Below are 57164 nucleotides of genomic sequence, written 5' to 3' on the forward strand. Positions count from 1 at the left end.
CGCTGAAGGGCCTGATCTTCCTGGTCGAGGCGCTCGCCAAGGTCCGCACCGAGCGGGACGCCCACCTGGTGGTGGTCGGCAAGCCGCAGAAGGAGGACGGGCCGGTGGCCGAGGCGGTGAGCCGCTTCGGACTGGCAGAGCACATCGAGTTCCGCAGCGGGCTGACCGACCGGGAACTGGTCGACCTCTACCGCTCGGCCGAGGTGGCCTGCGTCCCCTCGCTGTACGAGGGCTTCTCGCTGCCCGCCGCCGAGGCGATGGCCACCGGCACCCCGCTGGTCGCCACCACCGGCGGGGCGATCCCCGAGGTGGCAGGACCGGACGGGGAGACCTGCCTGGCCGTCCCGCCGGGGGAGGCGGACGCGCTGGCCGCGGCGCTCGGCCGGCTGCTGGACGACCCGCGGCTGCGGGCCGCGCTCGGTGCGGCCGGACGGGAGCGGGTGCTCGCCCGGTTCACCTGGGAGCGGGCGGCCGAGCTGACCGCCGAGGCCTACCGCGCGGCGATCGCCACCGGCGTCGGCGCCCGTGCCCGCTCGGGGCCGGGCTGGCGGTACGTGGCCTAGCCACGGCCCCGCCGTTGTCGGGCAGGCGGGGCTTGTCCGACGGAGCGTCAAGAACGCTTGGTAGCAAAAGGAATGGGAGTCCTGAAGTGCTGACCGTCGATTTCTCGCGCTTTCCGCTCGCCCCCGGCGACCGGGTGCTCGACCTGGGCTGCGGCGGGGGCCGGCACGCGTTCGAGTGCTACCGCCGTGGCGCCAACGTGATCGCCCTCGACCAGAACGCCGAGGAGATCGCCGAGGTCAGGAAGTGGTTCGCGGCGATGGAGCAGGCCGGTGAGGCCCCCGAGGGCGCGTCGGCGGTCGCGATGGAGGGCAACGCGCTGGCGCTGCCGTTCGAGGACGAGTACTTCGACAAGATCATCATCTCCGAGGTGATGGAGCACATCCCGGACGACAAGGGCGTGCTCAACGAGATGTTCCGGGTCCTCAAGCCGGGCGGCCTGCTCGCCGTCACCGTGCCGCGCTGGCTGCCGGAGAAGATCTGCTGGGCGCTGTCCGACGAGTACCACGCGAACGAGGGCGGCCACATCCGGATCTACCGGGGCGACGAACTGCTCGGCAAGCTCAAGGACGCCGGCCTGGAGCCGTACGGCACCCACCACGCGCACGCGCTGCACTCGCCGTACTGGTGGATCAAGTGCGCGGTCGGCGTCGACAACGACAAGGCGCTGCCGGTCAAGGCCTACCACCAGCTGCTGGTCTGGGACATCGTCGGCACCCCGGTGATCAGCACCCTCACCAAGGCCGCCGAGCGGGCGCTCAACCCGGTGATCGGCAAGAGCTTCGTCGCGTACGCCTCCAAGCCCAACCGCATCGAGCCCGACCGCATCGAGCCCGACCGCACCGCGGCCGACCACGCGCCGGGCGGGTCGGCATGACCGCCGCCGTTCCCGAGGTGCTGCTGCTCGACGGGGTGCTCGACGCCGAGCAGGCCGCCGACACCGTGCGCAGCATCCTGGCCGAGCAGCGCCCCGACGGCGCCATACCCTGGTTCGCCGGCCACCACCTCGACCCCTGGGACCACACCGAGGCCGCGATGGCCCTCGACACGGCCGGCGAGCACGCCGCCGCCGAGTCCGCCTACCGGTGGCTCGCGGCTGCCCAGAACCCGGACGGCTCCTGGTACGCGGCCTACACCGACGGCGTGGTCACCGACCGGGCCAAGGAGAGCAACTTCTGCGCGTACATCGCGGTCGGGGTCTGGCACCACCACCTCAGCACCGGTGACGACGCCTTCCTGGAGTGGATCTGGCCGGTCGTCCGGCGCGCCCTGGACTTCATCGTCGGAATGCGGCTGCCCGGCGGCCCGATCGCCTGGCGGGTCGACGAGGACGGCGCCGCCACCGACGAGGCACTGCTCACCGGCTCGTCCAGCATCCTGCACGCCCTGCGCTGCGGCCTGGCCATCGCCGAGTACCTGGAGGAGCCGCAGCCCGACTGGGAGCTCGCGGCCGGGCGGCTGGGTCACGCCGTCTCCCACCACCCCGAGCGGTTCCTGGACAAGGACCGCTACTCGATGGACTGGTACTACCCGGTGCTCGGCACCGGCCTGCGCGGCGACGCGGCGCTGGCCAGGATCGAGCGGGACTGGGAGCGCTTCGTCGTCCCCGGCCTCGGCGTGCGCTGCGTCAGCGACCGCCCGTGGGTGACCGGCGGGGAGAGCGCCGAGCTGGCGCTCGCGCTCTGGGCGATCGGCCAGTCCGACCGCGCGGTGGACATCCTGCGCTGGATCCAGAAGCACCTGCGGCACGAGGACGGCTCGTACTGGACCGGGTACGTCTTCGAGGACGACGCCATCTGGCCGGAGGAGCGCACCACCTGGACGGCCGGGGCGCTGCTGCTCGCGGTGGCCGCGCTCGGCGGGGACCCGGCGACGGTCGCGGTCTTCGGCGGGGAGCAGCTGCCCGTCGGGCTGGTGGTCGAGGACTGCTGCTGAGTCGGCGAACGCCGAACGCGCGAACGGCGAAGGGGCGAACGCCGAACGCGCGAACACGCGAAGGGGCGGGACCGGTTCTCCGGTCCCGCCCCTTCGCGTGTGCGTCCGAGCGCGTCGGCCCGCGGTCGGCCGGGCCGTCAGCCGCGCTGGATGCCCGTGGTGTCGGCCAGCACGCCCTGGCTGCCGTCCGGCAGCTGCGCCACCAGCGCGGCGCCGCGCTGCTCGACGGCCAGGTACCAGGTGCCCGGCACGACCTCGCCGACCGGGGCGCCGGCCGGGTTGTCCTTCGGGGCCAGCTGGCGCGGGGCCGGGACGGCGAACCAGAAGGGCTGGAAGTCCGCCGGGGCGGGCGCCTGCTGCGCGGCCGGGGTCGGCTGCGGGGCCTGGGCGGCGGCGTCGTGCGGCTGGGCGGCCTGGACCGGCTGGCCGGGCTGCGGCTGGCCGGCACCCGGGTAGCCGTAGCCGCCCTGGCCGCCGAACGCCGGGTCCTGGCCCTGGGCCGGGTAGCCGTACTGGCCGGCCTGGGCGGCACCCGGGTGGCCGGGCTGGCCGGGGTAGCCGTACTGGCCGGGGACGGCCGCCGGGCGGTCGGCGACCAGCGGGGCCTTCAGCGCGGGCACCAGGGCGCTCGCGGCGGCGGCGCCGGCCAGCACGACCAGGGCGATGACGCCGAGCCAGGCGCCGAAGCCGTGGCTGAAGCTGGGGGCCTTCGGGCCACCGCCCAGCGACCAGAGCGAGGTCCACAGCGCCGCCACGGAGAAGGCGATGCCCCACTGGTCCAGCCGCAGGCCGAGCACCTGGCGGGTGGCCGCGGCCGGGCCCTGGAAGCGCTGCACCAGGATCAGCAGGGCGGCGGCGATGCCCAGCAGGTAGATCGAGGGCAGGACGGGGAACAGTTCGGTGCTCCATGCGTTCTGCGTCGTGTCGCCGCAGTACCGGCCGCTGCAGTCCACGGTCCAGTAGGGCAGGAAGGAGGCGATGAAGAGCAGGACGGCCGCGCCCGCGACGGCGGCGTCTCCCCTCGTGAGAGCGCGCAGATTCACTAACGTTCCCCTCGTTGACGTGTCGTGGACGGTGGTTCGTACGGTCGGGCTGACCGGCCGAAACTCCCGAACGGACCAGAAGCCTAGGCCCAACCGTCCTGCCGGTGCACGGCGGGACCGGGAATGGGGCGAAGTCGTTGCAAACCGTGCGGTCCGGCCGAAGCGTCGTCCTGCGGGGGGCTGCGGCTCAACTCCCGCGTCGCTCTTCGGCCTTCTCCTGGGTCGTCAGGAACGCGGTCAGCGCGTCGGCGATCCCCTGGGCCGCTTGCTGGCGCCACTGAGGGTCCGTCATCCGCTTCGCGTCCGTCGAGTTGCGCATGTTACCGCACTCGATGAACACCTTGGGGACGGTGGAGAGGTTGAGGCCGCCCAGGTCGGAGCGGGTGTCCAGGCCGTCCTTGGCGATGTAGTCCGCGTACGGCTCACCGGTCGCGGCGTGGAACCGGTCGCGCAGCAGCAGCCCGAGCCGGTGCGAGGGATCGACGATCGCCGCGTTGTCCGCCTTCCCGGCCACCACCCTGGCGGGCATGATCACGTGGAACCCGCTGCCGCCCGCCGGGCCGCCGTCCCCGTGCACCGAGAGCGCGACGTCGGCGTGCGCGTCGGCGCCCGCGCGGGCGCGTTCGTCGATGCACGGGCCCCACGGGCGGTCGCCGTCCTGCACCAGCACCACCTTGGCGCCCCGGGTGGCCAGGATGGCGCGGGCCCGGCGGGAGACGTCCAGGGTGTACTCGGCCTCGGTGTAGCCGGCGTTGGTCTCGGTCCCGGTGGTGTCGCACTCCTTGCGGGCGTTGCCGATGTCCACCTGGCGGTCGATCTCGGCGGTGTGGGCGGAGTTGCCGGGGTTGTGGCCGGGGTCGAGCAGAACGGTGCGGCCGGCCAGGGCGGCGCCCTCACCGCCGGCGGCGGGCGGGGGCGGGGTCCCGGCGGGTGCGCTGTCGGTGGGCGCCGGGGCCACGGGTGGGATGAGGGGCGGCGCGGCCGCGCCGTCGGCGGTGCTCGGCTGTTCGGTCGCAGGAGTCGCGGGCGCTGCCGGAGTCGCGGGCGCCGAGGCCTGGGTGGCCGGGGCCGCGGTGACGCCCGCCGGGTCGGAGCGGTCGAGTGCCCGCCAGCCGAACCAGCCCGCCGTGCAGAGCGGAACGGCCACCGCGGCGGCCGTGGTGGCGCGCAGCAGGGCGGAGCGACGGGGCGGTCGGGGGGCGGAGCCGGTCACTGGTCGGTCAGATCCTGTCCTGGGTGCGCGGAGTCAGGCCGTAGCTCTTCGCGATCGCGTTCCACTTGTTCATGAAGTCCGTCTTCGCCTGGGTGGCCTGCGGGTTGAGCTCGTCGGCGTGCTTCTTGTCCTGGGTGGCCGGGGCCCTGCCGGTGCACCCCTGGGCGGCGACGGAGCGCGCCCAGCTCGCGTACGCCTTGTCGATGTCGGCGGACAGCTGCCAGGCGGACTTCAGCGAGTTCACCGCGTCCGCGCCTCCCGGTACGTCCGTGACGCTCAGCTGGGAGAGCTTGGCCAGCAGGGCGGTCCGCTGGGTCGCGCCGTTGTCGAAGGTCTGCGCGGCGCTCTCGATGTCGGCCTTCGGCGGGCAGCTGGTCACCTTGGCGACGGCGCTGCCGATCGGGGCCTTGGCGCTCTCGCCCTCGCTGAGCAGGGCGTCCAGCGCCTGGGCCTGGGCCTGGGCGCCAGGGCCGGGAGCGGTCGAGGTCGGGGACGGCGCGCCGGACGCGCTCGCGGCGGCGCTCGGCGCGCCGTCCGTACCCGTGGGCGCGGGGGCGGGCGGCAGGCTGTCCGCGCCGGTCGCCGGGGCGGAGGTCGGGGCGGGCGCGGCCTGGCCGTCCTTGTCGCCGCCGCCGCGGACGGCGAACAGCAGGCCGCCGCCGACCGCCAGCACCAGGAGCAGCGCGAAGCCGATCAGCAGCGGGGCCCTGCGGTTGGCCGGCCGCTCCTCCTCGCCGACGGGGCCGGTCGGGTAGTCGGGCTGGAAGGCGTACGGGGGCGGCGGGGCGGCGGCGGGCGGGGGCGGCGGCGCAGCGGCGGGCGGCTGCAGGAAGTAGTCGTGGCCGGGGTCCTGCTGCGGCACGTGGGACTGCGGGCCGGAGTGGGAGGGGAACGGCGAGGCCGCGGGCGGGGCGGCCGGGGGCGGCGGGGCGGCGGCGGGGAACAGCCGGGCGGTCGGCGGGTCGTAGCCGGGCGGGGTGGCCGGGTACGGGCGGGCACCCGGCGGCGGGCCCTGGTCGCCGACGGCGCCGGGCGCGGGCGGCAGGGGTGCGGTGGGCGCGGCGGGTGCCGGGGCGGCGGAGGCCTCGGACGCGGACCGGGCGTCGGCCGGGCGCTGCGGGCCGCGCACCCAGCCGCCGGCGCCACCGCGCGCGGTGGGGTCCCAGACCGCCGGAGCGCTGTTCTGCTGGTCCGTCATGTCGCTGCTGGCCCCCAACCGTCCGCCGATGCTCTGCCTGGTGCTGCGCGGCCACCGTACCGGTGGAACCCCCGCCCGACAGCCCTGGCACGACGTTAGAGCATCGGCTCGGGGAGGCGGGAACGAACGGGTGACCGGGCGGCGGGAACGCACGGGCCGCCGCACGGGCCGCCGCACGGGCCGCCGCGCGGCCGGGCTCAGCCGGCTGAACGGGCTCAGCGGGCGGCGCGGCGCAGGACGCGCAGGGAGCCGGTCACCGAGACCTCCTCGAAGCCCTCGGCCAGCGCCCGCAGGTACACCCGGTACGGGGCCTGGCCGCCGTCCGCCGGGTCCGGGAAGACGTCGTGCACCACCAGCAGGCCCTCCGGCGCCAGATGCGGGACCCAGCCCTCGTAGTCGCCGGTCGCGTGCTCGTCGGTGTGCCCGCCGTCGATGAACACCAGGCCCAGCGGGCGCCCCCACAGCGCGGCGATCCGCGGCGAGCGGCCGACCAGGGCCACCACGTGCTCCTCCAGCCCGGCCGCGTGCAGGGTGCGGCGGAACCGCGGCAGGGTGTCCATCAGCCCGACCTCGGGGTCGACCAGCGTCGGGTCGTGGTACTCCCAGCCGGGCTGCTGCTCCTCCGAGCCGCGGTGGTGGTCGACGGTCAGCGCGACCGTCCCGGCCTCCCGGGCCGCCGCCGCGAGCAGGATCGCCGAGCGGCCGCAGTAGGTGCCGATCTCCAGCACCGGCAGCCCGGTGCCGCGCGCCGCCGCCACCGCCGCCGCGTACAGTGCGAGCCCCTCGTCCACCGGCATGAACCCGGTGGCCCCCTCGAACGCCGCCAGCACCTCGGGCGCCGGTTCGGCGCTCAGCAGCAGGTCGGACATGGGTGCTCCTCGGGGTCGGGACGCGGGCGGACGTGCACGGACCCTACTCGACGGTAGCGGGAGCGGTGGCGCCCGGGGCGTCCGGTGTCGGCCGGGGCGTCCGGGCCGGTCGGGGTGTGGAACGCGTTCTAGTCGCGCTGCGCCGACCGTGCCAGAATCGGCGCGACCGTCGATCAGAGGAACACCGGCACCCCGGGAGCAGCACCATGCGCGCAGCCGTCCTGCACGAGACCGGCCAGGAGACCCTCGACGTGCGCGAGGACGTGACGGCCGTGGGCTTCGGGCCGGGCACCGTACGGGTGCGGATGCGCGCCGCCAGCCTCTGCCACTCGGACCTCTCCGCGATGAGCGGTGTGCTGCCGCAGCCCGCGCCGTTCGTCCCCGGGCACGAGGGCGCCGGGGACGTGGTGGAGGTCGGTGAGGGCGTCACCGGTCTCGCCGTCGGCGACCGCGTGGTGCTCTGCTGGATGGCCCCGTGCGGCCACTGCGACCACTGCCGCCAGGACCGCGGCCACCTGTGCGTCGCCAGCCTGCGCGGCCTCGGCGCCCCCGGCTTCCGGATCGCCGAGGGGGAGCTGAGCGCCTCCGGCTTCTACGGCACCGGGGCCTTCGCCGAGGAGGTCGTGGTCGCGGCGAACGCCGTCATCAAGGTGCCCGCCGACCTCCCGTACGAGGCCGCCGCGCTGATCGGCTGCGGCGTGACCACGGGCATCGGCGCCGCGGTGAACACCGCCGGGGTCCAGCCCGGGGCCTCCGTCGCGGTGATCGGGGCGGGCGGCGTCGGCGTGGCCACCGTGCAGGGCGCCCGGGTCTGCGGCGCCGGCCGGATCACCGTCGTCGACCCGGTGACCTCGCGCCGCGAGCGCGCCCTGGCGTTCGGCGCCACCGAGGCGATCGCGCCCGAGGAGCTGAAGGCGGTGGCCAAGAAACTGCCCGGCGGCGGCTTCGACCACGTCTTCGAGGCGGTCGGCCGCGCGGCCACCGTCCGGGCCGGCTACGACGCCGCCCGGCGCGGCGGCGCGGTGGTCGTCATCGGCGCAGGCGCGCAGGACGACCTCGCGCAGTTCACGATGGGCGAGCTGTTCTTCAACGAGAAGCGCCTGCTGCCCTCGCTCTACGGCGGGGCGACGGTGTCGCGCACCATCGGCCTCGTCGTGGACCTCTGGCGCGCCGGGCGGATCGACCTCGACGGCATGGTCACCCACCGGGTCGGGCTCGCGGACGTCAACGAGGCGATCGCGCAGATGCGCAGCGGTGAGGCGCTGCGGACGGTCGTGACGATGGGCTGAGGGCGCCGTTCCCCCGGCGGGCTCCGGAAACGGGTCGGGCCCGCCGGGGGAGTGGGGGCACTCCCGGCGGGCCCGCTGCCGGTTCGGTCAGCCCCGCGCCCCGGCCGCGCGGTGGCGGCCGTGCGGGTCGGTCTCCGGGCTGTCGTCGGCGGCGGAGCCACCGCGGTGGCGGCCGTGCGACGCGGTGTCCTTGGCCGTCTTCTCGTCGGCGTCGGTCCCGGTAACCGCGGGTCCGGTGGTGTCGGTGAGGGTGTCGGACATGAGAATCGTCTTTTCCGTGCGGAGGGTGCAGGTCATCGGCGCCCGGCCGGCGCCGGTGGCGCACGGTCGGGTCCCCGATCGGGCGCTCGGTACGCGCCCGCAGCCAGTGATCGCGGCCCGTGCCCCGGCCACCATAACGGCCGCGGCGGACGAGATCCTATCGAGATCGTGACGCGAGTCCCGGGCTGGTCGGAGGCCCGGAAGCGAGCCGACGGCCGCCCGGTCCGGGGTGGGTCGGGGACGCCGCGGCGGGGGACGGGCCGGGCCGACAACCGGCGCCCACCCGCGGCGGGTTCACTCGGATCGCCCAGCGCGGCGCCTCCGGGCCCGGAGGGCTACCGCCAGGTCAGCCCGGACGGCCGGGTCAGCCCGGTCAGCCCGGACGGCCGGTCCGCAGGAACGTGGCCAGCAGCTCGTGCAGGACGGCGGCGCCCTCGTCGGCGAGCACCTCGTGCCCGGATCCGGCCGCCTCGACGTACCGGAAGTCCTCGCCCTCGACCCGGCCGATCCGCAGCAGTTCGTGCCGCAGCGAGCGGGACTGGCTCACCGGCACGACCTCGTCCCGGTTGCCGTGCACCACCAGCAGTGGCGCGCTCAGCCGGTGCGCCAGCTGCAGCACGTCGCGCGGTCCGCGGGGGTCCGCGATCGGCTCGCCGCCGCCCAGCCGGGTGGTCAACGCCCGTACGGGGGGCGCCGATTCGGCCAGCAGCCGGGCACCGGACAGGAACGGCGCGACCACCGCGCAGCGGGCGACCTGCTCGGCCGGCGCGTGCGCCGCCGCCAGCAGCGCCAGGAAGGCGCCGTAACTGACCCCGAAGAGGGCCGGCGGCTCCAGGCCGAGAGCGGCGCGCTGGCCCGCGATGCCGTCCAGCAGGTGGAGGACGTCGTCCAGGTCCGGGCCGCCCCAGGCACCCCGGATGGCCAGCGCGTGCGCCACGCCGTAACCGGTGGAGCCGCGCTGGTTGGGGGCGACGACCGCCAGGCCCTCGGCGGCCATCCGCTGCAGCGCCGGCTCGAACTCCAGCCGCCAGGCGTCCGCCGGGCCGCCGTGCAGCGCCAGCACCAGGTGTGGGCTGCTCAGCCAGGCGTCCCCGCCGTACACCACGGCCTCCAACGGGCCTGCCGGGCCCGCCAGTTCCAGGCTCTGCGCGGGGTGCCAGCGGCCGCCGTCGCCGGGCGGGGTGCTGCCGTCGAGCCGCCAGCCCGGCGGTTCGGTCCGCACCGGGCGCACCCCGCCGGGCTGCCAGGGCAGGACGGTGTCCCGCCACGGGCCGGGCAGCCCCGAGGCCAGCGGCGCGAGTCGCAGTGGCAGCGGCGTCGGTCCGGAGGCGGCCGGGAGCGGGCCGTGCGCCAGCAGCGCGTCCACGTCGAGGGTGGCCAGCGCGGCCGGGTGGTCGGGCGAGGAGTACGGCAGCCGCAGCCCCGCCGCGTCCCAGTGACCGACCGCGCCGAGCCGCCCGGGCGGCACCGGCAGCGGGTCCAGCCGCCCGGTCGAGGGCCGCCACAGCGCGAGCGCCGATCCCGCGCCGTGGTCGATCTGCACCGCGACCCGCGGGCCGTCCGCCGCCACCCGCAGTGCCACCGGCCGCAACACCATGCCCGCGACGTGCAGGCACTCCGGGAACCGCAGCGGCTGCCCGGCGCCGAGGACGCCCCAGCCGAGCCGGTCGGTGCCGGGCGCGTCGCTGCGCACCATCGCGAACCGGCTGTCCGGGTCGAACAGCACCAGGCGGTCGTTGCTCTGCGGGCCGATCTCCAGCAGCGGGCTGGTGCGGCCGGTGCGCAGGTCGAGCACCACGCTGCGGACCAGGCCGGCGTTCACCCGGTCCAGCGCGAGCAGTGCGCCCGTACGGTCCAGCCAGGTGCCGCCGCCGTGCAACCCGGGGATCTCGGCGACCTGTTCGGGCTCGCTGCCGTCCGTGCGCACCAGCCAGGCGGTGGTCGCCGGGCGGGTGTCGCTGCCGAGCGCGACCGCCACCGGCGTCCGCGGGCCTGCGCCGTCCCGCGCCGGGAGCGGCAGCAGGCGCAGTCCGGCCATCCGCAGTGAGCCCAACTGCTGCTCCAGGGTGCCGGTTTCGCCGGGCGAGAGGCGGACCAGGTCGTGCCGGTCGCCGTCGTGCCGACAGGTCAGCACCGAGCCGTCCGACAGGGCGACCAGCTGCGAGCGCGGGCTCTCCGAGCGGTTGCCGGGCAGCGGCAGCGGGGTCGGCGCGGCCGGCTCGCCGTCCGGCGGCAGTCGCCAACTCTCCACGTACCAGCCGCTGTCGGCGGCGGAGGCGAGGCAGGCGGCGTGGCTGCCGTCGGCGGCGAAGGCGAAGCTCAGCCGGCGCAGGGCCTGGGTCGCGGTCCGGGTGGCCACGTTCATGCTCCGCTCACCCCGGTGGTGCCGGACGGGTCCGTTCGGTCGGACGGCTGCCGGCGTACGGCCGGTGGTGCCGGGGCCGGCCGGAGCCGGGGCCTGCCGTCGTGCCGCAGCCGGGCGGCCACCCAGCTGCCCAGGGGCTGCTCGGTGATTCGTTCCTGCACCAGGAAGACGGAGTCCTCTTCTTCGATCAGTTCGAGGGGGCGCGGCGCCGGCCCCCGCCCCGCCGGCCGGTCGAGCAGCGCGGCCTCGTCCCGCAGCGCCTCGCGGGCGTCGGTGCCGGCCAGTGCCGCCCGCGTCGTCTTCGGCCACGAACCCGCCGCTCCCGGTCCGCGGTCCACCGATCCCCTCGCCCCGGCCGTACGCAGCGATGTGCCCGCCCCCATCCGCCACCACATCCCTTCGTCGCGGCCGCAGTCCCCGGGTGCCCACTGCTCGCTCGGCACCCGGGCGCGCGGCCCGGCCTGATCGGTTCCCTCGGAAGGAGCGGCGGCGCCGCCCCGGTGCGGGAGCGCCCACCCGGATCCCGTCCGGCCCGGCGTGGCATCCGCCCGACTGCTGGCCGTGGCTGCCGCCGGGGCAACTCCCGTTCGCAGGAGTGAAGTTACTTTCGAGCCAACCGAAGCCTCAACGCAGAGCCGGTCACTTCACTCGTAAGGGTGATCAGGGCGCGGTTTCGAATTCGTACGAGAACACTGCTGTGAGTAACGGGCGCCCGGCGCGCGGCCGCGTACGGAGCGCGTGGAGACCGCCGGGCGCCTCCCGGCGCGGATTGACGCGCACCCGTACGCCCACAGCTCCCGCGTCCGAACGGCGGCGACGGTTCCCCCGGCAGCCCGCCGAACGGCCGAGGCCCGACCGCCCCCGCGCGCACGGTAGTCTCGACAGGTGCCGAAACTGTCCGACGTCATCACCGCGCTCGAAGAGGTCTACCCCCCGCAGTGGGCGGAGTCCTGGGACGCCGTCGGCCTGGTCTGCGGAGACCCTCAGGCCGAGGTCAACCGTGTGCTGTTCGCCGTCGACCCCGTCCAGGCGGTCGTCGACGAGGCCGTGGAGTGGGGCGCCGACCTCGTGGTCACCCACCACCCCCTCTACCTGCGCGGCACCACCAGCGTCGCCGCCACCACCTTCAAGGGCCGGGTGGTGCACACGCTGATCACCAACGGCATCGCCCTGCACGTCGCCCACACCAACGCCGACCACGCCGACCCCGGCGTCTCGGACGCCCTCGCCGAGGCGGTGGGCCTGCGGGTGACCGGCCCGCTGGTGCCGGACCCGACCGACCCGCTGGGCCGCCGCGGCACCGGCCGGATCGGCCTGCTGGAGCCCCCGCTGACCCTCGCCGCCTTCGCCGCGCAGGTGGCGAAGGGCCTGCCCGCCACCGCCGCGGGTGTCCGCGTCTCCGGCGACCCCGACCGGCTGATCGGCCGGGTCGCGGTGTGCGGCGGCTCCGGCGACAGCCTCTTCGCCGACGTCCGGTCGGCCGGCGTGGACGCCTACCTGACCGCCGACCTGCGTCACCACCCGGCCTCCGAGGCTGCCGAGGCGGCGCCCGTCGCGCTGCTCGACGCCGCCCACTGGGCCACCGAGTGGCCCTGGCTCACCCTGGCCGAGCGGGCCCTGCTGGCCGCCGCCGACAAGCGCGGCTGGGCCGTGGAGACCAAGGTCTCCCACCGGGTCACCGACCCGTGGACCGCGCACGCCCCCATGTCCTTCACCGCCTGACCCGATTCACAGGAGCACTCCGCTTGAACGCCGCGCCCGCCGACCAGATCCGCCTGCTCGACCTCCAGGCCATCGACTCGAAGCTCGACCAGCTGGCCCACCGGCGCCGGAGCCTGCCCGAGCACGCCGAGATCGAGAAGGCCACCGCCGACCACACCGCCCTGAAGGACCTCGTCGTCGCCGCCGAGGCCCAGAAGGGCGACACCGCCCGCGAGCTGGCCAAGGCCGAGCAGGACGTCGAGCAGGTCCGCTCCCGTGCCGCCCGCAACCAGCAGCGCCTGGACTCCGGCGCGATCACCTCGCCGAAGGACCTGGAGAACCTCCAGCACGAGATCGGCTCGCTCGCCAAGCGCCAGGGCGACCTGGAGGACGTCGTGCTGGGGATCATGGAGCGCCAGGAGAGCGCCACCAGCCGGGTCGAGGAGCTGACCGCCCGCCTGGAGCACTCCACCGTCGTGCTCAAGGAGGCCGAGGGCCGCCGCGACGCCGCCTTCGCCGAGATCGACGCGGAGGCCGACAAGGTCAAGCGCGACCGCGAGACCATCGCCGCCGTCATCCCGGCCGACCTGCTGAAGGTCTACACCAAGCTGCGCGAGACCCAGGGCGGCGTCGGCGCGGCCCGCCTCTACCAGCGCCGCTGCGAGGGCTGCCGCACCGAGTTCTCGATCACCGAGCTGAACGCCATCAAGGCCGAGCCGGCCGACAAGGTCGTCCGTTGCGAGAACTGCTCGCGGATCCTGGTCCGCACCTCCGACTCGGGCGTCTGAGCCGGTGACGGCGCGCTTCATCGTCGAAGCCGACGGCGGGTCCCGGGGCAACCCGGGGCCGGCCGGCTACGGCGCGGTGGTCCGCGACGGGGACACCGGGCAGATCGTCGCCGAGGCCGCCGAGTTCATCGGCCACGCCACCAACAACGTGGCCGAGTACAAGGGCCTGATCGCCGGGCTCAAGGCGGCCCGGGAGCTGGACCCGGACGCCTCGGTGGACGTCCGGATGGACTCCAAGCTGGTCGTCGAGCAGATGTCCGGGCGCTGGAAGATCAAGCACCCCGACATGCAGCCGCTCGCCGCCGAGGCGCGCACCGTCTTCCCGCGCGCCAGGGTCACGTACACCTGGATCCCGCGCGAGCGGAACAAGGACGCCGACCGGCTGGCCAACGAGGCGATGGACGCGGGCAAGGCCGGGCGCCAGTGGGAGCCCCGCAAGCCGGCGGCCGCCGCCGTCGAGGAACCCCTGCCCGAGCCCCCCGCCGCCAAGGCCGGCTGGGCCGCCCCCGCCGACCTCGGCACCCCCACCACCTTCGTCCTGCTGCGCCACGGCGAGACCCCGCTCACCCCGGAGAAGCGCTTCTCCGGCAGCGGCGGCAGCGACCCGGAGCTCTCCGACAAGGGCCGCTGGCAGGCCGAGCGGGCCGCCGAGGCGCTGGCCGCGCGCGGCAGCGTCCAGGCGGTCGTCGCCTCCCCGATGCGCCGCACCCGGCAGACCGCCGAGACCGTCGCCGCCCGGCTCGGCCTGGAGGTCCGGTACGAGGACGGGCTGCGCGAGGTCGACTTCGGCGACTGGGAGGGCCTGACCTTCGCCGAGGTGCGGGAGCGGTACCCGGACGACCTGACCGCCTGGCTCGGCTCCGCCAAGGCCAAGCCGACCGGCAGCGGCGAGAGCTTCACCACGCTCACCCACCGGGCCGGCGTCGCCCGGGACAAGATCCTCGCCCGGTACGCGGGGAAGACCGTGCTGGTGGTCTCGCACGTCAGCCCGATCAAGACCCTGGTCCGGCTGGCGCTCGGCGCCCCGCCGGACTCGATGTACCGGATGGAGCTGTCCGCCGCCTCGATCTGCGCCGTCCAGTACTACGCGGACGGCAACGCCTCGCTGCGGCTGCTCAACGACACCTCGCACCTGCGCTGACCCGCCCCTCGGGGGGAGGGTCAGCGCACCTCGGTGACCACCACGTCCAGCTGCCACGGCTTGCGCGCCGTGCCCTGGGCCGCCAGCTCCACGTGGTGGCCCAGGTCCAGCAGCGCCTCCATCAGCGCGTCGGGGGTCTTCGGCTCGGCGCCGGCGAGCAGCAGGTCCCGGACGATCCGGCCCTTCGTCGCCTTGTTGAAGTGGCTGACCACGGTGCGCTTGCCGTCGCGCTCCTGGAGCACCCGGACGGTCGCCGTGCGGGAGGCCACCTCACCGGCCGGCTTCCAGGCCGCCGCGTACGCGGAACTGCGCAGGTCCAGCACCAGGCCGTCCGCGACGTCCGGAAGCACGGAGGCCGTCGCGCTCCGCCAGTACGCGCCGAGCGCCCCCAGCTCGGGGAGTTTCACGCCCATCGAGCAGCGGTAGGACGGGATCCGGTCGGAGATCCGCACGGCGCCCCAGAGGCCGGAGAAGACCAGCAGCGAACGCTCGGCCCGGTCGTACGCGGCCTCGTCCAGGGTGGCCAGGCCGAGGTTGTCGAACAGCACCCCGGTGTACACCTCGCCCGCCGGGCGGGCGCCGGCCGTCGGCAGCGCGGCGTTCCTGGCGATCTCGCCGCGCAGGCCGGGGGAGAGGCCGAGCACCCCGGCGGCGGTGTCCTCGTCGCCCCGGCACAGGCCCACCAGCGCGTCCAGCACCGCGCCGCGCGCCGCCGTCAGCCCGGGCAGCGACAGCCGCTCCAGCTCCACCGGCGCGCCGTCCCCGGACCCTGACTTGCCCTCCGAGGGCGGCAAAAGCACCAGCACAGCGGACACCTCGACAATCTGTTGCAGACGAACCCCGCAACCCTACTGCGGCCGCCGCCCCGACCCCGCCCCCGCGACCACGGCGGCCCCGGCCCCCAGCGCGGCACAGAGCGGCGAGTAGTACCGCGCGTTCAGCCGGCGGAACCGCTCCGAGCGCTCACCGACCCGCCCGAACACCACCGGACCGGCCAGCCCGCGCGCCAGCAGCACCACCGCCACCGTCCGCACCCCGGCCCGCCGCAGCCGTCGCGGCCCCACCGCCGGCAGCACCCCGGCCTCCGCCCCCACCAGGTACGCCCCGGCCCCGAGCGCCCCCGCCACCACCAGGCACGCGGACACCGGCGGCACCCCGTCGCCCCGGCCCACCACGGCGTCCGCGAACTCCTCCGCGGACCCCAGCGGCCACGGCGTCACCGTCCACACCGCGTGCAGCACCCCGGTCGCCCCCAGGACCGCGGCCACCGCGCCCCCGGCCGCCCGCACCACACCACTCATCGCCCGAACCCCCTTCGTGCACCGTCGGCTGCCCCCACCGTACGAGCGCTTACACCGGTCCGGGCCCCCGCCCGCCGGAGCCGGGGAAGCCCGCGCCCGCCTGCCGCCGCTCCCGCGCCCGCCCGCCGCCGCTCCCGCGCCCGCCCGCGACACGCCCGCCGCCGCCCCGGCGCCGCCACCCGGACGCGCCGCCCACCCGCCCGGGCACGTCCCGCGGTGGGAGGATCGGTCCGTGCCCGCCCCCCAGCCCCGCACCGCCGCGCCCGCGCCCGCCCTCGGGCCCCGCCGCCGTCTGCTCGTCCTGGCGATCTGCTGCCTGAGCCTGTTCATCGTCGGCCTCGACAACACCGTGGTGAACATCGCCCTGCCGGTGATCCAGCGGGACCTGGGCGCCCCGGCGTCCGGGCTGCAGTGGATCATCGACGCCTACACCCTGGTGCTGGCCTCGCTGCTGATGCTGTTCGGCTCGGTGGCCGACCGCTTCGGCCGCCGCCGGGTGTTCCAGACCGGCCTGGTCTGCTTCGCGCTCGGCTCGCTGCTGTGCAGCCTGGCACCGAGCCTGGGCTGGCTGGTGGCGTTCCGCGCGCTGCAGGCGGTGGGCGGCTCGATGCTCAACCCGGTGGCGATGTCGATCATCACCAACACCTTCACCGACCCGAAGGAACGGGCCAGGGCGATCGGCGTCTGGGGCGGCGTGGTCGGCATCTCGATGGCGCTCGGACCGCTGCTCGGTGGCTTCCTGGTGGACGGCGCGGGCTGGCCGTCGATCTTCCTGATCAACGTCCCGGTGGCGCTCGCCGCCATCGCGCTGACCGCCCGCTTCGTCCCCGAGTCCCGCGCGCCCCGGCCGCGCCGACTGGACCCGGTGGGCCAGCTGCTGATGATCGTGCTGCTCGGCTGCGGCACCGCCGCGATCATCGAGGGTCCGGCCAACGGCTGGACCTCCCCGCTGATCCTCGCCCTGGCCGCGACCGCCGGGGCCGCGCTGATCGCCTTCCCGCTCTGGGAACGGAGGGTGGCCCAGCCGCTGGTGGACCCGCGGTTCTTCGCCAGCGCGCCGTTCACCGGCGCCACCGTCACCGCGGTCTGCGCCTTCGCCGCGCTCGGCGGCTTCCTCTTCCTCAACACCCTCTACCTCCAGGACGTCCGCCACTACAGCCCGGTCGAGGCCGGCCTGTGGACCCTGCCGATGGCCGGGATGATGCTGGTCTGCGCGCCGCTCTCCGGACGGATCGTCGCCGCCCGGGGCCCGCGCCTGCCGCTGGTCGCGGCCGGCCTCGGCATCGCCGCGAGCGGGCTGCTGCTCACCCGGCTCGCCGCCGACTCCCCGCCGGCCCTGCTGCTGGTCGCGTACGGGCTGTTCGGCTTCGGCTTCGGCATGGTGAACGCGCCGATCACCAACTCCGCCGTCGCCGGCATGCCGCGCGCCCAGGCGGGGGTGGCGGCCGCGGTCGCCTCGACCAGCCGTCAGGTCGGCCAGTCGCTGGGCGTGGCGGTGATCGGCACGGTCGTCACCTCGGCCGTGGTCGGGCCGGTCGCGACCGGCTTCGCCCCGGCCAGCCACGCCGGCTGGTGGATCCTGGTCGGCCTCGGCGGCGCGGTCCTCGCCCTCGGACTGGCCACCACCACCGCCTGGGCGAGCGCGACGGCCGCCCGGGTGGCGGCCCGCCTCGGCTCCGAGGCACCGCCCGTCCGGTCCGGTGTACAGGAGGCACCGCCCGAGCGGCTACGATGACCACTACGGCGGAAGAGCCGGCCGGGCGGTCGCGACGGGTCCCAGACCCGCCGAGGAACGTCCGGGCTCCACAGAGCAGGGTGGTGGGTAACGCCCACCCGGGGTGACCCGCGGGACAGTGCCACAGAAAACAGACCGCCCACCGCTTTTCGTGGTGGGTAAGGGTGAAACGGTGGTGTAAGAGACCACCAGCGACCGGGGTGACCCGGCCGGCTAGGTAAACCCCACCTGGAGCAAGGTCAAGATCGGTGCCCTCGGGCACCGTGCGCGGACGTTCGAAGGCTGCTCGCCCGAGTCCGCGGGTGGACCGCACGAGGCTGTCGGCAACGGCAGCCCTAGATGGATGGCCGCCTCCCCGGGCCGCGTGAGCAACCCGGGAGACAGAACCCGGCGTACAGGCCGACTCTTCCGTCGCCGACCTGAGGAAGGCCCCTGACCTGCGAAACAGCAGGTCAGGGGGCCTTTTCATGCCTCGAAGGCCTGTAACCACTTGCTGACTCTTCGTTTCTGTTTCTGCCTGTTTCTGGGTGTGCTGTGGCGATCGCGTGGCGGTGAGAACTGTCGAAACAGCCATCCGAGACCCATGCGCTGATCACGACAGCACTCGACGCGCGACTCAGCTGGCCAGCGCCTCCCCGAGCAGCGCGTACGGCCGACCGGTGAGCTGGCGATGCAGCGTCTCGGCGCGGGATCGGATCAGACCCTCACGGTAGGTGGCCGGCAGCCGCTCCCACACCCCGGATGCCATTTCGGCGGCACCGGTCGGGTCGCCGTCGACGTGCAGGCATGCGGCGGTGTCCACTGCCAGCAGGGCGCGCACCATCACCGACGGAGAATCCGTGAGCGCCAGGGCGTCCTCCTGCGCCTGGTAGGCGCTGCCCGTGTCGCCCAGCAGTGTGTACGCCTGCGACAGGTGCACGTGGTGCTTCTGCTCGGGGTAGCCGAACCAGGTGTCGGCCGCCTCGGCGCCGTCCAGGCGCTCCGCGAGATTGCGCGCGTCGTCCAGTGCTCGCCGGGCCCCATCGAGGTCTCCGGAGGCCGCCTGAGCCCGCGCGGTGACGGCCGCAGCGAGTGCTCCGGCCGCCGTTGGGCTGCTCCCCGCCTCCCGCCGGGCCCGCTCGGCGATCCGAGCGGCAGCGCCAGGAGCGCCGTAGTTGAGCGGGACCATGGCATGCCGGGCCAGCACCCACGCGATCATCCGCTGATCACCGGACTCTCGCGCGGCCTGCTCGGCGGTGGCGAACCACCGGTAGGCGTCGCGCTGGTCGCCGCGATCGTGCTGGACGATCGCCACCAAGCCCGCAATGCCTGCCGCCGTCCGGGCGAGGTCTGCACGGGTACGCGCCGGGTGAGGGCGGTTCAGCACCTCGCCCAGCAGATCGAGATCACCCATCATCTCGGCGAGCACCGCCTCCGGTGCCCGGCCACGGTAGCCGCCCCGGTGCCGCTCGAACGCCGATTCCAGGTAGGCGAGATCGCCCTCTCCGGATGGCCTGAGCGCGGCGGCGATCCCCTCGCGGGCCTGCGCGATATCGGGCAGCACGACGATGCCGGCGGCTGCTCCTATCCCTGCTCCGATGAACTTCCGCCTGTCCACGCTGTAGCCCTTCGTGCTGCGCTCACTCCGGTACCGCCGCGAGGCGGCGGCGGCCTCGGCCACCTGGTCCACGGTCAGACCGTAGGCGTCGGCGATCCCCTGGTACGACGGTTTCTGCGGAATTCGTTTCTCCGTTTCCCACCGCTTGATGGTCTCCCAGTCGCACCACTCACCACTTGCTGCGGCGACTAACTCTGCCTGCTCGGCGCGTGTCTTCTTCGGATGCGCCTCGCGGATCTCCCGTAGCAGGCGGCCGATCCCGTCCGGGCTGACACCGCTCACAAGTGGCCCCCTCGATCGAAGCTGACGGTGCATCAATTCCGGCCCCATTGGCGGCCCCCTGCCAGAAAATGCACCCCTTCGTGGCCCCTCTCCTACGGCATGCCCGCGCCGTTCAATGACTAACAGCCGCCCAGCGCGAGGAATCACCGATCCCCCTCGGCTCCATGGAAGAGCGCCGGGCGGCCCCTGACTACCGGAGGCCGCTGTGACGACCAGGACGACGCTGCCGCGCACAAAGCACGGCCCGATCCATGCCGACACTTCGTTCCGGATGCGGCCCGCGGCGGGGCGGCGCCACGATGGAGGCAGCGGGCAACGCCCGAATCCGAGAGGAAGGGGGCGCGACCATGGCCCCTCCGGCACAGGACACGTGCAGTCGCATGCGGGTGTGGATGACCACGGCCGAGCACGCGGTGGACCGCGACCACACGGCGGTGGCGGACGACCAGACCCGGCTCGCGCAGCTGAACGCCCAGAACCCTCCCGATCCGGTGAGGGTCTCCGAGGCCGAGGCGGGACTGGCCGCGGACCGCCGACAGCTGTCGTACGACGAGAAGCGGCTGTCCGACCTCCAGCACAAGTACGACCAGGAGTGCGCGGTCCCCCCGCCCTCGGCGACGCGGTGACGCCCCGGACGGGAGATGCCCGCCCCGGCCGGGGCGGGCACGGCGGTCTCAGGCGGGGTGGGCGCCGACGGCGTCGCGGATCTGGTCGCCGAGGCCGCCACTGACGCGGGCGCAGTTGGCGCAGCAGAAGAACATGCCGGCGACCTCGACGCCGTGGCCGACGATGCGGACGTGGCACTGTTCGCAGCGTGGCGCGAGTTTCTCCATCGCGCACTCGAAGCTGTCGAAGGTGTAGGTGTCGCCGGTGACCGTCTTGATCTCGAAGGCCAGCCAGTAGTCGTTGCCGCAGGTGACGCAGATTGCCATGGCGGCCGTCTCCTTCCGGTGGGGCCGCGGCCCGGGGTGGTCGCGCGGTCACTTCCAGTCTTGGAGGCTCCCGGGGAGACGGCCACTCGGCGTCGCCGTCAGGCGGAACGGGCGGAGAGTTCCTCCAGGGCGCGGACGGCGCGATCGGCGTCGTCGGCGGCGACGAACAGGTGGTCGTGGTGGAAGCCGGCCACCACGTTGCAGCTGATGCCCTCCTCGGCGAGCCGGCCGGACACGGCGGCGGTGAGTCCGACGGCCTCCAGTGCCGAGTGGATCCGCAGGGTGATCCAGGCCGCCACGTACTCGTAGCGCAGCCCGAGCGCGTCCGCCTCCTCCTGGGCGACCACCATCGTCACCCCCTCGGGCTCGGCGACGGTCACCACCGGCCGCATGCCGGCGGGCACCCGCGCGGGGAGCGTGCAGTAGACGTACCGCCCCGGGTTGAGCTGCGGGCTCATCGCGCGCAGCAGTGTCGCGAGGTCTCGTTCTGCGGCCATGCCCGCCACCGTAGCGGCTGGGCGGGGGATGCGCGGTGCTCCGTGGGCGTGTCGGAATCCGTTGACGAGCGATAGTCACCGATATATCGTCGAACTATCGAGACAGTGACTCGACTGCCTCGTTGAACCTCTGGGATTCGAGGAGGTGGGCGCGATGCGCTCAGAACGTCAGGGAAGGCGATTCCGCTGGGAGGACCCGCGCGGCGGCGGTCGGCGCCGCGGCCCGGGCCCGGAGTTCCGGGGGATGCCCGGGCAGGGCGAGGGTCGGGAGGCGTTCGGCGGGTTCGGCCCGCCGTTCGGCGGCGGCCCCGGCCGGCCGATGGGCGGCCCGTACGGGCACGGCTTCGGCGGGCACGGTGGCCGGCGCGGTGGTCCGCACGGGCGGCGCGGCGGGCGGGCCCGGCGCGGTGACGTCCGGGCCTCGCTGCTGGCGCTGCTCAAGGAGCGGCCGATGCACGGCTACGAGATGATCGCCGAGATCACCGAGCGGACCGGCGGGGCCTGGCGGCCCAGTCCCGGGTCGATCTACCCCAACCTCCAGCTGCTGGAGGAGGAGGGTCTGATCACCGCGGAGGAGGTCGGCGGCAAGCGGCTGGTCTCGCTCACCGAGGCGGGCCGGGCCGAGGCCGACGCCGGGCCGGCCGAGCCGTGGGCGGAAGCCGGCCGGGAGGTCGACTGGGAGGCCGTCCAGGAGGTCGGCCAGGCGCTCGCCGCCGTCGACCAGGCGATCCGCCAGGTCATGACCACCGGCACCGAGGCGCAGCGCGCCAAGGGGCTGACGGTGCTGACCGAGGCCCGCAAGAAGCTGTACCTCATCCTCGCCGAGGATGACTGACCGGTCCTGGGGGACGGGGCGGGCGGTGCCGCTGCCCGGGCGGTCGGGCGGTCGGGCGGTCCGGGGACGGCCTCACGGCCGGACCACGAACAGTGCCACGCACACCAGCACCAGCACCGCCCACCCGAACCAGAGCCAGGCGCTCGGCCCGATGACCACGCTGTGGACGCACACCGCCGGCAGCAGCAGCCCGGTGACGCCGGCCACCTGCCGGTTGTGGTGCTCGACCGCCCGGGAGCGGCTCCTCGGGTGCCGTACCGTCCTCGCCATGCCGACCTCCCGGGGGGAGCGTGCGGAGGAAGGGGGCGGCCGTCAGCCGGAGGCCGCCTCGTCGTACTCGTAGCGCCAGAACCAGCTCAGGCCCCGAACCTGCTTGCTCCGGACGTACACCAGTGTGCGTGCGGGGGCCTCGCCGTGCGCGGGGACCGGGACCTTGTACTTCTTCGGCACGCCGAGTATCGGCCCCAGCGGGATCGGCAGGATCGTTCCGTCCAGGGGGCCGCCGACGAATTCGGTGTCCGCGCTCTTCATCCCTCCAGGGTCTCACCTCCGCCGAGGACCCGGGACCGGCCGGGCACCGGCCCGGGAGCGGTCCCGGAGCGACCGGGGCCGCGTCGGGAGTGTGACCGGAGAGGCACCGCCCCCGGTCATCCGGAAGCCCTCCGCACCCTTATCCTTCCTGTTACGCCCTCGGGGTCCACCCCGGGTCAGCGGGCCCCGTACGGGCCGGTCGAGGCGCGAATCCGCGCGCCCTCCGGTCGACTTGGCGCGGACAGCGTGCTGCCGCGACTGCGTACCGTGACCCGGGCGTCGGCCGTCCGGTGACCCCGGGCCGCGGCCGGCAGGGCGCGGACGTCAGGGCCGAGCACCCCGGGAAGCAGCCGGGGGCGCCGTGCGTTGCGTCGAGTGGTACGTCGAACGCTGTGTCGCACCAGGCACGGCAGTTGCGCGGAAGGGGCCCGATGGAAGCCGGCAGCAGGTGGACGACCTGGTGGCAGAAGCGTGATCGTCAGCGGGCGGGGGGCTCGGACGACCCGGCCGCCGGACTCGATCAGCTGCTCGGCGCGGTGCGCGCCGGATTCCCGCTCGCGCCGGCCACCCACCCGGCCGGCTACCGGTGCTCCTGCGACCGGGTGGCCTGCCCGGCCCCCGCCCAGCACCCGGTCTCCTTCGCCTGGCAGACCCAGGCCACCACCGACCCCGAACAGCTCTCCCGCTGGCTCGCCCGCGACCCGCAGGCCAACTTCGTCACCGCCACCGGCCGGGTGCACGACGTGCTGGACGTCCCGGCGGAGGCCGGCCGGCTGGCGCTGGAACGGCTGACGGCGCTGGGCGTCGAGGGCCCGGTCGCCGCCGTCGGCGAGGAACGCTACCTCTTCTTCACCGCCACCCGCGGCACCCCGCAGGACGAGGACGAGTGGTGGCCGAGCGCGCTCGACTCCACCCCGGACACCATGTCCGAGCACCCCGGCCTGCGCTGGCACTGCCGCGGCTCGTACACCCTGCTGCCGCCGGCCGCGTTGCCGGACGGCTCCCACGTGCGGTGGCTGCGCGGGCCCGAGCAGCCGCTGCCGGACCCGCTGCGCGTCCTGGACGTGCTCACCGACGCCTGCACCGAGGTGGGCGCCGTCGCCGAGGAGCAGTGGCTGATCGGCTAGACGCCCACCGGGCGGCGCCGGACACCGCTGCGCGGGTCACGGCGCCGCGGGTCACGGCAGGGTGAGGATCTCCGCGCCGTCCGCCGTGACCACCAGGGTGTGCTCGAACTGGGCGGTGCGCTTGCGGTCCTTGGTGACGACGGTCCAGCCGTCCTCCCAGATCTCGTAGTCGTAGGTGCCCAGGGTCAGCATCGGCTCGATGGTGAAGGTCATGCCCGGCTTGATCACCTCGGTGGCCCGCTCGCTGTCGTAGTGCGGGATGATCAGGCCGGAGTGGAACGACGTGTTGATGCCGTGCCCGGTGAAGTCCCGCACCACGCCGTAGTCGAAGCGCTTGGCGTAGGACTCGATGACCCGCCCGATGACGTTGATCTGACGGCCCGGCTTGACCGCCTTGATCGCCCGGTTGAGGGATTCCCGGGTGCGCTCGACCAGCAGCCGGGACTCCTCGTCCACGTCGCCGACCAGGTAGGTGGCGTTGAGGTCGCCGTGCACCCCGTGGATGTACGCGGTGGCGTCGATGTTGACGATGTCGCCGTCCTGGAGCACGGTCGAGTCCGGGATGCCGTGGCAGATCACCTCGTTGATCGAGGTGCAGACGGACTTGGGGAAGCCCCGGTAGCCGAGGTCGGACGGGTAGGCGCCGTGGTCGCACATGTACGCGTGGGCGACGGCGTCCAGCGCGTCGGTGGTGACACCGGGGGCGATCAGCTTGGCCGCCTCCTCCATCGCCCGGGCGGCGATCCCGCCCGCGATCCGCATCTTCTCGATCGTCTCGGCGGTCTGCACCTCGGGCCCGGTGTACGGCGTCGGCGCGGGCTTGCCGACGTACTCGGGGCGCGCGATGTTCGCCGGGACCTTGCGGATGGGGGACTGGATGCCGGGTACGAGAGCCATGCCGCGAGTCTAGTCGCCGGGCCGATCCGGACCCTGGGCGATCCCCGCCGGTCCCTGGCCGGTCCAGGGCGGTGTGCGTCCCGGCCCGGGGCGGGGAATGATCGGTACCGACCCAGTCCTTCCGGCCTTCTGAACAGGAGAGCGCGATGCCCCTCGGATTCAACCGCAAGCCGACCGGCAAGCCCGGCGAGTGGTTCTACTGCATCAAGCACGACAAGGTCGAAGAGGGCCCGGAGTGCCCGGCGAAGGACCGCCTCGGCCCCTACGCCAGCCCCGAGGAGGCCGCCCAGGCCCTGCGCATCGCCGACGAACGCAACCGCGAGTGGCAGAACGACCCGCGCTGGAGCGACCAGCCGAAGGACGACGCCGAGTAGACCCGGGCCGGCGGTGTCGGCTCGATCGCGCCCATGTGTACTCGTCTCGCAGCCCGACCGGCGGCGACTGCGGGTGGGTGACTACCGCATCGTCTGCACGGTCGACAACGGGCAGTTGGTGGTGTGGGTGGTCCACGTCGGCCACTGCTCCACGATCTACGGCCCCTGGCGGAGCGCCCGGTAACCCGGGGCGGGGTGCCGGTCACGTCGCCGGGGTGGCCTCGGGTTCGGCGTGTTCGTGGGCGGCGCGGACGGCGGCGGCGTGGGGGTCGGTGCGGTCGTCGTAGGCGAGCAGCTTCGGGAGGGCGGCGGCGACCGCGAGCACGGCGACGACGCAGGCCATGCCGCCGGTCCAGACGGCGGCGCGCACGCCGATCAGTCCGGCCATGGTGCCGGCCCTGACCTGGCCGAGCTGCGGGCCGACGGAGTAGCTGAGCAGTTCGACGCCGGCCATCCGGCCGCGCAGCTCGTCCGGGATGGACTGGTTCCACATGGTCGAGCGGGCGAGCCCGCTGATCTCGTCGGCGCCGCCGGCCAGCGCCAGGCCGAGCAGCACCAGCCAGATGTGCTCGGACAGGCCGGCGAGTGCCATCGCCCCGCCCCAGCCGACGGCGGCGGCCACCAGCAGCCGTCCGTGCCGGTGGACGCGGGAGGTCCAGCCGCTGGTCGCGCCGACCAGCAGGGCGCCGAGGGCGGAGGCCGCGTACATCGGCCCGAGCGCCCAGTCCGCCCCCAACTCCGAGGCCAGGAACGGGAAGACGGCCACCGGGTAGGCGAACAGCATGGCGCAGGTGTCGATCGCGTAGGTGCCGAGCAGGTCCTTGCGGCTCCAGGCGTACCGGACGCCGTTCAACACCGCCTGGACGGAAGGCCGTTCGGCACCTGTGGGCGGCGGCACCGCCTTGATCCGGACGAGCAGCAGCAGCGAGGCGGCGAAGGTGAGGATGTCCAGCGCGTACGCGGTCTGCACCCCGGCGAAGGCCACCACCACACCGGCCAGCGCCGGCCCGGCGATCGAGGCGACGTTGTGGTAGAGCGACTTGAGGGCGAACGCGGCCGCCAGGTGCTGGTGCGGGACGACCCGCGGGGTGAGCGAGTCCAGCGCCGGGCGCTGGAGGCCGTCGGCGGCCGCGGCCAGTGCGGCGACCACATAGACCGGCCAGAGCAGCGGATGCGGCAGCAGGGCGTTGAGCAGCAGCAGCCCGGCCAGCAGGCCGAGCGCGGCCTCGGCGCGCAGCACCAGCTTCCGGCGGTCCAGGGCGTCGGCGAGGGCGCCGCCCCACAGGCCGAAGACGATCAGCGGGACGAGTTCGACGGCGCCGATCAGACCGACCGCGAAGGAGGAGCCGGTGAGCTCCTTGATCTGCATCGGCACGGCGATGAACGTCAGGAAGCTGCCGAAGCTGGTGACGCAGCCGGACGTCCACAGGTAGCGGAAGTCACGGGAGGCGCGCCAGGGGGACAGGTCGGGCGTCAGCGAGCGCACCAGCTTCCGGGCGCGTCCGGACACGGGGGGATGCGGGGGTTCGTCGACGTTCACGAACCATCATCCTCGGGTGGTGGTCACGCCTTCCGCAAAGGGTTTTCCACGTGGTGACGGACCGGCACGTGCCGACGGACCGAAGGCCACCACCGGCTACCAGCGGCTGATCGCGGGCGTCGACGTCAGCCGCCCGGCGAGGTCGGCGAGCCGGGCCCGGACGGAGCGGAGGCCGGGCCGCTGCCCGGCGGCGGCGCTGACCAGGTGCTGGGCGAGGTCGAAGGGCTCCTCGGCGGCGGTGCCGACGACCAGCCGCTCGTGCGCGAGCTCGCGGAGCTCATCGAGACCGCCGAGACCGTCGTGACCGCCGTGACCGCCAGGACGGGTGAGGCCGCCGAGGCCGCCGGGTTCACCGGGCCCGCCCGGCCCGCCCCCGTCCAGCGACAGCACCGTCGCGCCGTGCCGCCGGGCGTCGTGCACCCGCTCCAGCAGCGGGGCGCCGGCCGTCCGCGGGACCACCAGCAGCACGGTGGCGCCTCGCCCGGCCTCGGCGAGTCTGCGCAGATCGTGCGTCAGATGGGCGGGGGCGTCGGCCGGCGGGCTGTGCCGCAGCAGGGTGGGTGCCAGCCCGGGGACGTCCGACCAGGCGGCCTGGTCGTCCAGGTGGGCGGCCAGGTGCCAGGGCTCGTACGTCTCGGTTCCGACCAGCAGCAGCCCGCTCGCCCCGCGCCGGTCCACCGATCGGCGCAGCGCCCCGGCGAAGCCGCCGACCGCCTCCAGCCAGCCCGTTCCCGTCAGCCGTTCCCGGAGTGCCGAAACTCTCACCGCGTCCATGCGGCCCAGGATGTCCCGCGAGGCCCGGGATTTGGCAGGATCGGCCCATGACTTCCCTCGATTCAGCGACAAACCCGGCCCACGAGGTACCCGACGTCTCGCAGTTGGTGGTCGGTGTCCTCGGCGGCACCGGCGACCAGGGGCGGGGCCTGGCCCTGCGGCTGGCCAAGGCCGGCCAGCAGGTGATCATCGGCTCCCGCGACGCCGCCCGGGCCGAGGCCTCGGCGGCCGAGCTGGGCCTCGGCGTGCGCGGCGCCGACAACGCCACCGTCGCCCGGGAGAGCGACGTGGTGATCATCGCGGTCCCGTGGGACGGCCACGCCGCCACCCTGACGGCGCTGCGCGAGGAGCTCGCGGGCAAGATCGTCGTCGACTGCGTCAACCCGCTGGGCTTCGACAAGCAGGGCGCGTACGCGCTGAAGCCGGAGGAGGGCAGCGCCGCCGAGCAGGCCGCCGCGCTGCTGCCGGACTCCCGGGTCACCGCCGCGTTCCACCACCTGTCGGCCGTGCTGCTCCAGGACGAGTCGGTGGAGTCCGTCGACACCGACGTCATGGTGCTCGGCGACGACCGGGAGGCCACGGACATCGTCCGGGGCCTGGCCGGCCGCATCCCCGGGATGCGCGGCGTCTTCGCGGGCCGGCTGCGCAACGCCCACCAGGTGGAGGCGCTGGTGGCCAACCTGATCTCGGTCAACCGCCGCTACAAGGCCCACGCGGGTCTGCGGATCACCGACGTCTGAGCGACGGCCCGTCCTACCGGTCGTCCCCGGGGCCGCCCTGACCGACAGGACGGGCCCGACGGCCGTGTCGACCTCACCCCTGGCCCGGCGCCGGAGGTGAGGTCGGCGACAATGGGTGGCGGCCGTGACCCGGCCGCCCACACCCGTTCTAGGAGCCTTCCGCCATGCCTCGCACGTCCGTCTTCGCCCTGGCCGCCGTCGTCCTCGCGCTCGTGGCCCTCGTGGTCTCGCTGGTCCAGGGCTTCTGGCTGGGCCTGATCTGGCTGCCGCTGGCCGGGGTGGCCAGCAACGTGCTGTGGATGAACCGCCGCCGGGCCAAGATCGCCGCCGCGGTCGCCGAGCAGGGCTGAGCCGGCCCGGCAACCAGCCGGGGCTAGTTCTTCCAGAAGCTGAACAGGTACCGGCCGAGCGTCGCGTAGTCCTGGTCCACGCCGAACAGGGTCATCAGGCCGTGGACGATCCCGAAGAAGAACTGGTTCACCTGGGGCTGCCACAGCAGCGCGAACACCGCGAGCATCCCGTACGGCGCGAACGGCTCGACCGCGCGCCGGGTCTTGTACGACAGCCAGGGCTCGACGATGCCGTAGCCGTCCAGCCCGGGCACCGGCAGCAGGTTCAGCACCGCGGCGCTCAGCTGCAGGAAGCCGAGGAAGCCCAGCGCGCCGGAGAACGGCGAGATGATCAGCTCGTAGCCGTTCCAGTACGCGTGCACGGTGGGATCGTCCAGCCAGCCCGCGCCGATCGGGATCAGCAGCGCCGCCGCGATGAGCAGGTTGACCAGCGGGCCGGCCGCCGAGACCAGGCTGTGCTTGAGCCGGCCCTGGATGCGGTGGCGCTCGATCCAGACCGAGCCGCCGGGCAGGCCGATGCCGCCGAGGATCACGAAGACGATCGGCAGCACGAAGCTGAGCAGTACGTTGGCGTACTTCAGCGGGTTGAGCGTGAGGTAGCCCTTGGCGCCGACGGTGATGTCGCCGCCGTGCAGCGCGGTGCGCGCGTGGGCGTACTCGTGCAGGCAGAGGGAGACCATCCAGCCCGCGACCACGAACAGGAACACCCCGAACGAGGCGTTGCCGTAACCCTGGTACACCGCCCAGCCGGAGGTGCCGAGGACGGCGAGGAGCACCCAGAACACCGGGCTGATCCGGCGGTCCTCGCTGCGGGAGCGCGGCGTGGCGGCGAAGGTCATGGTGTGGGTGCTCCGTGGGCAGGGGAAGAGGATCGGGTTCGGACCGTGGTCGATCATGCCGGGCGGTCCGGTGGCCGGACAAGCGGCTCCCGGTGAACGTCCGGGAGCGCGGTGGCGTTCCACCCTACGCGCCCGCCGGGGGAGGGGCCCAGGACAAATGTGCGGCCCTTCCCCCGGCGATCGACCAGAATGGTCCGGTGTACTACGGCATCCTCGGGACGACGACGGCCCACCACGACGACGGCACCCCGGTGCCGATCGGCGGCGCCCGGCTGAGGGCCCTGCTCAGCGCCCTCGTCCTGCGGCAGGGCCGTCCGGTCCCGGCCGACCTCCTGGTGGACGAGGTGTGGGACGCCGATCCGCCGCAGGACTCCTCCGCCGCGCTCCAGACCCTGGTCGGCCGGCTGCGCCGCACCATCGGCCGGGACGAGGTCGGCTCCGGCCCGGCCGGGTACTGGCTGACCGGCCCGGCCTCCGACCTCGCCGACTTCCAGCGGCTGACCGGCGAGGGCCGCCGCGCCCTGGACGCCGGGGACGACGCGCTCGCTGCCGAGAGGTTGCGCGCGGCGCTGGCACTGTGGCGCGGCCCCGCGCTGGCCGACCTGCCGGACCGCGGCGGCCCGGCCGTCCGGTTGGAGGCCCAGCGCGAGGAGGCCCGCCGCCACCGGATCACCGCCGAACTCGGCCTCGGCCGGGCCGCGGAGCTGGTCGCCGAACTGGCCGAGCTGTGCGAACGGCAGCCGCTGGACGAGTCGTTGCAGCTGCTGATGATCCGGGCGCTGCACGGGAGCGGGCGGACGGCCGAGGCGCTGCGCCACTACGAGCGGACCAGGCGCGCGCTGGCTGAGGAGCTCGGCGTCGACCCGGGCCGCGGACTCCGCGCCCTGCACGCCGAGTTGCTCGCCCCGATGCCCGCGACGCCCGCAGCCCTCACAACCCCCGCAACCCCCGCAACCCCCGCGGCCCCCGCGGAGCAGCGGGCGTCGAAGCCGGAGCCCGCCGGCACCCCGCCCCCCGGGCCCGACGCCGCACCCGCGTCCCAACTCCCACGCCCCGGCGGCAACCTGCGCGGCCGGCTGACCAGCTTCGTCGGCCGTGAGGACGATCTCGCCACGCTGCGCGGGATGTTGACGGACCGTCGGTTGGTGACCCTGACCGGCCCCGGCGGCTCCGGCAAGACCAGCCTCTCGACCGAGGCCGGCCGCGCCGAACAGTCCGCCGGGGGCTGGCCGGACGGCGTCTGGGTGGTCGAACTCGCCCCGCTGGAGAGCCCGGGCGCGGTGCCCGCCGCCGTGGTCTCGGCGCTCGGCCTGCGCGAGATCGTGCTGCACAGCACCAGCATGGTCGCCGAGGTGATCGAGAAGCGGGCCGAGGACCCGGTGCGTCGGCTGGTCGAGCACTGCCGCCACCGCCGGATGCTGCTCGTCCTGGACAACTGCGAGCACCTGATCCAGGCCGCCGCCGACCTCGCCGACGCCCTGCTCGCCGAGTGCCCCGGGCTGACGGTGCTCGCCACCAGCCGTGAGCCGCTGGGCGTGCCCGGCGAGACGGTGCTGCCGGTCGAGCCGCTGCCCGACCCGGTCGCGCTGCGGCTGTTCGCCGAGCGCGCGGCCACCGCCCGTCCGGGATTCGACCCGCAGGGCGACCCGGAGGCCTGCGCGGAGATCTGCCGCCGGCTGGACGGGCTGCCGCTGGCCATCGAACTGGCCGCCGCCCGGCTGCGGGTGATGACGGCGCGCCAGATAGCCGACCGGTTGGACGGCCGGTTCGCGCTGCTCACCGCGGGCAGCCGCACCCTGCTGCCGCGCCAGCAGACGCTGCGCGCGGTGGTCGACTGGAGCTGGGACCTGCTGGGCAAGCGGGAGCGGGCGGTGCTGCGCCGGCTCTCGGTGTTCGCGGGCGGCTGGCAGCTGGAGGACGCCGAGACGGTCTGCGCCGACGGCGTCGAGGTGGCCTCCGGCGAGGTCGCCGACCTGCTGCTGTCACTCGTCGACAAGTCCCTGCTGGTGGCCGACCTGGACGGGGCCAGCCTGCCGCGCTACCGGATGCTGGAGACCATCCACGAGTACGCGACCGAGCGCCTCGCCGAGTCCGCCGCAGAGCGCACCGCCACCGAGGCCCGCCACCTGGCGTACTTCCGCACCCTGGTCGCCGTCTCCGACGGGCAGATCCACGGCCCCCGGCAGCTGCACTGGCTGGCCGTGCTGGAGCGCGAGCAGGACAACATCCGGACGGCGCTGCGCCGGGCGATCGACCTGCGGGACGAGGAGCAGGCGCTGCTCATCGCGGTGGGCATGAGCTGGTACTGGTCGCTGCGCGGCTACAGCCTGGAGGCGCGCACCTGGTACAACGCGGTCGCCGCGCTCGGCCCGGACCCGTTCGGCCCGGACGCCCCGCGGCCGGTGCCGCTGGAGCGCAGCGTCTTCGCGTACGAGCTGCCGCTGTCCGCCGGGGTGGTCGAGGAGGCCCGCCGGCTGCTCGCGATGTTCCGGCTGATCGGGCTGTTCGAGGGCAACCTGGACGTCCTGGGCGACCCGGAGGCGATCCGGGTCGCCCAGCGGCTGATGGACGCCTACACGCCGGACCTGCCGCAGGCCTACCGCTTCCCCGGGCTGATGCGGGTGTTCGGCGCCTTCCTGGCCGGCCGCACGGACGTGATGAAGGAGCTGATCGACGACGCCGTCCGCGGCTGCGAGCAGCACGGCGAGGTGAGCGACCTGGCCTTCATCCTCCAGGTGCGGGCCAGGATGATGAACGACTGGCCGAGCGGTGCGGAGCAGAGCATCGTGGACGGCGAGCGCTCGCTGGAGCTGTACGAGCGGTCGGGTGACCTCTGGGGGACCTCCCAGGCGCTGTCCGCGCACGGCGAGTCGCTGGCCAACCGGGGCGAGTCCGCGGCCGCCGCCGAGGCGTACGCGCGGGCGATCGAGCTGGTCGAGGAGCTGGGCGCGTCGCAGGAGGTGCCGATCCTGCGGGTGAACCTGGGCAGCGCCCTCCTGGAGCACGACATGGACCGCGGCGAGCGGGTCATCCGCGAGGCGCTGGCCTCGATCGACACCCCGGGCCTCAACCAGTCCACCACCGGGGCACTGATGTTCGGTCACCTGGCGCTCTGCGGCATCCACGCCCAACGGGGCGAGTTCGCGCAGGCGCTGGCCGAGCTGGACAGGCTGGACACGGTCCGGGTCGGCGGTTTCGCGCCGAGCCTGGTGAGCGGGATGCTGCGGAGCTCCCGCGGCTGGATCATCGCCCGGGCCGGGGATCCGGAGGCGGGGTTCGAGCTGCTGCGCGACGGCTGGCGGCAGCTGCGGGCGGTGACGGCGGCGAGCGGCTTCGCCGAACACATGACGGTCCTGGTGGTGCCCGCGGTGACGGCGGTGCTGTGCGCCTTCGCCCAGCGCGACGGGGACCTGGAGCGGGCCCGGGTGGCGGCCGTGCTGACCGCCGCGCACGGTGGCCTGAACGGCCCCAAGGGCGGCTACCTGGACCGGGCCGAGCGGGTGCGCACCGAGGCGGTCCTGCGGGAGCTGCTGGGCGGGGCCGGGTACGAGGAGGCCCGGGCCGGCGGGGTCGGGATGACCCAGGAGCAGGTCTTCGAGGTGCTGGAGGGGCTGATCGGCTAGCCCGTGCGGTCGAGCCGGTGCGGCGGCGCGCGGTCGAGCCCGTACGGCCGGCGCCCGTCCCCTGGTCACCGGCCGCACGGGCCCGTACGTCGGCCGGCGCCCCGTCCCGGGCGGCCGGCCGTCCTGCCCGTCGGCCTTTCCCCCGCGGGGCCGACGGTGGTCGGGTGGGTCAGGTCCGCTTGCGGAAGCGGGCGACCGCCAGCGGGGCGAAGACCGCGGTGACGGCGGCCGACCAGATCAGCACGATCATCACCGGATGGGCCACCGGGCCCTCGCCGTTGAGCAGCGAGCGGGAGGCGTCGGCCAGCGCCGACAGCGGATTGATCTTGGTGAAGGCCTGCAGCCAGCCCGGCATGGTGTCGGTCCGGGCGAAGATCGAGCTGCCGAACTGCATCGGCATCAGGACCAGCATGGCCACGCCCTGGACGGCCTGGGCGCTGCGCAGGGCCATGCCCAGCAGCATCGAGATCCAGACGATCGACATGCCGAACACCAGGCCCAGGCCGATCGTGGCCAGCACCTCCAGCAGACCGGTCTTCACCTCGAAGCCGATGCACATCGCGAAGCCGATCAGGATCGCGAAGGAGAGCAGCCCGCGGAGGGTCTCGGCGGCGATCTTGGACAGCAGCACCGAGGACCGGCCGATCGGCAGGGTGCGGAAACGGTCCATCACGCCGGTCTGGAAGTCGCTGTTGAGGCCGGTGCCGACGGCCATCGCGAGGGTGAGGCCGGTCTGCCCGAGGAGCCCGGGGATCAGGTACTGCTTGTAGGTGTCCTGGTCGCCGGCCATCGCGCCGCCGAAGACGTAGACGAACAGCACGGTGAAGATGATCGGCATCAGCACGGCGTCGAACATCGACTCCGGGTCGGCCTTGATCCGCATCAGGTTGCGCCGGGTCAGCGCGCCGACGTGGCGCAGGGTGCCGACCAGGCCGATCCGGCTGTCCTCCGCCGACGGCCGGGTGGTGCGGCCCGGTGCGGGGGTGAGCGTGGCGGTGGTCATGCGACGGGCTCCTTGGCGAGGCTGGGGGCGGTGTCCGCGGCGGACGCGGGCTTGCCGGTGATGGCGAGGAAGACCTCGTCCAGGCTGGGCACCTTGGTGTCGATGCCGGCGACGGCGAAGCCGCGGGTGCCGAGCACCCCGATCACCGCGGTCAGCTGCGCGTCGTCGGTGATCGGCACCGCGAGCAGCCCGGTGTCGGTGGACACGGTGGCGTTGGTGATGCCGATGTCCCGCAGGCAGTGGGCCATGTCCGGCAGCTCGGCCGGGTGGGCCGGGCGCACCTGGAGGGTCTGGCCGCCGACCTTGGCCTTGAGCTCGGAGACGGCGCCGTTGGCGATCACCCGGCCGCGGTCGATGACGGTCAGCTCGTTCGCGAGCTGCTCCGCCTCCTCCATGTACTGGGTGGTCAGCAGCACGGTGGTGCCCTCGGAGACCATCCGCTGCACCTCGTCCCAGACCTCGTTGCGGGTGCGCGGGTCCAGGCCGGTGGTGGGCTCGTCCAGGTAGAGCACCCGGGGGCGGCCGATCATGCTGGCGGCCAGGTCGAGCCGGCGGCGCATGCCGCCGGAGTAGGTCTTGGCGGTCCGCTTGGCGGCCTCGGTGAGCGAGAAGCGCTCCAGCAGCTCGGTGGCCCTGGCCTTGGCGTCGCGGCGGGAGAGGTCGAGCAGCCGGCCGATCAGGTAGAGGTTCTCGTACCCGGAGAGCAGCTCGTCCACGGAGGCGTACTGGCCGGTGAGGCCGATCGTGCGGCGCAGCTGCTTGGGTTGGCGCAGCACGTCGTAGCCGCCGACGTACGCGGTGCCGGCGTCCGGCTTGATCAGGGTGGAGAGGATGCGCACCAGGGTCGTCTTGCCGGCGCCGTTGGGGCCGAGCACGCCGAGGACGGTGCCCTCCCTGACGGTGAGGTCGACCCCGTCGAGGGCCTTGGTCCCACCGAAGTGTTTGACGATGCCGTGCACCTCCACGGCGTGTGCGGAGGTGGTTCCCCGGTCGTTCGGGGCCGTCGCGATTCGTGTCATGCCCCCAGGCTGTCCGCCGCCGCTGTCAGCTCCCTGTCGGGCCCGCCCCGTCCGCTGTCAGGCCGCTGTCACCGGTTCTCGGCCGCGCCCGTGGACACGACAGCGGCCCCGCTCCGGGCTGTGGAGCGGGGCCGTGGGGCCGTGTGCGTCGGCGGAAGGCGCCGTCGCGTCAGTGGAAGCTGTGCTCCGCCGCCGGGAAGGCGCCGGTGCGCACGTCCTCGGCGTACGCCCGGGCGGCGTCGCCGAGGACGGTCCGCAGGTCGGCGTACTGCTTGACGAACTTGGGCACCCGGCCGGCCGTCATGCCGGCCATGTCGGTCCAGACCAGCACCTGCGCGTCGGTGTCCGGCCCGCCGCCGATGCCGACGGTCGGAATCGCCAGCTGCTCGGTGACCTGGGCGGCCAGCTCGGCCGGGACGGCCTCCAGGACCACCGCGAAGGCGCCCGCCTGCTGGACGGCCTTGGCGTCGCGCAGCAGCCGGTGCGCCGCCTCGTCGCCGCGCCCCTGGACCGGGTAGCCGCCGAGGGCGTGCACGGACTGCGGGGTGAGGCCGATGTGGGCCATCACCGGGACGCCGGCCTCGACCAGCAGCTCGATCGAGCGGGCGCTGCGCTCCCCGCCCTCCAGCTTGACCGCGCCGACCCCGGCCTCCTTCATCAGCCGGGCCGCGTTGTGCATGGCCTGCGCGGGGGACTCCTGGTACGAGCCGAACGGCAGGTCGGCGACGATCATGGACCGCTTGGTGCCGCGGACGACGGCGGCGGAGAGCATCACCATCTGATCCATGGTCACCGGGACGGTGGTCTCGTAGCCGAGGTGGCAGTTGCCCGCCGAGTCGCCGACCAGCAGCACCGGGATGCCGGCCTCGTCGAACACGCCCGCGGTGAGGGCGTCGTAGGCGGTGAGCATCGACCACTTCTCGCCGCGCTGCTTGGCGGCGGCGAGGTCGCGGACGGTGACCCGGCGGTTGGTGACCCCGCCGTAGAGGGAGGTGGTCGACGCCTGGTTCTGGGCAGGCGAAGGCGTAGAAGCGTTCATCGAACGGACTCCTGAAGGGTTGTCGTCTCGTGGCGCCGTACGGCGTCCCCGGATCACCTCCATGCTTGCACGCCCCGGCTCCGGCGCAAAGAGGGGTGCGGTCGTCCCGGTGCGATCCGGGACACACGGGGCGTGCGGGCCGCCCCGGGCCGGGGCGCGCGGGAGCCTCCCGAATTTGCCCGCCCTTTACGAAACGGATTCGGCTCGTATCGTATCGGCCGCTACTCTGGTGCGGGGGGTTGCGAGACGTGCTCGGCTCGTAAATGCCCGCCAGTGCCACGCCAACACGGACGGGAAGAACCATGACCACCGCAGCCGCGCCACCTCGTGTGCCGGAAGCCATCCACCGTCGGCGCTGGGTGATCCTCGCCACCCTGCTGCTCGCCCTGCTCGTCGTCGTCCTCGACAACTCGATCCTCAACGTCGCGATGAAGACCATCGCGACCCCCGCGCCGGTCGGACTCGGAGCCACCCAGAGCGACCTGGAATGGTCGATCAACTCCTACACCCTGGTCTTCGCGGGACTGCTGTTCACCTCAGGCCTGCTCGGCGACCGGTTCGGCCGCAAGCGCGCTCTGCTGGCCGGCATGCTGGTCTTCGGAGTCGCCTCGCTGCTGTCCGCGCTGGCCGCCTCGCCCGGTGAACTCATCGGATACCGCGCCCTGATGGGCGTCGGCGGCGCGCTCGCGATGCCCGCCACGCTGGCGATCATCATGAACGTCTTCGAGCGCTCCGAGCAGCCCAAGGCGATCGGGATCTGGGCCGGCGCGGTCGGTCTGGCCATCGCCATCGGCCCGATCACCGGCGGCCTGCTGATCGAGCACTTCTGGTGGGGCTCGGTCTTCCTGGTCAACGTCCCGATCGTGGTCGTCGCGCTGGTCGCGATGGTGATCCTCGTCCCCGAGTCCAAGGACCCCAACCCGGGCCGGATGGACCCCGTCGGCGTGCTGCTGTCGATCGTCGGCCTGGTCGCGCTGATCTACGGCATCATCAAGGGCGGCGAGCTGGCCGACTTCACCGCGGTCGAGGCCTGGGTGCCGACCCTGGTCGGCGTGCTCGCCCTGGCCGCCTTCGTCTGGTTCGAGCGCCGCACCCCGTTCCCCGCGCTGGACGTCACCTGGTTCCGCAACCGGGTGTTCAGCGCCTCCGTGGTGGTCGTCGGCGTGATCTTCTTCGCGCTGATGGGCGTCTCCTTCTTCGGCGTCTTCTACATCCAGAGCGTGCGCGGCTACAGCGCCCTCCAGGCCGGCGTGCTGATGCTGCCGCTGGCCGCCGCCCAGCTGGTGTTCGCCCCGCGGGCCCGGCTGGTGGTCGACCGGCTCGGCGTCGCCGCCACCGCCACCGGCGGCATGCTGCTGGTCGCGCTCGGCTTCCTCGGCTACGTCGTGCTGACCGCCACCAGCCCGATCTGGGTGCTGGTCCTGCTCGGCCTGGTGATGGGCGCCGGCATGGCGCACGTCATGCCGCCGGTCACCGTCGCGATCATGGCCTCGCTGCCCCGGGAGAAGGCCGGCGCCGGCTCGGCCGTCAACAACACCTTCCGCCAGGTCGGCGGCTCGCTCGGGGTCGCCGTGCTCGGCGCCGTGCTCTCCACCGCCTACCGCGACGGGATGGCCGACACCCTCACCCGGCTGCCCGAGGACCTGCGCGACAAGGCCGGCGAGTCGCTGGAGGCCACCCTGGCCATCGCCGACCGCATCCCCGGCGGCCAGGCGCTGATCGCCCCGGCGAACGACTCCTTCATCCACGCCATGCACGTGGTCGCCTCGCTCTCGGTGGGCGTCTCGCTGGTCGGCGCCGTGGTCGCCTGGTTCCTGCTGCCGCGCCGCCCGGCCACCCCCGCGGGCCCGGCCGGTCCGGCCCCCGAACAGCGCGGCCAGGCACGGGAGGCCGCGGCCGCGGACGCCCGACCTGCGGCCGGCGCGCGCCGTGACTGAGTGACAATGGCCCTGTCATCCGGGTACGCCACCGGGCGGCGGGGCCGACCACGAGGGAGAGACAGCGGGGATGAAGACGGACACGCCGACCGCCGGCACCGGGCAGCACTGCGCCGAGGTACGCCGTGGCCGGCCCCGCAGCGAGGCCGCCGAGCAGGCCATCCTCACGGCCGTCGAGGACCTGATGGCCGGCGGCACCGCGCTGTCGGAGCTCACCATCGAGGGCATCGCCGCCGCGGGCGGCGTCGGCAAGGCCACCATCTACCGGCGCTGGCCCAACAAGGAAGCCCTGCTGGTCGACGTGGTCAGCCGGCTGGAGGAGCCGCTGCCCGAGTCCGCCGGCGCCGGCGCCCGGGCCGACCTGATCGCCCTGGTGGACCACATCCGCCGGCGCGGCCTGGCCAAGCGCACCCGCTGGGTGCTCAAGGCCGCCCTCGGCCAGATGCAGACCCTGCCCGAGCTGTACTCCGCCTACCGCGAGCGGGTGATCAAACCGCGCCGGGAGGTCGGGCTCCGCCTGATCCGCCAGGCCGTCGCCGAGGGCGTGATCCGCGACGACCTCGACGTGGACCTGCTCAACGACCTGCTGCTCGGGCCGATCCTCTACCGCAGCATCCTGTGGGACGACTCCGACCTGGAGGACCCGGACCTGGCCCGCAAGCTGGTCGACTCCGTGCTCGAGGGCCTCGCACCCCGCTGACCGGGCCGCCCCCGCGCGGCCTCGCCCGCCCCCCGCGCGGCCTCGCCCCGGACGTGGCCTCCCTCACCAAACCGGGCCACGCCGGAACCCGCTCAGCAGGCCCGACGTCTGTCCCGGCATAGGCTGAGCCGGGTCCGACCACACCGGCACCGACCCGGTAGACGCCCGCACTCACGACGGGCCGGGCACCGGAACGGCGACGGCACGAGCGACGGGAGCCACTTCATGGCGCAGGCGGACAGGACCGAGCGGATCGCGGCCCCCGGGGGCGGCGCCGACGGCCCGGCCCCCACGGCGCGCCGCGGCGGCTTCCTCGGCCTGCGCCACTGGGGCCGGGACGCCCGCGGCAGCGGCACCTGGCGGCGCGGCCTGGTGATCGCCGCGCTGGCCGCGCTCACCGCCGCGCTGCTCGCCTTCCATGCCGAGGTGCCCAACAGCGTCGGCAACCTCGGCAGCCTGCTGGAGACCTTCCTGCCCTGGCTGGGCCTGGCCGTCCCGGTGCTGCTGGTGCCCGCGCTGCTGCGCCGCTCCGCCACCGCGCTGGTCGCCCTGCTGCTGCCCCTGGTGCTCTGGGTCAACCTGTTCGGCGGCCTGCTGTCGGACAAGAGCGGCGGCAAGGGCGACTGGACGGTGGTCAGCCACAACGTCGCCGCCGCCAACACCGACGTGCCGGGCACCATCCGCACCCTGGTGGACTCCGGCGCCCAGATCGTCGCCCTGCAGGAGCTGGCCGGCCGGCAGCTGCGCTCGTACGAGACCGGGCTCGCCGCCGCCTACCCGCACCACACCGTGGAGGGCACGGTCGGGCTCTGGTCGAAGTACCCGATCGGGGACGTCTCCCCGGTGGACCTGAAGATGGGCTGGACCAGGGCCTTCCGCGCCGAGGTCACCACCCCGCAGGGCCCGCTCGCGGTGTACGTGGCGCACCTGCCCTCGGTGCGGCTGAAGGCCGAGGGCGGCTTCACCGTCAACCAGCGGGACCTCAGCGCGCAGGCGCTCGGCGACGCGATCGAGGCCGAGCCGCTGAAGAAGGTCCTGCTGCTCGGCGACCTCAACGGCACCATGAACGACCGCAGCCTGGCGCCGGTCACCTCGCAGATGCGCTCGGCCCAGGGCGCCGCCGGAGACGGCTTCGGCTTCAGCTGGCCGGCCGCCTTCCCGACGGCCCGGATCGACCAGATCATGAGCAAGGGCGGGCTGGACCCGGTGGACTCCCGCACCCTGCCCCGGGACGGCAGCGACCACCTCGGGGTGGCCGCCAGCTACCGCTACCAGCCCGTCCGCTAGCCGCGCCGCCAGCGGTTGGTGATCGGCAGGCGGCGGTCCCGGCCGAAGTTCTTGGCCGAGATCTTCGGGCCCGGCGGGTACTGGCGCCGCTTGTACTCGGCGGTGTCGACGAGCCGGACCACCCGGTCCACCAGGGCCGGGTCGAAGCCGGCCGCGACGATCGCGTCCCGGCCCTCGTCGCCCTCGATGTAGCGGGTCAGCACGCTGTCCAGCACGTCGTAGTCGGGCAGCGAGTCGGTGTCCACCTGGTCCGGCCGCAGCTCGGCGGACGGCGGCTTGGTGATGGTGTGCTCCGGGATCGGGGGCACCTCGCCGCGCCGCTCGGCCTCCTCGTTGCGCCAGCGTGCCAGCCGGAAGACCAGTGACTTGTAGACGTCCTTGATGGGCCCGTAGGCGCCCACCGAGTCTCCGTACAGGGTCGAGTAGCCGACCGCCAGCTCGCTCTTGTTGCCGGGCGCGAGCACGAGGTGCCCCTCCTGGTTGGAGATCGCCATCAGCAGGGTGCCGCGCAGCCGGGACTGGAGGTTCTCCTCGGCCAGGCCGGTCAGTTCGGTCGCCCCCAGGTAGGCGTCGAACATCGGGGCGATGGAGACGGTCCGCAGCGACAGCCCGGTGCGGCGGGCCAGTTCGGCCGCGTCGTCCCGGGAGTGCAGGGAGGAGTAGCGGCTGGGCATGGAGACGCAGTGCACGTTCCGCGCGCCCACCGCGTCCACCGCGATCGCGGCCACCAGCGCCGAGTCGATGCCGCCGGAGAGGCCGAGCAGCACCGACCGGAAGCCGTTCTTGGTCACGTACGCCCGGGTGCCGGAGACCAGCGCGGCCCAGATCTCGGCCTCGTCCGAGATCCGCGGCGCCACCCCGGCGGTGAGCCGCACCGCGGGCGCGGCCTGCGGCTCGCCGCCCAGCTCGGTGAGGACCAGGTGCAGGCCGTCGCTCAGCAGCAGCCCGTCGGTGTCGTCGCTCGCGGCGGCCGGCAGATCGAGGTCCAGCACCACCAGGTGCTCCTCGAACTGCGGTGCGCGGGCCAGGACTTCGCCGTCCGCGCCGACCACGATCGAGTCGCCGTCGAAGACCAGCTCGTCCTGGCCGCCGACCATGTTGACGTACGCCAGGGTGCAGCCGGCCTCGGCCGCCCGGCGCCGCACCAGCTCCAGCCGCTGGTCGTCCTTGTTCCGCTCGTACGGGGAACCGTTGACCACCAGTAGCAGCCCGGCGCCGGCCTCGCGGGCGGCGGTGACCCGCCCGCCGTCCTGCCAGATGTCCTCGCAGATGGCCAGGGCGACGTCCACCCCGCGCACCCGCAGCACCGGCAGCTGGTCGCCCGGGACGAACCAGCGGAACTCGTCGAACACGCCGTAGTTGGGCAGGTGGTGCTTGGCGAAGCGGGTCACCACCTCGCCCCGGTGCAGCACCGCGGCGCAGTTCTGCGGGGAGCCGGCCGGGCGGTTGAAACGCGGCGAGGCGTGCTCCGAACGCCCGAGGTAGCCGACCACCACCGGGACCTCGCCCAGTCCGTCCGCCGCCAGCCGGTCGGCCAGCCCGACCAGCGCGGCGCGGGAGGCCTCGACGAAGGATCCGCGCAGGGCGAGGTCCTCCACCGGGTACCCGGTGAGGGCCATCTCGGGGAAGGCGACCAGCTGCGCGCCGGCCTCCACGGCCAGCCTGGTCCAGCGCACCACCTCGTCGCCGTTGCGGTCGAGGTCACCGACCCAGGGGTCGATCTGGCTCAGGGCGAGACGGAGATTGGGCATGCCCCGAGTGTAATCGTCTAACTGACGCTATGTCCTGGGTGGGGAGTGACGGCGGGGGTCGGCGCTGCCGGGTCGGGCGGAGATCGGCCATGATGGGGGCAGCCGCTTTACGAGGTCTTTGCGGGGGCCTCCGAGGCGTAACACGAGCGTAAAGAGCAGAGGTGAGACTGTCCCCATGGGCAAGCAGCAACAGTTCGTGCTTCGGACGCTCGAAGAGCGTGACATCCGGTTCGTCCGGCTGTGGTTCACCGACGTGCTCGGGTTCCTGAAGTCGGTCGCGGTGGCCCCGGCCGAGCTGGAACAGGCCTTCGAGGAGGGCATCGGCTTCGACGGCTCGGCGATCGAGGGATTCGCCCGGGTGTACGAGTCCGACATGATCGCCAAGCCCGACCCGACCACCTTCCAGATCCTGCCGTGGCGCTCCGAGACCCCGGGCACCGCCCGGATGTTCTGCGACATCCTGATGCCCGACGGCTCGCCGTCCTTCGCCGACCCCCGGTTCGTGCTCAAGCGCACCCTGGAGAAGGCCTCCGAGCAGGGCTTCACCTTCTACACCCACCCGGAGATCGAGTTCTTCCTGCTGAAGAACCTGCCCGGCGACGGCACCCCGCCGATCCCCGCCGACCAGTCCGGCTACTTCGACCACACCCCGCGCGGGGTGGGCCACGACTTCCGCCGCCAGGCGATCACCATGCTGGAGTCGATGGGCATCTCGGTCGAGTTCTCGCACCACGAGGGCGCCCCCGGCCAGCAGGAGATCGACCTGCGCTACGCCGACGCGCTGTCCACCGCCGACAACATCATGACCTTCCGACTGGTCATGAAGGAGGTCGCGCTGGAGCAGGGCGTACACGCGAGCTTCATGCCCAAGCCGTTCTCCGAGCACCCCGGCAGCGGCATGCACACCCACGTCTCGCTGTTCGAGGGCGACCGCAACGCCTTCCACGAGTCCGGCGCCGAGTACCAGCTGTCCAAGGTCGGCCGCTCCTTCATCGCCGGCCTGCTGAAGCACGCCGCCGAGACCGCCGCCGTCACCAACCAGTGGGTGAACTCGTACAAGCGGATCTGGGGCGGCTCCCAGCGCACCGCCGGAGCCGGCGGCGAGGCGCCGTCCTACATCTGCTGGGGCCACAACAACCGCTCGGCGCTGATCCGGGTCCCGATGTACAAGCCGGGCAAGCAGGGCTCCACCCGGATCGAGGTCCGCTCGCTGGACACCGGCTGCAACCCCTACCTCGCCTACGCCGTCACCCTCGCGGCCGGCCTGAAGGGCATCGAGGAGGGCTACGAACTCCCGCCCGGCGCCGACGACGACGTGTGGGCGCTCACCGACTCCGAGCGGCGCGCCCTCGGCATCCAACCGATGCCGCAGAACCTCGGCGAGGCCATCGACCTGATGCAGCGCAGCGAGCTCGTCGCCGAGACCCTCGGCGAGCACGTCTTCGACTTCTTCCTGCGCAACAAGAAGCACGAGTGGGAGGAGTACCGCTCCGAGGTCACCCCCTTCGAGCTGCGGAAGAACCTCCAGGTGCTCTGACGGTTCGTCGGCCGGTCCGGGCCGCTCGGGCGGTGTACCCCACGCACGCTAATCCGCTGGGCCAATGAGGTTACTCTGCAGCGGTGCGCGCCATGGCGGGGTGACGCGGAGGCGTAAGCAGAAGATCCGTTCTGCGGATCATCCTGGAGTGTCATGCGTACTCGAATCACCGCCCTGGCCCTGTCCGGACTGACCTCGGCCGCCCTCGTGTTGGGTGCCGGCTCCGCGGCCTACGCCTCGCCCGTCGCCGACCACCACACAGCCGCCGTACCGGCGGAGGCCCAGGGTGAATGGGTCGACGGGCTCCTCCGTGCGGCGGCGGAGGGCAGCGGTAGAGCCACCCATACCTGGAACTTCGACAGCCGTGGTGCCGTCCCGTCCGAACTGGTGGCCCGTCAGTCCTCGCGGACGGAGGGCACCAAGACAGTGACGGCGACGGCCGAAGCGCCCGCGGCCAAGGCCCCGGCCCAGGCCCCGGCGGCGGCCCCGGCGGCGGCCCCGGCGGCGGCTCCGGCCGCGGCTCCGGCCCAGGCCCAGGCCCAGGCCCAGGCCCCGGCCGTCGCCCCGGCCGCGGCTCCGGCGGCGGCTCCGGCCGCGGCGGCGGCTCCGGCCCAGGCCCAGGCCCAGGCCCCGGCCGTCACCGCCGCCGAGCCGGGCGGGGAGGAGCCGCCGGCCGCGGAAGGAACCGAGCCGGGCGAGGAGGACGGCGAGCGCGGTCGGAACACGGCCCTGCCGTCGACGTTCGGGTACCTCGACCGACTGGGCGAGCTGGACCGACTGTCGGGCCTCACCGGCAAGCACTGCCACCACCACCACCACCACCACCACGCCTGCCACTGCAACCCCTGTGACCACGGTGGGGGCGAGGGCCCCGGCGACCACGGTGGGGGCCACGGTGGTGGCGGCAACCAGTCCCAGAGCCAGAGCCAGAGCCAGAACCAGAACCAGAACCAGTCACAGTCCCAGAACGGCCAACAGAGCCAGGACCAGAACGTCAACGTGACGGTCGTCGTCCAGAACACCGTCGTCAACACCGTTGACAACAACGCGAACAACAGCGCCACCGCCAGCGCGAACAACTCCTCGCAGAACACGGCGAGCAACAGTCAGTCGGCCTCGCAGACCAACAACATCTCCAATGTGAACAAGGCCAAGTACAGCGAGGGGCCGGGGCACGGGCCGAGCCACCCGAGCCACCCGAGCCACCCGGGCCACGAAGGCCATGAGGGGCACGAGGGCCACGGAGGTCACGAGGGCCACCACGGCGGCCACGAGGAGGAGCACGGCTGGCACCACTGGGAGCTGGCGGAGACGGGGAGCGACACCTCGCCAGCCCTGTTCGGCCTCTCGGCGGCGCTCATCGCGGCGGGTGCGGTGGCCATGCGCGCCGGCCGGCGCTCCGACCGGAGTGCCCGGTGACCGACCGACGGATCTGACCGGCTGGCGGACGGGCGGTGCGCGTGGCGCACCGCCCGTCCGTCGCATGTCCACCGGACCGGCTCAGCGCAGCTCGGCGGGCGGCGTGCGGTCCGGGTCCATCGGCTCCTCCCGGACGAGGCTGCCCCAGACGGCCATCCGGTACAGCGAGGTGTAGACCGGCGTGCAGGTCGTCAGGGTGATGTAGCGGCCCGGCCCGCCGTACGGCGAGCCGACGGGGACCGGGGCGATGACACCGGTGTCGTCCTTGGCGGTCTCGGGCAGCGTGGCGTCGACGCGGTAGACGTACCAGCGGTCCCTGGTCTCCACGACCAGCGGGTCGCCCGGCCGCAGCCGGTCCAGGTCGTGGAACCTGGCGCCGTGGCCGTCGCGGTGGGCGGCCAGGGCGAAGTTGCCCGAAGCCTCCCACGGCATGGCCGAGCGGTACGGCGCCGTGTAGGCTCCGGCGACCCCGTCCGCGAGGGTCTCCCCGTCGGTACCGACCTTGATCAGCACCTGGTAGCCGGCGCCCAGGGCCGGGACGTGGAGGAAGCCGACGGCGTCGCCCTGGCCGAGCGGCGGTGCGGCGTCGGTCGGCGGGGCGGCCGGGGCAGGGGCCGACCAGGACTGGCGCAGCCGGGCGGCGGAGAGGTCCGCGTGACGGTCGGCCGTGAGGTTCGTCCACCACAGCGAGTGGACGACCAGCAGGGCGAGCAGCACGCCGAGGGTGAACAGCAGGTCGCCGAGCGCGCCGATCGCGAGCCGCAGGGGGTGTCGGCGCGGGGCTCTCCGCTCGGCCGGGTGCTCGGTCGCCATGGGGTCGTCCCTTCGGGCGGGAGTGCGGGGGGAGGGGGCGGGCGGGGCCGCGCCGGGCACCGCCCCGGCGGGCGTCCCGGCCGGCCATGCGTACTCCACCGCGCCGTCGAGCCGGCGGGCAAGCCGACACGCCACGCCGCGCCCCGGGGGCGCGCCGCCCGGCCCGCCGGCGCTCGGGCGGACCGGGCCCGTGGCATGCCCGGCGGGGCGGCCCACAGGCGCGTAACCTGCTTGGGCGGACGGATGGAGGGGTCGATGGCGGTGGAGGAACAACGGGCCGGGAGCCGGGTCAGCCGGCCGGAGAACCGGCTGGTCCGGCGCGGGTTCACCGACCCGGCGCGGGCGGTGCGGCTGCTGGAGGGCCCCGGGCTGGAGGGCCTGGCCGACGACCCCGTGCTGCTGGACGCGCTCGGCGCCACCGCCGACCCCGACCTCGCGCTGCTCGGCCTGGCCCGGCTGCTGGAGGCCGCCGACGAGGCCGACCGGCACACCCTGCGCGACACCCTCACCACCTCCAAGCCGCTGCGCGACCGGCTGCTCGGCGTGCTCGGCGTCTCCACCGCGCTCGGCGACCACCTGGCCCGGCACCCGCACGACTGGCACGTGCTGGTCACCTTCGAGCTGCGCGACATGCACCCCGGCCCGGAGGACTTCCGCCGCGCCCTCGCCGAAGGCGTCCGCGCCGACCTGTCCCTCGGCCCCGCGAACGCGCTGCGCGTCGCCTACCGCCGCTGCCTGCTCGCCATCGCCGCCCGCGACCTCACCGGCACCACCGACCTCGCGCAGGCCGCCGCCGAACTCGCCGACCTGGCCGGCGCCACCCTCCAGACGGCCCTGGACCTCGCCGCCGAGCAGGACCCGGAGGCCGCCGCGGCCTGCCGGCTCGCGGTCATCGGCATGGGCAAGTGCGGCGGCCGCGAACTCAACTACGTCTCCGACGTGGACGTCATCTTCGTCGCCGAACCGCGCGAGGGCGTCGAGGAGCACGACGCGGTCAAGGCCGCCACCCGGCTGGCCGCCGCCCTCACCCGGCTCTGCTCGGACACCACCGGGGAGGGCACCATCTGGCCGGTGGACGCCAATCTGCGCCCCGAGGGCCGTAACGGCCCGCTGGTGCGCACCCTGGCCAGCCACCTCGCCTACTACCAGCGCTGGGCCAAGACCTGGGAGTTCCAGGCGCTGCTCAAGGCCCGCCCGGTCGCCGGGGACGCCGAGCTCGGCGCCGCGTACGTCGAGGCGCTCGCCCCGATGGTCTGGCAGGCCGCCGCCCGGGAGAACTTCGTCGCCGACGTCCAGCAGATGCGCCGCCGGGTCGTCGACTCCATCCCGGCCACCGAACTGGACCGCCAGCTCAAGCTCGGCCCGGGCGGGCTGCGCGACGTCGAGTTCTCCGTACAGCTGCTCCAGCTCGTGCACGGCCGCACCGACCCGGCGCTGCGCAGCGGCAACACCCTGGAGGCGCTGGCCGCGCTCTCCCGCGGCGGGTACGTGGGCCGGGCGGACGCCGCCTCGCTGGACACCGCGTACCGCTTCCTGCGCTCGCTGGAGCACCGCATCCAGCTGTACCGGCTGCGCCGCACCCATCTGATGCCCACCGCCGAGGAGGACCTGCGCCGCCTCGCCCGCTCGCTCGCCGCGCTGATCAACGACGACACCCGCGCCGACCCGGTGGCCGCCCTGCAACGCGAGTGGAAGCGGCACGCGGTGGAGGTCCGGCGGCTGCACGAGAAGCTGTTCTACCGGCCGCTGCTCGACGCCGTCGCCGAACTGCCGCCGGGAGCCACCGGGTTGACCCCGGAAGCGGCCCGGGCCCGGCTGGAGGCGCTGGGCTACGCGGACCCGGCGGCCGCGCTGCGCCACCTCAGCGCGCTCGCCTCTGGGGTGAGCCGCAAGGCCGCGATCCAGCGCACCCTGCTGCCGGTGCTGCTCGGCTGGTTCGCCGAGTCCGCCGACCCGGACGCCGGGCTGCTCAACTTCCGGCAGGTCTCCGACGCGCTCGGCCGCACCCCCTGGTACCTGCGGCTGCTGCGCGACGAGAGCGCCGCCGCCGAACAGCTGGCCCGGGTGCTGTCGGCCGGCCGGCTCGCGCCCGACCTGCTGCTGCGCGCCCCCGAGGCGGTGGCCATGCTGGGTGACCCGCAGGGCCTGGAACCGCGCGGCCGGGCGGCGCTGCAGTCGGAGGTGCTGGCCGCCGTCGGCCGGGCCGGCTCCACCCGGGCCGCGGTGGCCGCCGCCCGTTCGGTGCGCCGCCGGGAGCTGTTCCGTACCGCCGCCGCGGACGTGCTCGGCCGGCTCGGGGACGACCCCGCCGAGGCGCTGGACACCGCGGGGGAGGCGCTCACCGCGCTCAACGCCGCCACCCTGGGCGGCGCGCTGCGCGCCTGCGTCGCCGGATGGGAGGCCGAGCACGGGGACCTGCCGACCCGGATCTCGGTGATCGCCATGGGCCGCTTCGGCGGCCACGAGCTGGGCTACGGCTCGGACGCGGACGTGCTCTTCGTCCACGAGCCGCTGCTCGGCTCGCTGGAGGAGGAGGCCGCCCGGGCCGCCCAGGCGGTCTGCCACGAGCTGCGTTCCCAGCTGGGCGCGCCCTCCACCGAGCCGCCGCTGCTGGTCGACGCCGACCTGCGGCCGGAGGGCCGCAGCGGACCGCTGGTGCGCACCCTCGCCTCGTACGCGGCGTACTACCGGCGCTGGTCGCACGCCTGGGAGAGCCAGGCGCTGTTGCGGGCCGAGCCGGTGGCCGGGGACGAGGAGCTGGGCACGCGGTTCCGGCAGCTGATCGACCCGCTGCGCTACCCGGGCGGCGGGGTGCCGGAGCGCGACGTGATGGAGATCCGCCGGATCAAGGCGCGGATCGAGGCCGAGCGGCTGCCGCGCGGGGCCGACCCGACCACCCACACCAAGATCGGCCGGGGTGGGCTGGCGGACGTCGAGTGGACGGTGCAGCTGCTGCAGCTCCGGCACGGGCACGAGCTGCCGGGCCTGCGCACCACCCGGACCAGGGCGGCCCTGGCGGCCGCCGTGGCGGGCGGGCTGGTCGAGCCGGAGGACGCCGAGGTGCTGGACGCGGCCTGGGTGCTGGCCTCCCGGGTGCGGGCGGCGGTGATGCTGGTGCGCGGGCGGCCGGGGGACAGCTTCCCGGGGGAGGCCAGGGAGCTGGCCGGGGTGGCCCGCTACCTCGGGTACGGCTCCGGGCACAGCGGCGAACTGCTGGACGACTACCGGCGGACCACCCGTCGGGCCCGGGCGGTGGTGGACCGGCTGTTCTACGGCGTCGGCTGACGGGTCGAGCGGCGGGCGCGACCGAGGGACGAGCGCCGGCGGGTACGCGGAAGGGGCCCCTGTTCAGGGGCCCCTTCCGGGAGGTCCTGGGGACGGGCCTAGCGGCGGGCGCTGCTGACCGCGGGCTCGCTCCACTGCTCGGGGACGGTGATCGGCTGCTCGGCCACCGCCTCCCGGGCGGGCACCTTGGGCAGTCGGTACACCCACTCGTGGTACATCCAGCGGGCGGCGAGGAAGCCCACCGCCAGGCAGAGTACGCCGCCGACGGCGTCCATCCAGAAGTGGTTGGCGGTGGAGACGATGACCACCAGGGTGGCGGCCGGGTAGAGCAGGCCGAGCACCCTGACCCACGTCCGGCGGGCCAGGAAGAAGATCGCCAGACCGCACCACATCGACCAGCCGATGTGCATGGAGGGCATCGCCGCGTACTGGTTGGAGACGTGTGCGGCGGGCCCGGAGGCCATCGAGCCCCAGGTGCCGTGGACCTTCACGGTGTCGATGAAGCCGCCGTCGGTCATCAGCCGGGGCGGGGCCAGCGGGAAGAAGTAGAAGCCGACCAGGGCGATGCCGGTGGTGACGAACAGCACCGAGCGGGCCGCGACGTAGCGCCCGGGGTGGCTGCGGTAGAGCCAGACCAGCACGCCGATCGTGATCACGAAGTGCAGCGTCGCGTAGTAGTAGTTCATCCCGGTGATGAGCCACCCGACGCTGTCCACGGCGTGGTTGATCGAGTGCTCGACGGCGATGCCCAGGTGGTGCTCCAGGTCCCAGATCCAGCTGGCGTGCTTCTGGGCTATCGCTTCCTGTTCGGGAACCGCGTTGCGCACGATCGAGTAGATCCAGTAGCTGATCCCGATCAGCGCCAGCTCGAACCAGATCCGCGGCCTGGCCGGTGAGCGGCGCTGGGCGCTGATGTGCGCGCGCAGGGCTGCGGGACGGGACTGGGCGGCACGGGTGGCTCCGTCGGGCAGGCGGCCGGGGACGGCCTTCGCTGCTTCGGAACCGCCACCGCTCGCCGCGTCGGCGCGCCCGGCGCCGCCTCGCTGGATCTCGGTCGGTTCCCCCATGGACGGCAAGTCTGCCAGACCGCTCGTAGCCGTCTGCTCATCCTCTGGAAGTGGATTCTTCACCGGCTGTCCCCCTTGAGGGCTACGGGCCGGCTCCCACCGGGGTAGGGGGTGTTCGGGGGTTGGGTGCATACCGGTGGGACGGACATACGTCCCATTGTCACGCTCGTCGCTCCAGGGGAGTAACCGGGGTGGTCGGAGACGGTCACCCACCTGGAACTTCCCGCTACGAAACGGTTTCTGCATCTTGCTGAAACATATTGCAGGCCGCTAGCTTCCTGGGAAATCGATCGACCCTTCCCCTAAGGGAGCCCTCAGTGGCCGATGCCCCGCTCCGCCCCCGACGGAGCACTGCCCGACGAACCACCGGCCGTCGCAGACCGCCCGGCCGCACGGCCGTCCTGCTGGCCGCCGCACTGACCGCCGCCACCCTCGGCAGTGCCCCCGCGGCCCTCGCCGCCGCCCCGCCGGCCCCGCCCTCGGACGCCGCGCTGGCGGCCACCGCCGGGCGGCACGACCTCAGCCGCGAGCAGTTCTACTTCGTCCTGCCCGACCGCTTCGCCAACGGCGACGCCGCCAACGACACCGGCGGCATCACCGGAGGGCGACTGGAGAACGGCTTCGACCCCGCCGACAAGGGCTTCTACCACGGCGGCGACCTGGCCGGGCTGATCCAGCGGCTCGACTACATCCAGAACCTCGGCACCACCGCGATCTGGATGGCCCCGATCTTCAAGAACAAGCCGGTGCAGGGCAGCGGGGCCGACGCCTCGGCCGGGTACCACGGCTACTGGATCACCGACTTCACCCAGGTCGACCCGCACTTCGGCACCAACGAGCAGCTCAAGGAGCTGATCGCCAAGGCGCACGCCCGCGGCATCAAGGTCTTCTTCGACGTCATCACCAACCACACCGCCGACGTCATCGACTACGCCGAGAAGCAGTACGGCTACCGTTCCGCCGGCGCCTACCCGACGCTCGACGCGGACGGGAACCCGGTGGACGAGACCGCCGTCGCCGATGCCGGCTCGCCCTGGCCGAAGACCACCGGGGACTCCTTCCCCTACACCCCGGTCTTCCGCACCCCGGCCGACGCCACGGCCAAGACCCCGTCCTGGCTCAACGACCCGGCGCTCTACCACAACCGGGGCGACTCCACCTTCGTCGGCGAGTCCGCCACCGAGGGCGACTTCAGCGGCCTGGACGACCTCGACACCCAGAACCCCAAGGTGGTGAAGGGCTTCGAGAAGGTCTACCAGCAGTGGGTCAAGGACGCCGGCGTGGACGGCTTCCGGATCGACACCGTCAAGCACGTCAACATGGCGTTCTGGCAGCAGTGGGCCCCCGCGCTCAAGGACTTCGCCGCCAAGCAGGGCAACAAGAAGTTCTTCATGTTCGGCGAGGTCTACTCCGGGGACCCGGCGGTCACCTCGCCGTACGTCACCAAGGGCAGGCTCCAGGCCACCCTGGACTTCCCGTTCCAGGGCGCGGCCCGCTCCTACGTCTCGCAGGGCGGCTCGGCGCGCAACCTCGCCGACGTCTACGCCCAGGACTACCGCTACACCAGCGCCGACACCGACGCGTACGAGCTGCCGACCTTCCTCGGCAACCACGACATGGGCCGCTTCGGCTCCTTCCTGCTCGCCGACAACCCGGGTGCCGACGAGGCGACCCTGCTGAAGAAGGACCGGCTCGCCAACGAGCTGCAGTTCCTCACCCGCGGCCAGCCCGTCGTCTACTACGGCGACGAGCAGGGCTTCACCGGCGCGGGCGGCGACAAGGACGCCCGGCAGGACATGTTCGCCTCGCGCACCGACTCCTACAACGCCGACCGGGTGCTCGGCGGCCCCGCCGGCCCGGCCGACCGGTACGGGCAGGGCGGCGAGCTCTACCAGGGCGTCGCCGGGCTGGCCAAGCTGCGCCGGGACAACCCGGCGCTGGCCGACGGCGCCCAGATCGAGCGGTACGCCGCCGACGGCGCGGGCGTGTACGCCTTCTCCCGGATCGACGCCGGGCAGCAGGTCGAGTACCTGGTGGCGGTCAACAACGCCACCGAGGCGAAGACCGTCACCCTGGACATCTTCTCCGCGGGGATGGGCTTCGACCGGATCCACCCGTCCGCGGGGGAACGGATCACCAGCGGCGCCGACCGCAAGGTGACGGTCACCGTGCCGGCGCTCTCCTCCGTGGTGTTCAAGGCGGGCGGGAAGCTCGCGGCCGTCGGTTCGGCGCCGCAGCTCTCGGTGCAGCCGCCGGCCGACGGCTCGACCGGGCTGGTCACCGTCGGCGCCACGACGGACAAGGGCTTCAACCGGGTCAGCTTCGCCGCGCAGATCGGCAACGGGCCCTGGCAGACCCTGGGCACCGCCGACACCGGAAAGTACGCGGTGACCCAGGACCTCGGCGCCGTCGCCCCCGGCACGGTGGTGCGCTACAAGGCCGTCGTGCAGGACTCCAGCGGCCACCTGCGCTCCGCCACCGCGAGCTTCACCACCGGCGCCCCCGCGCCCAAGCCGGTGCCCACCGCCGGCTCCCGCCCGTACGCCGTCGTCCACTACAACCGGCCGGACGGCGACTACGACGGCTGGAACCTCTACGCCTGGGGCGACCTCGCCGACGGCGAGTCCACCCAGTGGCCGGCCGGGCACGCCTTCACCGGGCGGGACGCGTACGGCGCCTTCGCGTACGTGCGGCTGAAGCCCGGCGCCTCGGACGTCGGGTTCATCGTGGAGAAGGACGGCGTCAAGGACGTCGACGCCGACCGGCACCTCGACGTCGGCAGCACCGGCGAGGTGTGGCTCCGGCAGGGCGACCCGGCCGTGCGCACCGCCGACCCCGGGCCGCCGAACAGCCAGCCCGCGAACACCGCCGTCATCCACTACAACCGGGCCGACGGCGACTACGACGGCTGGGGCCTGCACGACTGGACCGGCGCCGCCGCCCCCACCGACTGGGGCAAGCCGCTGGCGCCGGCGCGCCGCGACGCCTTCGGCGCCGTCTTCGAGGTGCCGCTGGCCCCCGGGGCGACCAGCCTCAGCTACATCCTGCACAAGGGCAACGACAAGGACCTGCCCGCCGACCAGTCGCTGGACTTCGCCGTCAACGGCAAGGAGGTCTGGATCCTGGGCGGCCGCGAGGGCTACCTGCTGCCGCAGAACCCGGCCGCCTCCTCGCAGGTCGACCTCGCCGCCGCCAAGGCCCAGTGGATCGACGCGCGGACCGTCGTCGTCCCGGCGAACTACGGCTCGGGCGACGACGCCCTGGCCGGCGGCACCAGCGCCCAGCTGGTGTACGACCCCGAGGGCGGCATCCGGGCCGACCGGGGCGCGCTGACCAAGCCCGGCAAGTGGCTGCGGCTCACCCCGGTCAAGGGCGGGCTGACCGACGCGCAGAAGGCGAAGTACCCGCACCTGGCGGGCTACCGGGCCTTCACCGTGGACCCGAGGGACACCGCCCGCGTCCCGGCCGCGCTGCGCGCCCAGCTGCTGTTCACCGAACACCTGCCCAGCGGCGCGGTGTCGGCCGCCACCGGCGTGCAGATCCCGGGCGTGCTGGACGACCTGTACGCCGGGAAGACCGGCAAGGTCGACTTCGGGCCGGCCCACTACAACGGCAAGGTGGCGCTGTCGCTGTGGGCGCCGACCGCGCAGGAGGTCTCCGTCCAGGTCTACGACAGCGCCACCGGGGGCACCCCGAAGACGCTGCCGCTGAAGCTGGACGACGAGACCGGGGTGTGGGAAGTCGTCCGTGACAAGCGCGAGTTGGACGGCAAGTACTACCTGTACCAGGTGAAGGTCTGGGCGCCCTCGGTGCAGCAGGTCGTCGTCAACACCGTCACCGACCCGTACTCGGTGGCGCTGTCCACCGACTCGAAGCGCAGCCTGGTCGCTGACCTCGACGCCAGGGAGCTCAAGCCGAAGGGCTGGGACGACCACGCCCGCCCGCAGGCCGTCCCGCCCGCGCAGCAGCAGATCCAGGAACTGCACGTCCGGGACTTCTCGGTCGAGGACTCCACCGTCCCGGCCGCCGAGCGCGGCACCTACCTGGCGTTCACCGAGTCGGACTCGGCCGGGATGCGGCACCTCCGGGAGCTCGCCAAGGCCGGGGTGACCACGGTGCACCTGCTGCCGACCTTCGACATCGCCACCGTCCGGGAGAACCGGGCGGACCAGAAGCTGCCCGCCTGCGACCTCAAGTCCCTTGCGGCGGACGGCCCGAAGCAGCAGGAGTGCGTGGCGGCCGTGGCCGCCGACGACGCGTACAACTGGGGCTACGACCCGCTGCACTACAACGTGCCCGAGGGCTCCTACGCCACTGACCCCAACGGGGTGGCCCGGACGGTGCAGTTCCGGCAGATGGTGCAGGCGATGCACGCGGCCGGGCTGCGGGTGGTGCTCGACGTGGTCTACAACCACACCGCCGCCAGCGGCCAGGCCGAGCACTCGGTGCTGGACCGGGTGGTGCCCGGCTACTACCAGCGGCTGGACGCCAACGGCAAGGTGACGACGGACAGCTGCTGCTCCGACACCGCGCCCGAGCACGCCATGATGAACCGGCTGGTGGTCGACTCGGTGACGCTGTGGGCCCGCGAGTACAAGGTGGACGGCTTCCGCTTCGACCTGATGGGCCTGGACCCGAAGTCCACCATGCTGGACGTGCAGGCCGCGCTGCGGAAGATGACGCCGGACTCGGACGGCGTGGACGGCCGGAACGTCCTGCTATACGGCGAGGGCTGGAACTTCGGCGTGGTCGCCAACGACGCCCGGTTCGTGCAGGCCACCCAGGTCAACATGGCCGGCACCGGCATCGCCACCTTCGACGACCGGATCCGGGACGCCGCCCGCGGCGGCAACTTCATGCTGAACTCCGCCCCGCAGCAGGGCTTCGCCTCGGGCCTGTACACCGACCCGAACGGCTCGGCCGCGAACGGCACCCCGGAGGAGCAGAAGGCCCGGCTGCTGCACCAGATGGACCAGCTGAAGGTCGGGCTGACCGGCAACCTGGCCGGCTACTCCTTCACCGACAGCTCGGGCAAGCCCGTCACCGGTGCCCAGGTCGACTACAACGGTGCCCCGACCGGGTACGCGGCCAAGCCCGGCGAGGCGGTGGAGTACGTGGACGCCCACGACAACACCGATCTCTTCGACGCGCTCGCGTACAAGCTGCCGACCGGCACCGCGCCCGCCGACCGGGCCCGGATGCAGGCGCTCGGGCTCTCGCTGACCGCGCTCACCCAGGGCGCGGGCTTCGCCCAGGCCGGCAGCGACCTGCTGCGCTCCAAGTCGCTCGACTCCAACTCCTACGACTCGGGGGACTGGTTCAACGCGATCCACTGGGACCCCGCCGACGGCAACGGCTGGGGCCGCGGCCTGCCGATGGCGAAGGACAACCAGGAGCAGTGGGCGGCGGCCCGATCCCTGCTGGCCGACCCGGAGCTGACCGTCGGCGCGGCCGACATCCGGGCGACCTCCGCGCAGTACCAGGAGTTCCTGCGGATCAAGCAGTCCTCGCCGCTGTTCTCGCTGCCGACCCTGGCCGCCGTCCAGCAGCGGCTCTCCTACCCGCTCTCCGGCACCGCGGGTGAGACGCCCGGGGTGATCACCCTGCACCTGGACGGCACCGGGCTGCCGGGGGCGGAGAAGGGCATCACGGTGGTCTTCAACGCCACGCCCGCGGCGCAGGCGCAGACCGTGCCGGCGCTGCGGGGCACCGGTCAGGCGCTGCACCCCGTCCAGGCGGGCGGGGCGGACCGGGTGGTGCAGCGGTCCGGCTTCGACGCCGCGACCGGGACCTTCACCGTGCCGGGCCGCACCGTGGCGGTGTTCGTCCAGCGCTGACGGTCCGACACCGGTCGGTCCGACACCGGTCCGTCCGGTGAGGGTGCGCCCGGTGCGGGTTCGTCCGACACCGGTTCGTATACCTCTGCAACTCCCGGGCCCCGTACCACCGTTCTGGTGGTGCGGGGCCCGGCTGCGTGTGGGGGAGGGCCGGTTCCGTTCCGGGCGCACTCTGGCCGGAAACCGTCGATGGCACGGCCGGAACTGTGACGTGCCGGGTCTGCCGGGCGCTGTCGGCCACCCGCCGCCGGGGGAAGCGGACCTGAGTGCTGGTCACCGACATCCGGCAGTGATCGAACTTTGTTCGGGGCATGAAAACCGTGTTCACGAGTTCGTCGCGGGGTAACACAACTGACGAACCGGCCTGCATACGGTTTCGGTAATGAATCGGCCAATCCGTGGCATGCATCTGTCATTAACGGCTCGTTTGCTGCCACGATTCCCCCGGCTGTAGACGAGGGGGCCCCACCCCCCGGTGCAGCCGTTCCAGTTCAGGTGCAGCGCGTCCCGACCCTGCAACGAGTTGTGAGCACCGCATCCCGCACTCCCGTCGCACCCGGCGGGGGCCCCCACTGCGCCGCAACCGCGGCCCAGGTTTTCTCTCCACCGTGCGCGACCCAGCGCCGGTCGGAAAAGGAGTCCGCATGTCCCGTTACGCTCACGCCCGGAAGGCGGCGGTTGTCATGGCCGCCTCCACCGCGCTGCTGGTCACCGGGTTCCCGGTGATCGCTCAGGCGGCCACCCCGGACGCGCCGGCCGCCGTCGCGGCCCAGCAGGCCGGCCGCGCCCAGCTGATCTCCGTCGCGAACCAGCAGACCGCCACCCTCGCCCAGAGCCTGGGCCTGAGCGGCGAGGAGAAGCTGGTCACCAAGGACGTCATCCAGGACGCGGACGGCACTCGCCACCTGCGGTACGAGCGCACCCTCAACGGACTGCCCGTCCTGGGTGGGGACCTGGTGGTGCACCAGGCGCCCACCGGTGCGACCAAGAGCGTGGACCGGGCCAGCACCGCCTCGCTGAGCGGTGTCAGCACCACGCCGAAGCTGGCCGCGCCGGCCGCGCAGAGCGCCGCGCTCGCCGCCGAGTCGGGCACCGCGGTCGACACCGCGCCGCGCCTGGTGGTCTGGGCCGCCGACAACAGCCCCCGGCTGGCCTGGGAGACCGTCGTCTCCTCCACCAAGTCCGACGGCACCCCGAGCAAGATGCACGTCGTCACCGACGCCACCAGCGGCCAGGTCATCCAGCAGTGGGACGGCATCGAGACCGGCTCCGGCAAGGGCGTCTTCGTCGGCAACGTCACCATCGGTACCACCCAGTCGGGTTCGACGTACCAGATGAAGGACGCCGCCCGCGGCGGGATGTACACCACCAACCTGAACCACGGGACCTCTGGCACCGGCACGCTGTACAGCAAGTCCACCGACACCTGGGGCGACGGCACCGTCAACAACGGCGAGTCCGCCGCGGTCGACGCCCACTTCGGCGTCGCGGCCACCTGGGACTACTACAAGAACACCTTCGGCCGCAACGGCATCCGCAACGACGGTGTCGGCGCCTACAGCCGCGTCCACTACGGCAACAACTACGTGAACGCGTTCTGGGACGACTCCTGCTTCTGCATGACGTACGGCGACGGCAGCAACAACACCGCTCCGCTCACCGAACTGGACGTCGCGGGCCACGAGATGAGCCACGGCGTCACCGCGGCCACCGCCAACCTGACCTACTCCGGTGAGTCCGGCGGCCTCAACGAGGCCACCTCGGACATCTTCGGCACCATGGTCGAGTTCTCCGCCAACATCCCGACCGACAACCCCGACTACCTGATCGGTGAGTTGATCAACATCAACGGGAACGGCACCCCGCTGCGCTACATGGACAAGCCGTCCAAGGACGGCGCCTCGGCCGACTACTGGTCCTCCACCGTCGGCAACAAGGACGTCCACTACTCGTCCGGCGTCGCCAACCACTTCTTCTACCTGCTGTCCGAGGGCAGCGGCGCGAAGGTCATCAACGGCGTCAGCTACGACTCGCCGACCCAGGGCAACATCACGGTCACCGGCATCGGCCGGGACAAGGCGGCGGCCGTCTGGTACCGCGCCCTGACCACCTACATGACCTCCAGCACCAAC

At 73.7% G+C, this 57164-nt stretch carries 47 protein-coding genes, 1 other RNA gene and 1 pseudogene (2 of these 49 cut by a window edge); 25 read left to right on the forward strand and 24 right to left on the reverse strand.

What is annotated here, in order from left to right; all coding sequences use genetic code 11:
- The 3 genes from ACWDBB_RS10655 to ACWDBB_RS10665 form a co-directional block, all read left to right on the forward strand.
- Nucleotides 1-563 carry the 3' portion of a glycosyltransferase family 4 protein gene (locus tag ACWDBB_RS10655; RefSeq protein WP_449789219.1) on the forward strand. The gene continues 748 nt to the left of window position 1, outside the view, so only the last 563 of its 1311 coding nucleotides appear in the window; its start codon lies beyond the left edge, outside the window; the stop codon is at nt 561-563.
- An 86-nt stretch (nt 564-649) separates the two neighbouring features.
- Nucleotides 650-1438, forward strand: coding sequence for a class I SAM-dependent methyltransferase (locus ACWDBB_RS10660; protein ID WP_449789220.1), 789 nt, complete (start codon nt 650-652; stop codon nt 1436-1438).
- On the forward strand, nt 1435-2496 hold the full coding sequence (locus ACWDBB_RS10665) for a prenyltransferase (protein WP_449789221.1): 1062 nt from the start codon (nt 1435-1437) through the stop codon (nt 2494-2496). Before ACWDBB_RS10660 ends, ACWDBB_RS10665 begins: the two co-directional genes overlap by 4 nt.
- A 137-nt stretch (nt 2497-2633) precedes the next feature.
- Here the strand turns inward: ACWDBB_RS10665 and ACWDBB_RS10670 are convergent, their stop codons facing one another.
- The 4 genes from ACWDBB_RS10670 to ACWDBB_RS10685 form a co-directional block, all read right to left on the reverse strand.
- Complete coding sequence (locus tag ACWDBB_RS10670; RefSeq protein WP_449789222.1) at nt 2634-3539, reverse strand: hypothetical protein; 906 nt, start codon at nt 3537-3539, stop codon at nt 2634-2636.
- 187 nt (nt 3540-3726) lie between these two features.
- The gene (locus ACWDBB_RS10675) at nt 3727-4752 is read right to left on the reverse strand and encodes an N-acetylmuramoyl-L-alanine amidase (RefSeq protein ID WP_449789223.1); all 1026 of its coding nucleotides are present in this window, start codon (nt 4750-4752) and stop codon (nt 3727-3729) included.
- Nucleotides 4753-4759: 7 nt separating this feature from the next.
- Nucleotides 4760-5950 carry a hypothetical protein gene (locus ACWDBB_RS10680; protein ID WP_449789224.1) on the reverse strand — a complete coding sequence of 397 codons (1191 nt, stop codon included), beginning with the start codon at nt 5948-5950 and terminating at the stop codon, nt 4760-4762.
- A gap of 215 nt (nt 5951-6165) precedes the next feature.
- Nucleotides 6166-6819 carry a class I SAM-dependent methyltransferase gene (locus ACWDBB_RS10685; protein ID WP_449789225.1) on the reverse strand — a complete coding sequence of 218 codons (654 nt, stop codon included), beginning with the start codon at nt 6817-6819 and terminating at the stop codon, nt 6166-6168.
- Between the two features lie 206 nt (nt 6820-7025).
- Here ACWDBB_RS10685 and ACWDBB_RS10690 point away from each other — a divergent pair, with 206 nt between their 5' ends.
- A complete protein-coding gene (locus ACWDBB_RS10690; protein WP_449789226.1) occupies nt 7026-8108 on the forward strand; it encodes an alcohol dehydrogenase catalytic domain-containing protein in 1083 nt (360 codons plus the stop codon).
- A gap of 87 nt (nt 8109-8195) precedes the next feature.
- Here ACWDBB_RS10690 and ACWDBB_RS10695 read toward each other — a convergent pair whose 3' ends face one another.
- The 3 genes from ACWDBB_RS10695 to ACWDBB_RS10705 all read right to left on the reverse strand — a co-directional run bounded on the left by ACWDBB_RS10695 (nt 8196) and on the right by ACWDBB_RS10705 (nt 11072).
- The gene (locus ACWDBB_RS10695) at nt 8196-8369 is read right to left on the reverse strand and encodes a hypothetical protein (RefSeq protein ID WP_392869578.1); all 174 of its coding nucleotides are present in this window, start codon (nt 8367-8369) and stop codon (nt 8196-8198) included.
- Nucleotides 8370-8742: 373 nt separating this feature from the next.
- Nucleotides 8743-10734 (reverse strand): alpha/beta hydrolase family protein, encoded by a 1992-nt coding sequence (locus tag ACWDBB_RS10700; RefSeq protein ID WP_449789227.1) that lies wholly within the window; start codon nt 10732-10734, stop codon nt 8743-8745.
- Entirely contained in the window at nt 10731-11072 is a 342-nt protein-coding gene (locus tag ACWDBB_RS10705; RefSeq protein WP_449789228.1) for a hypothetical protein, read from the reverse strand. The genes ACWDBB_RS10700 and ACWDBB_RS10705 overlap by 4 nt, the downstream gene beginning before the upstream one ends.
- Before the next feature lie 547 nt (nt 11073-11619).
- Here ACWDBB_RS10705 and ACWDBB_RS10710 point away from each other — a divergent pair.
- Genes ACWDBB_RS10710 through ACWDBB_RS10720 form a run of 3 tightly spaced genes read left to right on the forward strand, consistent with a single transcriptional unit; the run spans nt 11620 to nt 14364 of the window.
- Nucleotides 11620-12456: a Nif3-like dinuclear metal center hexameric protein gene (locus tag ACWDBB_RS10710; RefSeq protein ID WP_449789229.1), complete on the forward strand. Its 837-nt coding sequence runs from the start codon at nt 11620-11622 to the stop codon at nt 12454-12456.
- Between the two features lie 23 nt (nt 12457-12479).
- A complete protein-coding gene (locus ACWDBB_RS10715) occupies nt 12480-13223 on the forward strand; it encodes a zinc ribbon domain-containing protein (protein WP_449789230.1) in 744 nt (247 codons plus the stop codon).
- A gap of 4 nt (nt 13224-13227) precedes the next feature.
- Complete coding sequence (locus tag ACWDBB_RS10720) at nt 13228-14364, forward strand: bifunctional RNase H/acid phosphatase (RefSeq protein WP_449789231.1); 1137 nt, start codon at nt 13228-13230, stop codon at nt 14362-14364.
- A 20-nt stretch (nt 14365-14384) separates the two neighbouring features.
- Here ACWDBB_RS10720 and yaaA read toward each other — a convergent pair whose 3' ends face one another.
- Both yaaA and ACWDBB_RS10730 read right to left on the reverse strand, forming a co-directional pair.
- Entirely contained in the window at nt 14385-15170 is a 786-nt protein-coding gene (gene yaaA / locus ACWDBB_RS10725; protein WP_449789232.1) for a peroxide stress protein YaaA, read from the reverse strand.
- A gap of 42 nt (nt 15171-15212) precedes the next feature.
- Nucleotides 15213-15665 carry a DUF3995 domain-containing protein gene (locus ACWDBB_RS10730; RefSeq protein ID WP_449789233.1) on the reverse strand — a complete coding sequence of 151 codons (453 nt, stop codon included), beginning with the start codon at nt 15663-15665 and terminating at the stop codon, nt 15213-15215.
- 232 nt (nt 15666-15897) lie between these two features.
- Between ACWDBB_RS10730 and ACWDBB_RS10735 the strand changes: the two genes are divergently transcribed.
- Nucleotides 15898-17400, forward strand: a complete 1503-nt coding sequence (locus tag ACWDBB_RS10735) for an MFS transporter (protein ID WP_449789234.1) — start codon at nt 15898-15900, stop codon at nt 17398-17400.
- Between the two features lie 13 nt (nt 17401-17413).
- Nucleotides 17414-17811, forward strand: an RNA gene (gene rnpB / locus ACWDBB_RS10740) — RNase P RNA component class A.
- 205 nt (nt 17812-18016) lie between these two features.
- Here the strand turns inward: rnpB and ACWDBB_RS10745 are convergent.
- Nucleotides 18017-19279, reverse strand: coding sequence for a transcriptional regulator (locus tag ACWDBB_RS10745; RefSeq protein WP_449789235.1), 1263 nt, complete (start codon nt 19277-19279; stop codon nt 18017-18019).
- Nucleotides 19280-19671: 392 nt separating this feature from the next.
- On the opposite strand from ACWDBB_RS10745, the gene ACWDBB_RS10750 reads away from it, so the two are divergent.
- Complete coding sequence (locus ACWDBB_RS10750; RefSeq protein ID WP_449789236.1) at nt 19672-19905, forward strand: hypothetical protein; 234 nt, start codon at nt 19672-19674, stop codon at nt 19903-19905.
- A 48-nt stretch (nt 19906-19953) separates the two neighbouring features.
- Here ACWDBB_RS10750 and ACWDBB_RS10755 read toward each other — a convergent pair whose 3' ends face one another.
- Both ACWDBB_RS10755 and ACWDBB_RS10760 read right to left on the reverse strand, forming a co-directional pair.
- The gene (locus tag ACWDBB_RS10755) at nt 19954-20211 is read right to left on the reverse strand and encodes a Prokaryotic metallothionein (protein ID WP_449789237.1); all 258 of its coding nucleotides are present in this window, start codon (nt 20209-20211) and stop codon (nt 19954-19956) included.
- 98 nt (nt 20212-20309) lie between these two features.
- Nucleotides 20310-20708 carry an ACT domain-containing protein gene (locus ACWDBB_RS10760; RefSeq protein WP_392869558.1) on the reverse strand — a complete coding sequence of 133 codons (399 nt, stop codon included), beginning with the start codon at nt 20706-20708 and terminating at the stop codon, nt 20310-20312.
- 154 nt (nt 20709-20862) lie between these two features.
- Between ACWDBB_RS10760 and ACWDBB_RS10765 the strand changes: the two genes are divergently transcribed.
- On the forward strand, nt 20863-21543 hold the full coding sequence (locus tag ACWDBB_RS10765; RefSeq protein WP_449789238.1) for a PadR family transcriptional regulator: 681 nt from the start codon (nt 20863-20865) through the stop codon (nt 21541-21543).
- Nucleotides 21544-21615: 72 nt separating this feature from the next.
- Here the strand turns inward: ACWDBB_RS10765 and ACWDBB_RS10770 are convergent, their stop codons facing one another.
- Both ACWDBB_RS10770 and ACWDBB_RS10775 read right to left on the reverse strand, forming a co-directional pair.
- Entirely contained in the window at nt 21616-21813 is a 198-nt protein-coding gene (locus ACWDBB_RS10770; RefSeq protein ID WP_449789239.1) for a hypothetical protein, read from the reverse strand.
- A 42-nt stretch (nt 21814-21855) separates the two neighbouring features.
- Entirely contained in the window at nt 21856-22074 is a 219-nt protein-coding gene (locus tag ACWDBB_RS10775; RefSeq protein ID WP_392869552.1) for a hypothetical protein, read from the reverse strand.
- A 431-nt stretch (nt 22075-22505) separates the two neighbouring features.
- Here ACWDBB_RS10775 and ACWDBB_RS10780 point away from each other — a divergent pair, with 431 nt between their 5' ends.
- Nucleotides 22506-23201 (forward strand): bifunctional DNA primase/polymerase, encoded by a 696-nt coding sequence (locus ACWDBB_RS10780; protein ID WP_449789240.1) that lies wholly within the window; start codon nt 22506-22508, stop codon nt 23199-23201.
- A gap of 51 nt (nt 23202-23252) precedes the next feature.
- On the opposite strand, the gene map is transcribed toward ACWDBB_RS10780, so the two are convergent.
- Complete coding sequence (gene map / locus ACWDBB_RS10785; RefSeq protein WP_449789241.1) at nt 23253-24098, reverse strand: type I methionyl aminopeptidase; 846 nt, start codon at nt 24096-24098, stop codon at nt 23253-23255.
- 146 nt (nt 24099-24244) lie between these two features.
- Between map and ACWDBB_RS10790 the strand changes: the two genes are divergently transcribed.
- Nucleotides 24245-24472 carry a hypothetical protein gene (locus tag ACWDBB_RS10790; protein WP_392869546.1) on the forward strand — a complete coding sequence of 76 codons (228 nt, stop codon included), beginning with the start codon at nt 24245-24247 and terminating at the stop codon, nt 24470-24472.
- 40 nt (nt 24473-24512) lie between these two features.
- Nucleotides 24513-24656, forward strand: a pseudogene (locus ACWDBB_RS10795) (type II toxin-antitoxin system RelE family toxin); the annotation flags it as partial.
- An 18-nt stretch (nt 24657-24674) separates the two neighbouring features.
- Here ACWDBB_RS10795 and ACWDBB_RS10800 read toward each other — a convergent pair.
- The gene (locus tag ACWDBB_RS10800; protein ID WP_449789242.1) at nt 24675-25982 is read right to left on the reverse strand and encodes an MFS transporter; all 1308 of its coding nucleotides are present in this window, start codon (nt 25980-25982) and stop codon (nt 24675-24677) included.
- A gap of 126 nt (nt 25983-26108) precedes the next feature.
- A complete protein-coding gene (locus ACWDBB_RS10805) occupies nt 26109-26786 on the reverse strand; it encodes a hypothetical protein (RefSeq protein ID WP_449789243.1) in 678 nt (225 codons plus the stop codon).
- Nucleotides 26787-26833: 47 nt separating this feature from the next.
- Here ACWDBB_RS10805 and npdG point away from each other — a divergent pair, with 47 nt between their 5' ends.
- Both npdG and ACWDBB_RS10815 read left to right on the forward strand, forming a co-directional pair.
- Nucleotides 26834-27526: an NADPH-dependent F420 reductase gene (gene npdG, locus ACWDBB_RS10810; RefSeq protein ID WP_449789244.1), complete on the forward strand. Its 693-nt coding sequence runs from the start codon at nt 26834-26836 to the stop codon at nt 27524-27526.
- Between the two features lie 164 nt (nt 27527-27690).
- A complete protein-coding gene (locus ACWDBB_RS10815) occupies nt 27691-27876 on the forward strand; it encodes a hypothetical protein (protein WP_392869538.1) in 186 nt (61 codons plus the stop codon).
- A 23-nt stretch (nt 27877-27899) separates the two neighbouring features.
- Here ACWDBB_RS10815 and ACWDBB_RS10820 read toward each other — a convergent pair whose 3' ends face one another.
- The gene (locus ACWDBB_RS10820; RefSeq protein WP_449789245.1) at nt 27900-28715 is read right to left on the reverse strand and encodes a site-2 protease family protein; all 816 of its coding nucleotides are present in this window, start codon (nt 28713-28715) and stop codon (nt 27900-27902) included.
- 197 nt (nt 28716-28912) lie between these two features.
- Between ACWDBB_RS10820 and ACWDBB_RS10825 the strand changes: the two genes are divergently transcribed.
- Entirely contained in the window at nt 28913-32338 is a 3426-nt protein-coding gene (locus ACWDBB_RS10825) for an AfsR/SARP family transcriptional regulator (RefSeq protein WP_449789246.1), read from the forward strand.
- Between the two features lie 169 nt (nt 32339-32507).
- Here ACWDBB_RS10825 and ACWDBB_RS10830 read toward each other — a convergent pair whose 3' ends face one another.
- The 3 genes from ACWDBB_RS10830 to panB form a co-directional block, all read right to left on the reverse strand.
- The gene (locus tag ACWDBB_RS10830; RefSeq protein WP_449789247.1) at nt 32508-33341 is read right to left on the reverse strand and encodes an ABC transporter permease; all 834 of its coding nucleotides are present in this window, start codon (nt 33339-33341) and stop codon (nt 32508-32510) included.
- On the reverse strand, nt 33338-34360 hold the full coding sequence (locus ACWDBB_RS10835) for an ATP-binding cassette domain-containing protein (protein ID WP_449789248.1): 1023 nt from the start codon (nt 34358-34360) through the stop codon (nt 33338-33340). The genes ACWDBB_RS10830 and ACWDBB_RS10835 overlap by 4 nt, the downstream gene beginning before the upstream one ends.
- 169 nt (nt 34361-34529) lie before the next feature.
- The gene (panB, locus tag ACWDBB_RS10840; protein WP_449789249.1) at nt 34530-35399 is read right to left on the reverse strand and encodes a 3-methyl-2-oxobutanoate hydroxymethyltransferase; all 870 of its coding nucleotides are present in this window, start codon (nt 35397-35399) and stop codon (nt 34530-34532) included.
- Between the two features lie 302 nt (nt 35400-35701).
- Here panB and ACWDBB_RS10845 point away from each other — a divergent pair, with 302 nt between their 5' ends.
- The 3 genes from ACWDBB_RS10845 to ACWDBB_RS10855 all read left to right on the forward strand — a co-directional run bounded on the left by ACWDBB_RS10845 (nt 35702) and on the right by ACWDBB_RS10855 (nt 39323).
- Entirely contained in the window at nt 35702-37336 is a 1635-nt protein-coding gene (locus ACWDBB_RS10845) for a DHA2 family efflux MFS transporter permease subunit (protein WP_449789250.1), read from the forward strand.
- Between the two features lie 70 nt (nt 37337-37406).
- A complete protein-coding gene (locus tag ACWDBB_RS10850; RefSeq protein WP_449789251.1) occupies nt 37407-38036 on the forward strand; it encodes a TetR/AcrR family transcriptional regulator in 630 nt (209 codons plus the stop codon).
- 225 nt (nt 38037-38261) lie between these two features.
- Nucleotides 38262-39323 carry an endonuclease/exonuclease/phosphatase family protein gene (locus ACWDBB_RS10855; protein WP_449789252.1) on the forward strand — a complete coding sequence of 354 codons (1062 nt, stop codon included), beginning with the start codon at nt 38262-38264 and terminating at the stop codon, nt 39321-39323.
- Here ACWDBB_RS10855 and ACWDBB_RS10860 read toward each other — a convergent pair.
- On the reverse strand, nt 39320-41074 hold the full coding sequence (locus ACWDBB_RS10860) for an NAD+ synthase (RefSeq protein WP_449789253.1): 1755 nt from the start codon (nt 41072-41074) through the stop codon (nt 39320-39322). The two genes, ACWDBB_RS10855 and ACWDBB_RS10860, sit on opposite strands and share 4 nt — an antisense overlap.
- A gap of 175 nt (nt 41075-41249) precedes the next feature.
- Between ACWDBB_RS10860 and ACWDBB_RS10865 the strand changes: the two genes are divergently transcribed.
- A complete protein-coding gene (locus ACWDBB_RS10865) occupies nt 41250-42611 on the forward strand; it encodes a glutamine synthetase family protein (RefSeq protein WP_402412135.1) in 1362 nt (453 codons plus the stop codon).
- 153 nt (nt 42612-42764) lie between these two features.
- The gene (locus tag ACWDBB_RS10870) at nt 42765-44030 is read left to right on the forward strand and encodes a hypothetical protein (RefSeq protein WP_449789254.1); all 1266 of its coding nucleotides are present in this window, start codon (nt 42765-42767) and stop codon (nt 44028-44030) included.
- A gap of 81 nt (nt 44031-44111) precedes the next feature.
- Here the strand turns inward: ACWDBB_RS10870 and ACWDBB_RS10875 are convergent, their stop codons facing one another.
- A complete protein-coding gene (locus ACWDBB_RS10875; RefSeq protein WP_449789255.1) occupies nt 44112-44843 on the reverse strand; it encodes a class E sortase in 732 nt (243 codons plus the stop codon).
- A 255-nt stretch (nt 44844-45098) separates the two neighbouring features.
- On the opposite strand from ACWDBB_RS10875, the gene ACWDBB_RS10880 reads away from it, so the two are divergent.
- Nucleotides 45099-48128 (forward strand): bifunctional [glutamine synthetase] adenylyltransferase/[glutamine synthetase]-adenylyl-L-tyrosine phosphorylase, encoded by a 3030-nt coding sequence (locus ACWDBB_RS10880; protein ID WP_449789256.1) that lies wholly within the window; start codon nt 45099-45101, stop codon nt 48126-48128.
- Between the two features lie 98 nt (nt 48129-48226).
- Here the strand turns inward: ACWDBB_RS10880 and ACWDBB_RS10885 are convergent, their stop codons facing one another.
- Nucleotides 48227-49195 carry a phosphatase PAP2 family protein gene (locus ACWDBB_RS10885; protein WP_449789257.1) on the reverse strand — a complete coding sequence of 323 codons (969 nt, stop codon included), beginning with the start codon at nt 49193-49195 and terminating at the stop codon, nt 48227-48229.
- A 317-nt stretch (nt 49196-49512) separates the two neighbouring features.
- Here ACWDBB_RS10885 and pulA point away from each other — a divergent pair, with 317 nt between their 5' ends.
- On the forward strand, nt 49513-55032 hold the full coding sequence (pulA, locus tag ACWDBB_RS10890; RefSeq protein ID WP_449789258.1) for a pullulanase-type alpha-1,6-glucosidase: 5520 nt from the start codon (nt 49513-49515) through the stop codon (nt 55030-55032).
- A gap of 644 nt (nt 55033-55676) precedes the next feature.
- Nucleotides 55677-57164 carry part of the coding region annotated (locus tag ACWDBB_RS10895) for a M4 family metallopeptidase (protein WP_449789259.1) on the forward strand (this coding region is incomplete at its 3' end). Its footprint extends 596 nt past the window's final position, so 1488 of the 2084 annotated nt are shown.

It is taken from the genome of Kitasatospora sp. NPDC001095 (assembly GCF_053598615.1).

Coding starts and splice junctions, on each gene's coding strand:
- ACWDBB_RS10790 (WP_392869546.1), top strand. CDS start 24,245: ATGCCCCTCGGATTCAACCGCAAGCCGACCGGCAAGCCCGGCGAGTGG.
- ACWDBB_RS10700 (WP_449789227.1), bottom strand. CDS start 10,734: ATGAACGTGGCCACCCGGACCGCGACCCAGGCCCTGCGCCGGCTGAGC.
- panB (WP_449789249.1), bottom strand. CDS start 35,399: ATGAACGCTTCTACGCCTTCGCCTGCCCAGAACCAGGCGTCGACCACC.
- ACWDBB_RS10805 (WP_449789243.1), bottom strand. CDS start 26,786: ATGGACGCGGTGAGAGTTTCGGCACTCCGGGAACGGCTGACGGGAACG.
- ACWDBB_RS10860 (WP_449789253.1), bottom strand. CDS start 41,074: ATGCCCAATCTCCGTCTCGCCCTGAGCCAGATCGACCCCTGGGTCGGT.
- ACWDBB_RS10770 (WP_449789239.1), bottom strand. CDS start 21,813: ATGGCGAGGACGGTACGGCACCCGAGGAGCCGCTCCCGGGCGGTCGAG.
- ACWDBB_RS10820 (WP_449789245.1), bottom strand. CDS start 28,715: ATGACCTTCGCCGCCACGCCGCGCTCCCGCAGCGAGGACCGCCGGATC.
- ACWDBB_RS10830 (WP_449789247.1), bottom strand. CDS start 33,341: ATGACCACCGCCACGCTCACCCCCGCACCGGGCCGCACCACCCGGCCG.
- ACWDBB_RS10685 (WP_449789225.1), bottom strand. CDS start 6,819: ATGTCCGACCTGCTGCTGAGCGCCGAACCGGCGCCCGAGGTGCTGGCG.
- ACWDBB_RS10665 (WP_449789221.1), top strand. CDS start 1,435: ATGACCGCCGCCGTTCCCGAGGTGCTGCTGCTCGACGGGGTGCTCGAC.
- ACWDBB_RS10755 (WP_449789237.1), bottom strand. CDS start 20,211: ATGGCAATCTGCGTCACCTGCGGCAACGACTACTGGCTGGCCTTCGAG.
- ACWDBB_RS10750 (WP_449789236.1), top strand. CDS start 19,672: ATGACCACGGCCGAGCACGCGGTGGACCGCGACCACACGGCGGTGGCG.
- ACWDBB_RS10765 (WP_449789238.1), top strand. CDS start 20,863: ATGCGCTCAGAACGTCAGGGAAGGCGATTCCGCTGGGAGGACCCGCGC.
- ACWDBB_RS10815 (WP_392869538.1), top strand. CDS start 27,691: ATGCCTCGCACGTCCGTCTTCGCCCTGGCCGCCGTCGTCCTCGCGCTC.
- npdG (WP_449789244.1), top strand. CDS start 26,834: ATGACTTCCCTCGATTCAGCGACAAACCCGGCCCACGAGGTACCCGAC.
- ACWDBB_RS10880 (WP_449789256.1), top strand. CDS start 45,099: ATGGCGGTGGAGGAACAACGGGCCGGGAGCCGGGTCAGCCGGCCGGAG.
- ACWDBB_RS10875 (WP_449789255.1), bottom strand. CDS start 44,843: ATGGCGACCGAGCACCCGGCCGAGCGGAGAGCCCCGCGCCGACACCCC.
- ACWDBB_RS10690 (WP_449789226.1), top strand. CDS start 7,026: ATGCGCGCAGCCGTCCTGCACGAGACCGGCCAGGAGACCCTCGACGTG.
- ACWDBB_RS10885 (WP_449789257.1), bottom strand. CDS start 49,195: ATGGGGGAACCGACCGAGATCCAGCGAGGCGGCGCCGGGCGCGCCGAC.
- ACWDBB_RS10695 (WP_392869578.1), bottom strand. CDS start 8,369: ATGTCCGACACCCTCACCGACACCACCGGACCCGCGGTTACCGGGACC.
- ACWDBB_RS10730 (WP_449789233.1), bottom strand. CDS start 15,665: ATGAGTGGTGTGGTGCGGGCGGCCGGGGGCGCGGTGGCCGCGGTCCTG.
- ACWDBB_RS10835 (WP_449789248.1), bottom strand. CDS start 34,360: ATGACACGAATCGCGACGGCCCCGAACGACCGGGGAACCACCTCCGCA.
- ACWDBB_RS10760 (WP_392869558.1), bottom strand. CDS start 20,708: ATGGCCGCAGAACGAGACCTCGCGACACTGCTGCGCGCGATGAGCCCG.
- ACWDBB_RS10780 (WP_449789240.1), top strand. CDS start 22,506: ATGGAAGCCGGCAGCAGGTGGACGACCTGGTGGCAGAAGCGTGATCGT.
- ACWDBB_RS10845 (WP_449789250.1), top strand. CDS start 35,702: ATGACCACCGCAGCCGCGCCACCTCGTGTGCCGGAAGCCATCCACCGT.
- ACWDBB_RS10855 (WP_449789252.1), top strand. CDS start 38,262: ATGGCGCAGGCGGACAGGACCGAGCGGATCGCGGCCCCCGGGGGCGGC.
- ACWDBB_RS10680 (WP_449789224.1), bottom strand. CDS start 5,950: ATGACGGACCAGCAGAACAGCGCTCCGGCGGTCTGGGACCCCACCGCG.
- ACWDBB_RS10870 (WP_449789254.1), top strand. CDS start 42,765: ATGCGTACTCGAATCACCGCCCTGGCCCTGTCCGGACTGACCTCGGCC.
- map (WP_449789241.1), bottom strand. CDS start 24,098: ATGGCTCTCGTACCCGGCATCCAGTCCCCCATCCGCAAGGTCCCGGCG.
- ACWDBB_RS10775 (WP_392869552.1), bottom strand. CDS start 22,074: ATGAAGAGCGCGGACACCGAATTCGTCGGCGGCCCCCTGGACGGAACG.
- ACWDBB_RS10865 (WP_402412135.1), top strand. CDS start 41,250: ATGGGCAAGCAGCAACAGTTCGTGCTTCGGACGCTCGAAGAGCGTGAC.
- ACWDBB_RS10850 (WP_449789251.1), top strand. CDS start 37,407: ATGAAGACGGACACGCCGACCGCCGGCACCGGGCAGCACTGCGCCGAG.